General features: G+C 61.1%; 58 protein-coding genes (2 of these 58 cut by a window edge). 18 read left to right on the top strand and 40 right to left on the bottom strand.

The window, feature by feature from the left end:
* Both sbcC and licT read left to right on the top strand, forming a co-directional pair.
* Window positions 1-2,801, top strand: partial view of an exonuclease subunit SbcC gene (gene sbcC / locus QMZ29_RS15595; RefSeq protein WP_261425514.1) — the 3' portion only. 451 nt of this gene lie to the left of the window's left edge; only the last 2,801 of its 3,252 coding nucleotides appear in the window; its start codon lies off the left edge, out of view; the stop codon is at window positions 2,799-2,801.
* A gap of 232 nt (window positions 2,802-3,033) precedes the next feature.
* On the top strand, window positions 3,034-3,882 hold the full coding sequence (gene licT / locus QMZ29_RS15590) for a BglG family transcription antiterminator LicT (RefSeq protein ID WP_043135622.1): 849 nt from the start codon (window positions 3,034-3,036) through the stop codon (window positions 3,880-3,882).
* Here the strand turns inward: licT and QMZ29_RS15585 are convergent.
* From QMZ29_RS15585 to mak, 3 genes are all read right to left on the bottom strand, one after another.
* Window positions 3,879-4,265, bottom strand: coding sequence for a type II toxin-antitoxin system VapC family toxin (locus tag QMZ29_RS15585; protein WP_025301736.1), 387 nt, complete (start codon window positions 4,263-4,265; stop codon window positions 3,879-3,881). The two genes, licT and QMZ29_RS15585, sit on opposite strands and share 4 nt — an antisense overlap.
* Window positions 4,262-4,495, bottom strand: coding sequence for a type II toxin-antitoxin system Phd/YefM family antitoxin (locus QMZ29_RS15580; protein WP_025301735.1), 234 nt, complete (start codon window positions 4,493-4,495; stop codon window positions 4,262-4,264). The genes QMZ29_RS15585 and QMZ29_RS15580 overlap by 4 nt, the downstream gene beginning before the upstream one ends.
* 102 nt (window positions 4,496-4,597) lie before the next feature.
* The gene (gene mak, locus QMZ29_RS15575) at window positions 4,598-5,512 is read right to left on the bottom strand and encodes a fructokinase (protein WP_025301734.1); all 915 of its coding nucleotides are present in this window, start codon (window positions 5,510-5,512) and stop codon (window positions 4,598-4,600) included.
* A 216-nt stretch (window positions 5,513-5,728) separates the two neighbouring features.
* Here mak and rdgC point away from each other — a divergent pair, with 216 nt between their 5' ends.
* On the top strand, window positions 5,729-6,640 hold the full coding sequence (rdgC, locus tag QMZ29_RS15570; RefSeq protein WP_004940461.1) for a recombination-associated protein RdgC: 912 nt from the start codon (window positions 5,729-5,731) through the stop codon (window positions 6,638-6,640).
* Window positions 6,641-6,705: 65 nt separating this feature from the next.
* Here rdgC and ppnP read toward each other — a convergent pair whose 3' ends face one another.
* The 14 genes from ppnP to QMZ29_RS15500 form a co-directional block, all read right to left on the bottom strand.
* Window positions 6,706-6,996 (bottom strand): pyrimidine/purine nucleoside phosphorylase, encoded by a 291-nt coding sequence (ppnP, locus tag QMZ29_RS15565; RefSeq protein ID WP_261425516.1) that lies wholly within the window; start codon window positions 6,994-6,996, stop codon window positions 6,706-6,708.
* A 211-nt stretch (window positions 6,997-7,207) separates the two neighbouring features.
* On the bottom strand, window positions 7,208-7,885 hold the full coding sequence (locus tag QMZ29_RS15560) for an AroM family protein (RefSeq protein ID WP_049206213.1): 678 nt from the start codon (window positions 7,883-7,885) through the stop codon (window positions 7,208-7,210).
* A gap of 4 nt (window positions 7,886-7,889) precedes the next feature.
* Window positions 7,890-8,819, bottom strand: coding sequence for a DUF1177 domain-containing protein (locus QMZ29_RS15555; RefSeq protein WP_025301732.1), 930 nt, complete (start codon window positions 8,817-8,819; stop codon window positions 7,890-7,892).
* Between the two features lie 34 nt (window positions 8,820-8,853).
* Entirely contained in the window at window positions 8,854-10,410 is a 1,557-nt protein-coding gene (locus QMZ29_RS15550; RefSeq protein ID WP_049209291.1) for an OPT/YSL family transporter, read from the bottom strand.
* Between the two features lie 219 nt (window positions 10,411-10,629).
* Window positions 10,630-11,403 (bottom strand): IclR family transcriptional regulator, encoded by a 774-nt coding sequence (locus tag QMZ29_RS15545; RefSeq protein WP_025301730.1) that lies wholly within the window; start codon window positions 11,401-11,403, stop codon window positions 10,630-10,632.
* A gap of 253 nt (window positions 11,404-11,656) precedes the next feature.
* Window positions 11,657-12,448 (bottom strand): energy transducer TonB, encoded by a 792-nt coding sequence (locus QMZ29_RS15540; protein ID WP_043135609.1) that lies wholly within the window; start codon window positions 12,446-12,448, stop codon window positions 11,657-11,659.
* Between the two features lie 2 nt (window positions 12,449-12,450).
* Window positions 12,451-13,782 (bottom strand): HlyD family type I secretion periplasmic adaptor subunit, encoded by a 1,332-nt coding sequence (locus QMZ29_RS15535; RefSeq protein WP_197765244.1) that lies wholly within the window; start codon window positions 13,780-13,782, stop codon window positions 12,451-12,453.
* Window positions 13,779-15,557, bottom strand: a complete 1,779-nt coding sequence (locus QMZ29_RS15530) for a type I secretion system permease/ATPase (RefSeq protein ID WP_047572472.1) — start codon at window positions 15,555-15,557, stop codon at window positions 13,779-13,781. The genes QMZ29_RS15535 and QMZ29_RS15530 overlap by 4 nt, the downstream gene beginning before the upstream one ends.
* A gap of 72 nt (window positions 15,558-15,629) precedes the next feature.
* A complete protein-coding gene (locus QMZ29_RS15525; RefSeq protein ID WP_197770070.1) occupies window positions 15,630-16,196 on the bottom strand; it encodes a heme acquisition protein HasA in 567 nt (188 codons plus the stop codon).
* A gap of 78 nt (window positions 16,197-16,274) precedes the next feature.
* Complete coding sequence (locus tag QMZ29_RS15520) at window positions 16,275-18,974, bottom strand: TonB-dependent receptor (RefSeq protein WP_261425520.1); 2,700 nt, start codon at window positions 18,972-18,974, stop codon at window positions 16,275-16,277.
* 156 nt (window positions 18,975-19,130) lie between these two features.
* The gene (locus tag QMZ29_RS15515) at window positions 19,131-20,084 is read right to left on the bottom strand and encodes a FecR family protein (RefSeq protein ID WP_261425522.1); all 954 of its coding nucleotides are present in this window, start codon (window positions 20,082-20,084) and stop codon (window positions 19,131-19,133) included.
* A 76-nt stretch (window positions 20,085-20,160) separates the two neighbouring features.
* Window positions 20,161-20,661 (bottom strand): RNA polymerase sigma factor, encoded by a 501-nt coding sequence (locus tag QMZ29_RS15510; RefSeq protein ID WP_049206220.1) that lies wholly within the window; start codon window positions 20,659-20,661, stop codon window positions 20,161-20,163.
* Window positions 20,662-20,807: 146 nt separating this feature from the next.
* Window positions 20,808-21,008, bottom strand: coding sequence for a YaiA family protein (locus QMZ29_RS15505; RefSeq protein WP_004940491.1), 201 nt, complete (start codon window positions 21,006-21,008; stop codon window positions 20,808-20,810).
* 47 nt (window positions 21,009-21,055) lie between these two features.
* On the bottom strand, window positions 21,056-21,460 hold the full coding sequence (locus QMZ29_RS15500; protein WP_043135601.1) for a nuclear transport factor 2 family protein: 405 nt from the start codon (window positions 21,458-21,460) through the stop codon (window positions 21,056-21,058).
* A gap of 96 nt (window positions 21,461-21,556) precedes the next feature.
* Between QMZ29_RS15500 and QMZ29_RS15495 the strand changes: the two genes are divergently transcribed.
* A complete protein-coding gene (locus tag QMZ29_RS15495; RefSeq protein ID WP_261425527.1) occupies window positions 21,557-22,300 on the top strand; it encodes a helix-turn-helix domain-containing protein in 744 nt (247 codons plus the stop codon).
* 36 nt (window positions 22,301-22,336) lie between these two features.
* On the opposite strand, the gene aroL is transcribed toward QMZ29_RS15495, so the two are convergent.
* The 4 genes from aroL to QMZ29_RS15475 form a co-directional block, all read right to left on the bottom strand.
* Window positions 22,337-22,861, bottom strand: a complete 525-nt coding sequence (gene aroL / locus QMZ29_RS15490; protein WP_025301720.1) for a shikimate kinase AroL — start codon at window positions 22,859-22,861, stop codon at window positions 22,337-22,339.
* A gap of 109 nt (window positions 22,862-22,970) precedes the next feature.
* Window positions 22,971-23,489, bottom strand: coding sequence for a GNAT family N-acetyltransferase (locus QMZ29_RS15485; RefSeq protein ID WP_049206222.1), 519 nt, complete (start codon window positions 23,487-23,489; stop codon window positions 22,971-22,973).
* A 53-nt stretch (window positions 23,490-23,542) separates the two neighbouring features.
* Window positions 23,543-25,666 carry a TonB-dependent siderophore receptor gene (locus tag QMZ29_RS15480; protein ID WP_261425528.1) on the bottom strand — a complete coding sequence of 708 codons (2,124 nt, stop codon included), beginning with the start codon at window positions 25,664-25,666 and terminating at the stop codon, window positions 23,543-23,545.
* The gene (locus QMZ29_RS15475; protein WP_261425529.1) at window positions 25,659-26,774 is read right to left on the bottom strand and encodes an ABC transporter substrate-binding protein; all 1,116 of its coding nucleotides are present in this window, start codon (window positions 26,772-26,774) and stop codon (window positions 25,659-25,661) included. Before QMZ29_RS15475 ends, QMZ29_RS15480 begins: the two co-directional genes overlap by 8 nt.
* 217 nt (window positions 26,775-26,991) lie before the next feature.
* Here QMZ29_RS15475 and QMZ29_RS15470 point away from each other — a divergent pair, with 217 nt between their 5' ends.
* Window positions 26,992-27,453, top strand: a complete 462-nt coding sequence (locus tag QMZ29_RS15470; RefSeq protein ID WP_025301716.1) for a GNAT family N-acetyltransferase — start codon at window positions 26,992-26,994, stop codon at window positions 27,451-27,453.
* Here the strand turns inward: QMZ29_RS15470 and QMZ29_RS15465 are convergent, their stop codons facing one another.
* Window positions 27,454-28,011: a class I SAM-dependent methyltransferase gene (locus tag QMZ29_RS15465; RefSeq protein ID WP_025301715.1), complete on the bottom strand. Its 558-nt coding sequence runs from the start codon at window positions 28,009-28,011 to the stop codon at window positions 27,454-27,456. It abuts the gene before it with no gap.
* Window positions 28,012-28,251: 240 nt separating this feature from the next.
* Window positions 28,252-28,536 (bottom strand): YdgH/BhsA/McbA-like domain containing protein, encoded by a 285-nt coding sequence (locus QMZ29_RS15460; protein WP_004940519.1) that lies wholly within the window; start codon window positions 28,534-28,536, stop codon window positions 28,252-28,254.
* A gap of 309 nt (window positions 28,537-28,845) precedes the next feature.
* On the opposite strand from QMZ29_RS15460, the gene QMZ29_RS15455 reads away from it, so the two are divergent.
* Window positions 28,846-30,021, top strand: a complete 1,176-nt coding sequence (locus QMZ29_RS15455) for a low temperature requirement protein A (protein ID WP_043135588.1) — start codon at window positions 28,846-28,848, stop codon at window positions 30,019-30,021.
* A gap of 200 nt (window positions 30,022-30,221) precedes the next feature.
* On the opposite strand, the gene QMZ29_RS15450 is transcribed toward QMZ29_RS15455, so the two are convergent.
* Window positions 30,222-31,583, bottom strand: a complete 1,362-nt coding sequence (locus QMZ29_RS15450; RefSeq protein ID WP_043135586.1) for an esterase-like activity of phytase family protein — start codon at window positions 31,581-31,583, stop codon at window positions 30,222-30,224.
* Between the two features lie 426 nt (window positions 31,584-32,009).
* Between QMZ29_RS15450 and aqpZ the strand changes: the two genes are divergently transcribed.
* The gene (gene aqpZ, locus QMZ29_RS15445) at window positions 32,010-32,705 is read left to right on the top strand and encodes an aquaporin Z (RefSeq protein WP_261425533.1); all 696 of its coding nucleotides are present in this window, start codon (window positions 32,010-32,012) and stop codon (window positions 32,703-32,705) included.
* A 57-nt stretch (window positions 32,706-32,762) separates the two neighbouring features.
* Here the strand turns inward: aqpZ and QMZ29_RS15440 are convergent, their stop codons facing one another.
* Window positions 32,763-33,533 carry a class I SAM-dependent methyltransferase gene (locus QMZ29_RS15440; protein WP_049295122.1) on the bottom strand — a complete coding sequence of 257 codons (771 nt, stop codon included), beginning with the start codon at window positions 33,531-33,533 and terminating at the stop codon, window positions 32,763-32,765.
* A gap of 118 nt (window positions 33,534-33,651) precedes the next feature.
* On the opposite strand from QMZ29_RS15440, the gene QMZ29_RS15435 reads away from it, so the two are divergent.
* From QMZ29_RS15435 to QMZ29_RS15425, 3 genes are all read left to right on the top strand, one after another.
* A complete protein-coding gene (locus QMZ29_RS15435) occupies window positions 33,652-34,455 on the top strand; it encodes a helix-turn-helix transcriptional regulator (RefSeq protein ID WP_025301710.1) in 804 nt (267 codons plus the stop codon).
* Between the two features lie 107 nt (window positions 34,456-34,562).
* A complete protein-coding gene (locus tag QMZ29_RS15430) occupies window positions 34,563-35,294 on the top strand; it encodes a DUF2076 domain-containing protein (protein WP_127146273.1) in 732 nt (243 codons plus the stop codon).
* A 94-nt stretch (window positions 35,295-35,388) separates the two neighbouring features.
* The gene (locus QMZ29_RS15425) at window positions 35,389-35,937 is read left to right on the top strand and encodes a GNAT family N-acetyltransferase (protein WP_127146274.1); all 549 of its coding nucleotides are present in this window, start codon (window positions 35,389-35,391) and stop codon (window positions 35,935-35,937) included.
* Here the strand turns inward: QMZ29_RS15425 and QMZ29_RS15420 are convergent.
* The 5 genes from QMZ29_RS15420 to QMZ29_RS15400 form a co-directional block, all read right to left on the bottom strand.
* Window positions 35,928-36,179: a hypothetical protein gene (locus QMZ29_RS15420; RefSeq protein ID WP_025301707.1), complete on the bottom strand. Its 252-nt coding sequence runs from the start codon at window positions 36,177-36,179 to the stop codon at window positions 35,928-35,930. The two genes, QMZ29_RS15425 and QMZ29_RS15420, sit on opposite strands and share 10 nt — an antisense overlap.
* 86 nt (window positions 36,180-36,265) lie before the next feature.
* On the bottom strand, window positions 36,266-36,718 hold the full coding sequence (locus tag QMZ29_RS15415) for a thiol-disulfide oxidoreductase DCC family protein (RefSeq protein WP_261425537.1): 453 nt from the start codon (window positions 36,716-36,718) through the stop codon (window positions 36,266-36,268).
* A gap of 75 nt (window positions 36,719-36,793) precedes the next feature.
* Complete coding sequence (locus QMZ29_RS15410; RefSeq protein ID WP_025301705.1) at window positions 36,794-37,123, bottom strand: hypothetical protein; 330 nt, start codon at window positions 37,121-37,123, stop codon at window positions 36,794-36,796.
* A 154-nt stretch (window positions 37,124-37,277) separates the two neighbouring features.
* Window positions 37,278-37,904 carry an isochorismate family cysteine hydrolase YcaC gene (ycaC, locus tag QMZ29_RS15405; protein ID WP_025301704.1) on the bottom strand — a complete coding sequence of 209 codons (627 nt, stop codon included), beginning with the start codon at window positions 37,902-37,904 and terminating at the stop codon, window positions 37,278-37,280.
* Between the two features lie 116 nt (window positions 37,905-38,020).
* Complete coding sequence (locus tag QMZ29_RS15400; RefSeq protein ID WP_147823619.1) at window positions 38,021-38,902, bottom strand: pirin family protein; 882 nt, start codon at window positions 38,900-38,902, stop codon at window positions 38,021-38,023.
* Window positions 38,903-39,027: 125 nt separating this feature from the next.
* Between QMZ29_RS15400 and QMZ29_RS15395 the strand changes: the two genes are divergently transcribed.
* Window positions 39,028-39,936, top strand: a complete 909-nt coding sequence (locus QMZ29_RS15395; RefSeq protein ID WP_033634044.1) for a LysR family transcriptional regulator — start codon at window positions 39,028-39,030, stop codon at window positions 39,934-39,936.
* On the opposite strand, the gene QMZ29_RS15390 is transcribed toward QMZ29_RS15395, so the two are convergent.
* Both QMZ29_RS15390 and QMZ29_RS15385 read right to left on the bottom strand, forming a co-directional pair.
* Window positions 39,937-40,326, bottom strand: coding sequence for a VOC family protein (locus QMZ29_RS15390; RefSeq protein WP_060432532.1), 390 nt, complete (start codon window positions 40,324-40,326; stop codon window positions 39,937-39,939).
* Window positions 40,327-40,328: 2 nt separating this feature from the next.
* Window positions 40,329-41,111 carry a DeoR/GlpR family DNA-binding transcription regulator gene (locus tag QMZ29_RS15385; RefSeq protein ID WP_060432531.1) on the bottom strand — a complete coding sequence of 261 codons (783 nt, stop codon included), beginning with the start codon at window positions 41,109-41,111 and terminating at the stop codon, window positions 40,329-40,331.
* Window positions 41,112-41,249: 138 nt separating this feature from the next.
* Here QMZ29_RS15385 and QMZ29_RS15380 point away from each other — a divergent pair, with 138 nt between their 5' ends.
* Complete coding sequence (locus tag QMZ29_RS15380) at window positions 41,250-41,939, top strand: ZIP family metal transporter (RefSeq protein WP_060432530.1); 690 nt, start codon at window positions 41,250-41,252, stop codon at window positions 41,937-41,939.
* Window positions 41,940-42,045: 106 nt separating this feature from the next.
* A complete protein-coding gene (locus tag QMZ29_RS15375) occupies window positions 42,046-42,663 on the top strand; it encodes a hypothetical protein (RefSeq protein WP_197811589.1) in 618 nt (205 codons plus the stop codon).
* A 35-nt stretch (window positions 42,664-42,698) separates the two neighbouring features.
* Here the strand turns inward: QMZ29_RS15375 and QMZ29_RS15370 are convergent, their stop codons facing one another.
* From QMZ29_RS15370 to QMZ29_RS15355, 4 genes are all read right to left on the bottom strand, one after another.
* Window positions 42,699-42,962, bottom strand: a complete 264-nt coding sequence (locus QMZ29_RS15370; RefSeq protein ID WP_004940597.1) for a putative hemolysin — start codon at window positions 42,960-42,962, stop codon at window positions 42,699-42,701.
* Window positions 42,963-43,011: 49 nt separating this feature from the next.
* On the bottom strand, window positions 43,012-43,500 hold the full coding sequence (locus QMZ29_RS15365; RefSeq protein ID WP_015376789.1) for a YjjA family protein: 489 nt from the start codon (window positions 43,498-43,500) through the stop codon (window positions 43,012-43,014).
* A 126-nt stretch (window positions 43,501-43,626) separates the two neighbouring features.
* The gene (gene pagP, locus QMZ29_RS15360; RefSeq protein WP_025301698.1) at window positions 43,627-44,217 is read right to left on the bottom strand and encodes a lipid IV(A) palmitoyltransferase PagP; all 591 of its coding nucleotides are present in this window, start codon (window positions 44,215-44,217) and stop codon (window positions 43,627-43,629) included.
* A 207-nt stretch (window positions 44,218-44,424) separates the two neighbouring features.
* Entirely contained in the window at window positions 44,425-44,853 is a 429-nt protein-coding gene (locus QMZ29_RS15355; protein WP_060432529.1) for an adenine nucleotide alpha hydrolase family protein, read from the bottom strand.
* A gap of 672 nt (window positions 44,854-45,525) precedes the next feature.
* Here QMZ29_RS15355 and QMZ29_RS15350 point away from each other — a divergent pair.
* Complete coding sequence (locus QMZ29_RS15350; RefSeq protein ID WP_261425543.1) at window positions 45,526-47,205, top strand: alpha-keto acid decarboxylase family protein; 1,680 nt, start codon at window positions 45,526-45,528, stop codon at window positions 47,203-47,205.
* Window positions 47,206-47,258: 53 nt separating this feature from the next.
* Here QMZ29_RS15350 and QMZ29_RS15345 read toward each other — a convergent pair whose 3' ends face one another.
* Window positions 47,259-48,362 carry a DUF1615 domain-containing protein gene (locus QMZ29_RS15345; protein WP_282980835.1) on the bottom strand — a complete coding sequence of 368 codons (1,104 nt, stop codon included), beginning with the start codon at window positions 48,360-48,362 and terminating at the stop codon, window positions 47,259-47,261.
* A 129-nt stretch (window positions 48,363-48,491) separates the two neighbouring features.
* Between QMZ29_RS15345 and QMZ29_RS15340 the strand changes: the two genes are divergently transcribed.
* Together QMZ29_RS15340 and tehB are read left to right on the top strand one after the other, a co-directional pair.
* Window positions 48,492-48,950 carry a GNAT family N-acetyltransferase gene (locus QMZ29_RS15340; RefSeq protein ID WP_025301694.1) on the top strand — a complete coding sequence of 153 codons (459 nt, stop codon included), beginning with the start codon at window positions 48,492-48,494 and terminating at the stop codon, window positions 48,948-48,950.
* 100 nt (window positions 48,951-49,050) lie between these two features.
* Window positions 49,051-49,914 carry an SAM-dependent methyltransferase TehB gene (tehB, locus tag QMZ29_RS15335; protein WP_060432526.1) on the top strand — a complete coding sequence of 288 codons (864 nt, stop codon included), beginning with the start codon at window positions 49,051-49,053 and terminating at the stop codon, window positions 49,912-49,914.
* On the opposite strand, the gene QMZ29_RS15330 is transcribed toward tehB, so the two are convergent.
* A complete protein-coding gene (locus QMZ29_RS15330; protein ID WP_261425544.1) occupies window positions 49,909-50,622 on the bottom strand; it encodes a 2OG-Fe(II) oxygenase in 714 nt (237 codons plus the stop codon). The two genes, tehB and QMZ29_RS15330, sit on opposite strands and share 6 nt — an antisense overlap.
* Window positions 50,619-51,674, bottom strand: a complete 1,056-nt coding sequence (gene ada / locus QMZ29_RS15325) for a bifunctional DNA-binding transcriptional regulator/O6-methylguanine-DNA methyltransferase Ada (protein ID WP_197811585.1) — start codon at window positions 51,672-51,674, stop codon at window positions 50,619-50,621. The genes QMZ29_RS15330 and ada overlap by 4 nt, the downstream gene beginning before the upstream one ends.
* A gap of 237 nt (window positions 51,675-51,911) precedes the next feature.
* Here ada and leuE point away from each other — a divergent pair, with 237 nt between their 5' ends.
* Window positions 51,912-52,550 carry a leucine efflux protein LeuE gene (gene leuE / locus QMZ29_RS15320; RefSeq protein WP_004940625.1) on the top strand — a complete coding sequence of 213 codons (639 nt, stop codon included), beginning with the start codon at window positions 51,912-51,914 and terminating at the stop codon, window positions 52,548-52,550.
* A gap of 159 nt (window positions 52,551-52,709) precedes the next feature.
* Window positions 52,710-54,209, top strand: coding sequence for an aldehyde dehydrogenase family protein (locus QMZ29_RS15315; protein WP_016928934.1), 1,500 nt, complete (start codon window positions 52,710-52,712; stop codon window positions 54,207-54,209).
* Window positions 54,210-54,242: 33 nt separating this feature from the next.
* On the opposite strand, the gene feaR is transcribed toward QMZ29_RS15315, so the two are convergent.
* A protein-coding gene (gene feaR / locus QMZ29_RS15310; protein ID WP_049206237.1) for a transcriptional regulator FeaR crosses the window boundary here: on the bottom strand, window positions 54,243-54,984 show its 3' portion. It continues 158 nt past the right edge of the window; the window shows 742 of its 900 coding nt (coding positions 159-900); the start codon falls outside the window, past its right edge — the gene reads right to left on this strand; it ends in the stop codon at window positions 54,243-54,245.

Genomic DNA, 54,984 nt, shown 5'->3' with positions numbered 1-54,984 from the left:
TGCTGTCTCAGGGGCAGTTCGCCGCCTTCCTCAATGCCGATGCCAACGATCGCGCCGAACTGCTGGAAGAGCTGACCGGCACCGAAATCTATGGGCGACTGTCCGAACAGGTGTTCGAGTCGCACAAGCAGGCCAAAACCGACCTGGATGGGTTACACCAACGCGCCAGCGGCATCGAACTGCTGAACGACGAGCAGCGCCAGTCTCTGACCGAACAGCTGACGGCGCTGAGCGCGCAGGAAATCGCCCTCGGCGAGCAAACCCAGCGACAGCAACAGGCGCTGAGCTGGCTGCAGCAATGGCAACGCCTCCGGCAACAGCAAGGCGAGGGTCAACGGCGGCTGGAAACCGCCCAGCGCGAGCAGGCAGAGGCCGCCCCGCAGCTGCAGCAGCTGGCGCTCAGCGAACCGGCCGAGAAATTGCGGCCGCTGCGCGGCGAACGCGATCGCTGCCGCGCCGAACTGCAGACGATACAACAGCAGGCAGCCCAGCTGACGCAGCAACAGGAACAGCACTCGGCGCAGCTGGCGCCGCTGCAGCAGGCGGTGGAAAAAGCCCGCCTGGCGCAGCAAACCCATGCCGAGTATATGCAGCAGCAGCAACAGCTGATCGATGAGCAAGTCGCTCCGCTCGACCACCAAATAGCCCAACTGCAGTCGACACAGGCCGAGCGACGACAGGCCGCCGATGCCACCACGCAGCAGTGCGCCCAGCAGCAAACTACGCTGGAGCAGCTCACCGCTCAGCGCAGCCAGCTGACGGCACAGGGCGCACTACATCAGCAGCAGTTGAACGCGCTGAACGAAGCGCTGGCCGTTCAACAACAGCAGCAACAGGCGCTGGAGGCGCAAACGCCGTTGGCCCCGCTGCGCCAACGCCTGAGCGCCCTGGCGGATCTGCGCCCAACACGCCAGCAGCTGTTTACTCTGGCGTCCCTTAACCGTCAGACCCGCGAGCGTCTGGCTAGGCAACAGGCGGAGCACGCCGAGCGGCAAACGCAGCTGGCCGGGCTGCAACAGCAGTTGGAGAGCGCGCGTCAGCAATTCAAACAGCACAAGGCGCAGCTGCAGGAAGTGGAGCAGATCCACGAACTGGAAAAACGCATCGTCAGTCTGGAAGCGGAGCGCGCCCTGCTGCAAAGCGGTGCCCCCTGCCCACTGTGCGGTTCCACCAGCCATCCAGCAGTAGAGCAGTATCAGGCTGTACAGCCTTCGGCCACGGAACAGCGTTTGGTTGAGATGCGTACTCTCGCCGAGAAACTGCAAACCCAGGGCACCGAGTTGCGTACCCGCTGCGAAGGCCTGCAGGAACAGCAACAACGCCAGCAGCAAACCATCGCGCAGGATGAACAGCAGTTGGCTGCCCAACAGCAGCAGTGGCAGCAGCTCAGCGCACCGCTGGCGTTCGACTTTACGCTGGCGGAGAGCGAGCGACTCAGCGCCTGGCTGAGCGGTTGCGACGATGAAGAGCGGCGCGGGCAGCACGCGCTGCAGCAGCATGAACAGGCGGCGCAGGCAGTACAACAGGCAAAAGACGCGCTCGCCGCTCTGCAAACGCAGCAGCAGCTGGCGCAGCAACAGCTGGCGCTGCTCGAAGAGCGCTTTACGCTGCTGCAGAAAACCTATGCCGACAGCCTGCAACAGCAGCAAGACCTGCAACAACGCTGGCAGGAAGGCGAGAAAACTCTCGCAGAGCGGCGCGCGCAGCGGCTGGCGCTGTTCGGCGAACAGCGGGTCGCCGAGGTGCGGGAACAGCTGCGCGCCAAACAAACCGCCTGTGAACAGGCTAGCTTACAGGCCGCCGAGCAGTGGCAAAAGGCGCAGGAACTGCGCGAGCGCCTGACCGGCCAGCAGGCCGGGTTACAACAACAGCACACCCAGATGCAGGAGCGGCTGCAGCAGGCGCAGCAGCAGTGGCAGCAGGCGCTAGCCGACAGCGAATTCGCTGATGAAACCGCCTTCACCGCCGCGCTGCTGGACGACACACTGCGCCGCGAATTGCAGCAGCGTAGAGAGCAACTGCAACAGCGGCAGGTAGAGGCCGCGGCCCTGCTGACGCAGGCGACGCAAACGCTGGAGCAGCATCGGCTGAGCCGCCCTGAGGGGGTGGATGAAGCCAACACGGATCTCGACGCGCTCACCCAATCGCTGGCCGAGTTGGCACAGCAGTTGAAAACGTTGCAGCTGCGCCAGGGGGAACTGCGCAACCAGTTGGAAAGCGACGCCGCCCGTCGCCTTAATCAGCAGGCGCTGTTCGAGCAGATCGCCCGCAGTCAGCAAGACTACGACGACTGGAGCTACCTCAACCAGCTGATCGGCTCGAAAGAAGGCGACAAGTTCCGCCGCTTCGCTCAGGGGTTAACGCTCGATCATCTGGTCTATCTGGCTAACCAGCAACTCGGCCGGCTGCATGGGCGCTACCTGCTGCAGCGCAAAACCAGCGATGCGCTGGAGCTGCAGGTGGTGGACACCTGGCAGGCGGACGCGCTGCGCGATACCCGCACCCTGTCCGGCGGTGAGAGCTTCCTGGTCAGCCTGGCGCTGGCGCTGGCGTTGTCCGATCTGGTCAGCCACAAAACCAGCATCGACTCGCTGTTCCTCGACGAAGGCTTCGGCACGCTAGACGCCGAAACCCTCGATACCGCGCTGGACGCGCTGGACAGCCTGAATGCCTCCGGCAAAACCATCGGCGTGATCAGCCACGTCGAGGCGATGAAAGAACGTATTCCGGTGCAGATCAAGGTGAAAAAGGTCAACGGGCTCGGCGTCAGCCGGCTGGAGGCGCATTTCAGGCTGGAATGATCCCGCGGCGCGCGGCGCAGAAGTGTGACCGCGGCGGCACTCCGCAGTGAAAAGCGTTGAGCCGCGGCGGGCACGGGTTATTATGCCAACATAATAGGATTGTTACTGTATCCCCTCCGCCGCTCAGGGCCGCAGGGAAGAAACATAAAATACAGGCAAAACCTGACACCCGGGATCGCTCCCGGGCGTCAGGTTTTTTCGTTTTCAGGATGCTGAAACACCGGGAAAAACCATGAAAATCGCTAAAATACTCAATAATAACGTGGTGATTACGCTGGACGACCGTCAGGAAGAGACGGTGGTGATGGGAAAAGGAATCGGCTTTAAAAAGAAGCCCGGCGATACGCTGGACGAAAGCCTGATCGAAAAGGTATTCACCCATAACGGCGGAGAAACCGCCGAGCGCTATAAAGAGCTGCTCGCCGAGATCCCATTAGCCTGCGTCACCACCGCCGACAAGATCATTACTCTCGCCCGCGAACGTCTGCCGGGCAAGTTGCATAACATCGTCTACATCACGCTGACCGATCACATCCACTTCGCCCTGCAGCGCCATGCGCAAGGGCTGGATATCAAAAATGCGTTGCTGTGGGAGATTAAAAAGCTCTATCCGGCCGAGTTCGCCGTCGGGCTGGAGGCGCTGGCCCTGATCGCCCAACGGCTGGACACCGCGTTGCCGGAGGACGAAGCCGGATTTATCGCCCTACACCTGGTCAACGCCCAGCTTAACGACGAGATGCACAACACGCTGCATATTACCCGCGTGATGCAAGAGATCCTCAACCTGGTCAAATACCATTTCCGCTTTGATTACAACGAGGAATCCCTGAGCTACCACCGTTTCGTCACCCATTTGAAATTCTTCGCCCAGCGCCTGCTGGGGAAAAACTACGTCGACAGCGACGACGACTCGCTCTATCAGGTGGTGAAAGAGAAGTACCGCGAGTCATTCGCCTGCGCCGGTAAGATCAACCGCCACATCGAAAAGCACTATCAGCATCAGCTCACCACGGAAGAGATGATGTTTCTGACCATTCATATCGAACGGGTGCGCAGCGAAAGCGAGGAAAAGCCGGCTTAACGGCGAGCGTCGGCTACCCGCACGCCGTACTGCGGAAACACCGCGTCGGCGGAGACCAGCGTCAGCCCTTCGGCCTGCGCCTGTGCGATCAGCATGCGATCGAAAGGATCCTGATGATAGGGCGGCAACTGCCCGGCCTGTTGGCAGTGAAAGGCGTCCATCGGCAGCGACAGAAATTCCTCGGCCTCGATGATCGCAAAGATATCTTCCGGCAGCGCCAGTTTGCCCAGCGCCTGCTTGATCGAGATCTCCCAAATGCTGGCCGCGCTGACGTACACCGCATTGCCCGGATCGGCGATCTGCCTTTTGGCGTTCGCGCCCAGGCAGGCGTCATCGATCAGCCACCACAGCAACGCGTGGGTATCCAGCAACAGGCGCTTCATGCATCGCCCTCAAACAACGCCGCAATGGCCGCATCCTCGGCGTTGAAATCCGCCGGCACGGTGAACTTGCCCTTGGCGGCGCCAGGGCGGCGCGCTTCCCCCTTGATGGCGACCAGCTGTACGTACGGCTTCCCTGCTTTTGCAATAATCACGGTTTCTCCCTCTGCGGCTCTGTCCGCCAACTGGCTCAGATTGGATTTGGCTTCGTGCATATTGGCCTGAATCGGCATACGCGTCCTCCTTAGCTAAGTTAGCTAAATCATAAAACGCCGTCCAGTTTTTGTACAGGGAAGGGTTTAAAGCGCGAGCAGCCTCGCGCTTTGCTGCAACGTTTAGCGCTGCTGTTGCGGCCACAGCCAGGCCGCACCGCGTACGCCGCTGGAGTCGCCGTGAACCGCCTTGCGGATCGGCGTTTCACACTCGCCGCCAAATACCCAACTTTTCACCCGCTGCGGCACCGTGCGGTACAGGCGATCCACGTTGCTCATGCCGCCGCCGAGCACCACCACGTCCGGATCCAGCATGTTGATCACGTGCGCCAGCGATTTCGCCAACCGCATTTCGTAGCGAACGATCGCCTGCTCCGCCAGCGCATCGCCCCGCTCGCTCAGCGCCATGATCTCATGCCCTTGCAGCGCGTTGCCGCTCAGGCGCGCATAGTCGGTAGCGAAACCGGTGCCGGAAATAAAGGTTTCGATGCAGCCCGGCTTGCCGCAGTAACACGGCACGTCGCGAGCGTAACGCAGCTCATCGTCATCCTGCCACGGCAGCGGGTTGTGGCCCCACTCGCCGGCGATGCCATTGCCGCCAGAATGCGCCTGGCCGCTCAGCGCCACGCCGGCGCCGCAGCCGGTGCCGATAATGACCGCGAACACCGTTTTCGCGCCAGCGCCTGCGCCGTCGGTAGCTTCCGACACCGCCAGGCAGTTGGCGTCGTTGGCGATACGCACCTCGCGCGCCAGCAGCGCCGACAGATCCTTGTCCAGCGGTTGGCCGTTGAGCCATACCGAGTTGGCGTTCTTCACCCGCCCGGTAAACGGCGACAGCGTGCCGGGAATGCCGATCCCGACCGATCCCAATTCGCCGGTATGATCTTCCGCCAGCTTCACCAGCCCGGCGATCGCCGCCAGGGTTTGCCCATAGTCATGGCGCGGCGTGGCGATGCGATGGCGAAACAGCTCCCGCCCGTCGTCCGCCAACGCAATCACTTCAATTTTCGTCCCACCCAAGTCGATGCCAATGCGCACGTATTTTTCTCCTCGATGCCACGTAGCGTTGCCACAGCCTAATGTAAGCGCGCAGATGAATCACCTGTTTCCCACCCTCCACCCCGCCCTTTCTCGGTGCGTAAAGCAACGCAATTCGGAGAGAATGGGGCGATTTTTCAGCGTCAATTCGTTATCATGCCGCCCTGCTTTTGACGAATCAGCGTGCCGAGCGCACGCCCAGCCAGGGATAACATTATGCTGTGGTTTAAGAATTTGATGGTTTACCGTTTGAGCCGCGAAGTGGCGTTAAACGCGGATGAAATGGAAAAACAACTCAGCGCGTTCGCCTTCACGCCGTGCGGCAGCCAGGACATGGCGAAGACTGGCTGGGTCTCCCCGATGGGCTCGCACAGCGATGCGCTGACGCACGCGGTCAACGGCCAGATCGTCATCTGCGCGCGCAAGGAAGAGAAAATCCTGCCGTCGCCGGTCATCAAGCAAGAGCTGCAGGCCAAGATTGAGCGCCTGGAGGCGGAACAACACCGCAAACTGAAGAAAACCGAGAAAGACGCGCTGAAGGACGAAGTGCTGCACAGCCTGCTGCCGCGCGCGTTCAGCCGCTTCAACCAGACCTTCATGTGGATCGACACCGTCAACGATCTGATCATGGTCGATGCCGCCAGCGCCAAACGCGCCGAAGATACGCTGGCGCTGCTGCGCAAGAGCCTCGGCTCGCTGCCGGTGGTGCCGCTGACGATGGAAAGCCCGATCGAACTGACGCTGACCGAATGGGTGCGTTCCGGCGAGATGCCGGCCGGCTTCGCCATTCAGGATGAAGCGGAATTGAAAGCGATTCTGGAAGAAGGCGGCGTGATCCGCTGCAAGAAACAGAATCTGATCAGTGACGAAATCGCGGTGCATATCGAAGCCGGCAAGCTGGTGACCAAGCTGGCGGTGGATTGGCAGGAGCGCATTCAGCTGATGCTGTCGGACGACGGCTCGCTCAAGCGCCTGAAGTTCGCCGACACGCTGCGCGAGCAGAACGACGACATCGATCGCGACGACTTCGCCCAGCGCTTTGACGCCGACTTTATCCTGATGACCAGCGAGCTGGCGGCGTTGATCAAAAACACCATCGAAGCGCTCGGCGGCGAAGCCCAGCGTTAATCCCGCCGCAGAAACGACCAGGGCCCAGCATCCGCTGAGCCCTGCGTTCCCCTAACGAGCAACGTTTATTTGCTCAGATAGCGGCACAGATAGGCGGTCACGTCGGCCACCTGCAGGTTGAACTCGCTGTGCCCCGGCACGAAGAACTTCTCACCCGGCGTAAACACCTGCCAGTCCGGCGCCCCTGGCAGCAGCACTTTCAGCGCCCCGGTGATCACCGTCATTTCTTCCGGTTGCGCGGTGGAGAAGGTGTATTCGCCCTCTTCCATCACGCCCACGCTGGTAAGACCGATGCTGCTACTGTCAAAACCGATAGACTTCACTTTTCCGGCAAAATACTCATTCACTTTCAGCATAGACTGGCACCCGCGTAATCATCTTGATGGAAAATCCATATTGGGGGATTGCGGTTGATCTGTCACTGGTTTTTCGCGCGAAATGCGATCGCGGCGCAGAGTAAAACGCTGCCGGGCTTCTCACCGGCAGTCAGGGCTGCTGAACCCCGGGGAGATCCACGGGCGCAAAGCGCCTGAGACCGCGTCGAGCGGTAACTTTTCGCTATTTGAATCAGTCGACTAACTCTGCAGCCAGCTTGGCGACCAGTACGTTCGACAACAACACTGGCACCGACAGACGCGCCTGCAAAAAGGCGCGGTGACGCTGGTGATAACCGATGCAGTCTAGCACCACCACCTCCGCCCCCTGCCGCAGCAGTGCGCAAGCCGCCTGCTCCAGCGCGGCATCATCTGCCAGATAGGGGCTGGCGACGGCATAGCTCGGCGGCGTCGCCAGCTGCCGCCATTTACGCGCCTGCTGCTCAACCTGTTCCGCCATCGGCACCACGATGCCGACGCGGTGTGCGCCGACGATCGCGGAGATCAACGGCGGAATAATGCGATCCGGCTCCAGCAACAGCGCCTGTTCCGCCTGCAATTCGCCGAATTCGCCGGTGCACAGCAGCAGGATCACCTGGCACCCCGCCGCTTCCAACTCGCGGATCTTCTGCTGCAACCCGCTTTCAACGCGAGCGGCACAGAGCGTCACCTGCGTGCCGTCCAACAGGCGCGACACCAGCAGCTTATCGCCCTGTTGCGGCGCATAACGCTCGGCGATCTGCCCGGCATCCAGGCCGTCCAGCAAACCGACGTGCCTCACCCGCTCCGCCGGCAGATAAGCAGACAGCAGCGGCATGATATCGCTGCGCGGCGCCTGACCGAGGGTCAGCGTGGCGAATGAAGCCGTCATGGGTCTATCTCCTTTTTTGCAGGTGGCTCAGACTGCCGTACAGCGCCAGCAGCTGGCCGAATTCGGCAGCATCGTAGAACCGGCAAGTGCCGCGGCCAAATTCTTTGGCGACCTCCACCGCGAATTTGACCACCAGCGCGATGTCCGTTTCATGGCTGGCGCCGGTGCCGCAGCCCGGCACCACCGATTCGCTGCAAATCGCCACGCCGACCACCGGCGCCGCAGTAGCGGTCGAGGGCTGCAGGATGCTGTTGAGGTGATGCACACCGTTGCCATAAGGGGTGATATCCTGCGTGGTGATCGGGAAGGTCACCGCCGGGCGGCCGCTGGTCATCTCCATGATGCGCAGCAGATCTTCCGCCACCCGCAGGATGTAGCCCTCTTTCACCGTCGGCGACAGCGCATAGCCTTTGTGGTTGATGATGCGATTGCCCTTGGTGGTATCGATCGACAGGATGGCGTCAGCCTCCGGCACCACTTCATTATCGTTCATCGTCACGTCATCGATCGGCGAATCCATAAAATCGACCGGATCGTGCGGCCGGGTCGGCGCGTTCGGGCAAATATGAGTGGTGACGATCACATCGCCCGGCAGCGTGTCGCCCTTACGCTGCATCTCTGCCAACTTCAGCGCGGCGGCAATGGCGGCGATCGCGCCGTCGCCGTCAGATACCAGCCCGATACGCGTCGGCCGCGCGCCGATGCCGCCCAGGCGGCCGATAATGCCCAGCGTCGGCGCCGCACCGCCAGCGAATTGGCCTGCGCTACCGGGGATCTCGATGCGCACGAAATCGGTACCGCCCTTCGGCCCGTCGGCGCGCAAGGTGCTGGCCCGGATCGCCGGGTAAGGCGCAAACAGATCGACGACGTCCTGGCCGCTGACGAATGCGCTATCAATCAATTCAAAAACCTGCAGCGTTTGTTGCAAACTCATGGTCGTTTTACCTCACCAATGTCATCGGCAGGGGCTATTTGCCCTTGCTGGAAAAAATCGAGCTGAAGAAGTTGTAGAGCGCGTCGCCGGCGATAAACCCGGCCGCCATGATCTCCATCGGTGTGCGGCCACGATCGCCCCAACGGCGCAGGATCGCCACGCGCAGCGCGATACCCACCAGCACCGCCCACCCGGCCAAGGCGTTATTGATCAGCAGACCGGTTGCCAGCAACACACCGAGCTGGCGCTTAGGGCCGCCGATCAGCTGTACCACGGCGCCGGGGATCGCCCAGATCAAAAGGCTCCAGGCGATACCCGGCTGCGCACCGGCCTCGATGGTCTTCGCGTAAACGCGCGCGACCGGCGGGATCAGGTCCTGCAGGAAATAGCTGTGATAAGAGAGGTAAACCACCGGAATGGCGATGAGGAAGGCAATCAGCGCCGCAAACAGCTGAATGCGGCGCCCCAGCAGCTCCTGCCGCAGATCCTCGCCGTAGCCACGCAGGATGAAGCCGGCTTTCAAATCAAAGCCCATGTCGGCGAAGGCCGGCCCGGTGGCGGCGGTAAAACCGGTCAGGATGCACAGCGCCAGCGGTGGGAAACCGATCAGGATACCGACGATCAGGGTGATCAACGCCACCGCGAACGCAGGAAACCAGCCGGAGTGCATGGCGGCGATACCGACGATCAGCTCATGAACGAAAGCGGCGAACGCCGCGTATATCACGAACAGCGCCAACATCGGCAGCGACATCTCGCTGAACAGCCCGCCGATCAGAGCCAAAAACGCGGCGATGGCGATGTAGCCGACCGCGCCCAGGCCGAGCGCTTTGCTTACCGCACTGTCCGGTTGGGTATAACCGGCGCTATCGGCGCGGCGGCTGCGGATCACCTGCGCAACCTGGATCAGCGCCACCAGGCCGGCGCCGACCATCACGCCGTGCGGAATAAAATGGGCATTGATATCGAAACCGGCCACCGGATCGGCGTAAGCCCGCAACAATAACCCGACGCCAAACATGCTCAGCGCCCAGATATTGCCGATAAAGGCGGTGCCGAAGGCCGCCATGGGGATCTTGAGCATTGATCCGGCGATACCTACCCCTACGCCCACCACCAAAAGCCAGGCCTGCTTGCCGCCGCGATCGCCGGCTTTAATCGCTTCCGCGGCGGCGACGCCGGGCGGCCAGGCATTGGCGGCGGGGAACACTTTGGTATCGAACAGGCGATAAAGCAGATAGGCGTCAAGCAACATCGCCGCCGCCACGCCGCAGAACATCGGTAAAATAAGCTGCGGTTGCCCCATCACGTAAGGCACCGCAATCGGCATCAGCAGACAATTGGCCGCGCCGAAGGTGGCAGAGGAGATCACCGTCTGCGCCAGGTTCTGAGTGTGCACCGAGCGGTAGCGTTGGAACATTTTCAGCGGAATGCGTGCCAACAGCATGGCAATCAGCGCACCGATGATCGAGGTGTTGGGCGTCACGCCCAGCGTGGTGATCAGCTGAACGCCGATGATCGCCCCCACCACCGAAAGTAACGCCATGACCAACAGCGTGCCGGCCTCTTTTAGCGGATTATTTGATTTCATGCTTGGTTTCCCTGAATATTTCCTGCTGCGTGGCGGAAATAACGCCAAACGATAGCTCGCCGCGGCAGTTCCATTATTTGGAACTACCGGTGTCACAACGTGATTATTTTCTTATTCAGCCTGTCTATTTCTTACCAATAAAATACGGTGAAATATAATTAATGAGTTCCCTGGTGTCGGCGCTCGTTAATTATGATGCAACACGATAGCTCAGGCGCGTTATTTGATCTGCTGCCAATAATCATCGCCATATTTTTCCGCCAGTTGGCGGCTGACTGCGGTTAATTCGGCCAAGACTTCCGGTACAAACGGCTGCTCCTCGCCCTGCGAGGGGAAGGACAGGCACAACCCCACCGTCTCGCTGCCGTGCTTGTTCACCAGCGCGGTCGCCAGCGAACTGATGCTGTTCAAGGTTTCATTGCGCGCCAGCGACCATCCCTGACGCCTCACCTGCTGCAACGTCTGCAACAGCGCATCCAACGTTTGCGGCGCATTGGGCGAAGTCGCCCGGTAACCGCCGGCGTAACGCGCCCGAACCTGCTCGTCGCTTTCACGCGCCAGTATCGCCCGGCCGACCGAGGTTTCCGCCGCTGGCGAACGGTAACCCGCCGGGGTGACCACCTGCAAAAAGTGGCGGCCGGGAAACATGCGCATCACCATGATCTCCTGCCCTTCCAATATCGAAAGGTAGCCGGTACAGGCCGTCTGGCGGCACAGCTGCGCCATACTGGCCGCCAGGTTGTCCACCAGCGGCATCGACAGATAGTGGCTGGATGCCGCCAGCAACAGCGCGCCGATGTGATAACGCCGGCTATCGGGATCGCGCTCCAGCATGCCCTGATTTTCCATGGTCTGCAGCAGGCGCGATACCGTGCTTTTCGGCAGCGCCAATTGCTCAACCACGTCGCTGAATGCAATACCCGGTTGGCCATGCATCACACGTTGTTGAGAAAAGAGTTTTAATACCGCAGCGGCATTTTCCAGCGTTGTCATGATCCGCCTTGTTCCACTATATGGAACTCAGTTCCTGTTTTATAATTAAAAACTAAAACCCGAACTCCGCAGCGTCAAGCTGTTTATTTTTTGTCAGCCGCAAAATAAAAGGCATTCGTGCTTTTCAAATGAAAATATTGCGTAGAACGCCGACTTATCCTCGCCGAATAAAATAACGATACGCTCTGAAAATAATGAACAGCAGGACAAGCTGCTGAAAAATGATTTTCTCAGGAGGAGATATTGCCGCGGCTCAGAAACCCGCGCCGCGCAAACTGAAATCGATCGGCAACGTCAATTCCACCGTGCCGTTGACGTAGGCGTCCGCCGGCGGCGTGGGCAGCGGCGAAGCACGTTTGACCAGCGCCTGGATTTCGCGATCCAGCGACGGCAACCCGGCGCTGCTGACCAGCGTCACCGCCAGCACATGGCCCTGCCTGTCCAACGTGAAACGCACCTGCCCGACGCCCTGGCGCTTTAGCCGCAATGCGTCTTTGGGGTAACGTTTAAAACGATTCAGGCGGCCGCTGATGCGGCTGCGCCAGTTGTCCACTCCCGCCTGAGCATAGGGCGTCAGGCGAGTTTGCGGCGCGGCCGTTTTATCCGCCCGGCCCGGCGGTGGCGCACCGACGCTTTGCTCCTGAACCTTCGGCGGCGCGATCGTTTTCTCCTGCGGCGGTGTGCGCGGCAGGGGGGGAGTCTTCACCGGCTTGGGCGGTTTTTTCTGCTTCGGCGGTACGGCGATGTTCGGCCGCACGGCTTCAGGCACCTTCACCGTCGGCAAGGGTTCCGGCGGCGACGGCGGTTCAACCTGAGGCGGCGGCGTCATTTGCCCCGGCGGTTGTTTTACCTCAGCCGGGGCCTGCGGTGCGGCGGCCATCACCACCATGACCGCCGGCGGCGGCACCCACGCCGGCGCGGCCTGGTCCCGCCAGGGCCAGAACAGCGCCACAACCAGCAGGTGCAGTGCCAGCACCAGCACCAGGCAACGGCGCCAGGGCATGACGGCACCGGGTGCGGCGAAAGGCAGCGGCGAAACCGACATGCTCACTCTTCCGTCAGCGCCAGATGAAGGCGATCGGTCAGCGGTTTGAACAGGTAGTTCATCATCGAACGCTCGCCGGTGCGGATGAAGCCTTCGACCGGCATCCCCGGGCGGATCTCCAACCCGTTCAGGCGTTGCAGCCCCGCTTCGCTGACCTTGGCGCGCACGCTGTAATAGGGCGCGCCGCTTTTCTCGTCGGTCAGGCGATCGGCCCCGACCAGCGTCACCTCGCCCTCGACGCGCGGCGTGGTGCTTTGGTTGAACGCCGAGAACAACAGTTCGACCGGCAGCCCTACCTGCACCTTGTCGATCAGTTCGACCGGGATACGCGCCTCCACCTGCAGCCCCCGATCGCTGGGCACGATCTCCATCAGTTGCTGACCGGCGCCGATCACGCCACCTTCGGTGAACACGCTCAGCCCCACCACGGTGCCCGCCACCGGCGCTTTCACCTGCGTATGACCCAGATCGGCCTCCGCCTTGGCCAGGCGGTTATCCAGTTCGTCCAGCTTCATCCGCACCTCGGCCAGCTGGCTACTGACCTCTTTCTGATACTCTTCCCGCCGCTGGATCGCCCGCAGCTTCAGCTCCAGTATTTGGCGGCCCAGGCGGCCGATATTCCCGGTGTCCTCGGACGCCTGGCCGTCGATCTGCGCATGCTGCCCTTCCAGATCCAGCAGCCGATTGCGCGCCACATACCCCTGCGCAGCCAGTTTGCGCATACCGCTCAGCTGCTCCTGCAACATGGCCTTTTGCCGTTGCTTGCTGGCGTAAGACTGACGGATCCCTTCCAGCATCGCCTGCGATCCGGCAATGCTCTCCGCGATCGCCGCCAGCTCACTCTGCAGCGCCGCTCGGCGGCTGGTGAACAGCTGCTGCTGCAGCAGCATCAACGACATCACCTCTGGCTCCTCCCGCCGCGCCTGCAGCAATGCCGGGAAAGCGATCGCCTGCAGGCCGTCGCGTTCGGCCTGCAGCCGCGCCCGCTGCGCGGCGTTGCTCAACTGCTGGCTGCGCAGCGCATCGCGCTGGGTGCGGCTGTCGACGGTATCCATCAGCAACAGCACCTGCCCGGCGCGAACCCGGTCGCCTTCATGCACTTGAATTTGCGACACTACGCCGCCGCTCGGGTGCTGCACCGCCTTACGGTTGCCGGCCACCACCACGCTGCCGGAAACCGGCACGCCTTTGTCCAGCGGCGCCAACAGCCCCCACAGCAGGAAGCCGCCAAACCCCAACAGCACCAGCCAGCCGCCGAGCCGCAGATGGCGCCCTTCGTCGAACTGTCGGGAAAGGGCGTCGATATCGCCGGGGATCACACTCTGATTGCTCATACTTTTCGTTCACCGCTGGCCGTTTTGGCAAAGTTGGCGTAGTTGACGTTGAAGCCGCCGCTGCTGCGGCCGACGTTGGCCGGTACGGCTGCAGGCGCAAAACCAGGCAGTTTCTTCAGGATGGCGTCGCTGGGGCCGAAGTGCTGCACCTGGCCGGCGGCCAGCACCAGCAATTTGTCGGTGGTCGCCAGGATCGCCGGTTTGTGGGTCACCAACACGATGGTGGTACCGCGCGCCTTCAACGCTTCGATCGCCCGCTGCAGCGCCTCTTCCCCTTCACGATCGAGGTTGGCATTCGGTTCATCCAGCACTACCAACGCCGGAGAACCGTACAGCGCGCGCGCCAGCGCCACCCGCTGACGCTGGCCGCCGGACAGGCCGCTGCCGCCCTCACCCAGCTCAGTTTCATACCCTTTGGGCAAATGCAGTATCAATTGGTGCACGCCGGCCAGCGCGGCCGCGGCCACCACCTTCTCGGCGTCAACCTGGCCAAAGCGGGCGATGTTTTCCGTTAGGGTACCGGCGAACAGCTGGATATCCTGTGGCAAGTAGCCGATATGCGGCCCCAGCTGCTGTTTATCCCACTGCCGGATATCCGCGCCGTCCAGCCGCACGTCGCCGCTGAGCGGCGTCAGCGCGCCGACCAGTTGGCGCATCAGCAGCGTTTTGCCCGAGCCGGATGCGCCAATGACGCCCAGCACCTCACCGGCCTCCAGACGAAAACTGACGCCGTGCAATACCGGTGCGCTCCCGCCGGGCGCGCTGGCGGCCAGCTGATTCACGGTCAAGGTGCCATTGGGGGCCGGCAGCGGCAGGCTCGCCGCCTGCGGCGGGTTGGCGGCCAGCATCACCTCCAGCCGCTGCAGAGACTGGCGCGCCGACGACCACTGCTTCCAGGCGCCGATCAGCTGATCGATCGGCCCCAGCACCCTGCCGATCAGGATCGATCCGGCGATCATCATGCCCGGCGTAATGTCGCCGTTGACCGCCAGCAGCGCGCCGCAGCCCAACATCAGCGACTGCAGCGCCAGCCGCACGGTTTTCGACCAGGCGGTGACGGCGGCGATTTTCTCGCTGGCGCGGTTCTGCAACAGCAGGAACTGCTGATGCTGCCGCAACCAACGCAGGCGCAAGTCGGTCAGCATCCCCATGGCGGCAATGGCTTCGGCGTTGCGCAGGTTGCCGTTGGCCTGCTGCGTGGCGCTCAGCGCGACCCGGCCAGCCTCCGCGAGCGGCGCTTGCGACACTCGCTGGTTGAGCCAGGCCAGCAGCACCAGCACGATTACCCCGGCGCTGGCCAACGCGCCAAGCCAGGGGTGGAGCAGAAACACCACCAGCAGATAAACCGGGAACCAGGGGGCATCGAAAAAGGCGAACAGCGCATTGCCGGTGGCAAATTGGCGCAGGTTGGTCAGATCGTTCAGCGCCTGCCCCGCCAGCGGGTTGCCGGTTTTCAGATTGGTTTCGAAGGCGGCGTCGTAGACCCGCTGATTCAGGCGCATATCCATCTGGGCGCCGAGGCGGATCACCACCTGGCTGCGCACCCACTCCAGCAGCCCCATAAACAGGTAAAGGCCGACCACCATCAGGGTCAGCATCGCCAGCGTCATGCGGTTGCCCGACGGCAACACGCGATCGTAGACCTGCAGCATGTACAGCGCCGGGGCCAGCATCAACAGGTTGATCACCGCGGTAAACAGCGCGATGCCCCAAAATCCGCGCCGGTATGCGGCCAGCACGCTCATCACTTCTCCGCGCCTGACGGCGTTTTTCATGGCGTTTTCCATCGGCTAAAAACGAGAAAATGCCCGCCGGGGCGCACGGCGCCGGCGGGCAAACAGCCGCAATCAGGCCGCCAGCAGTTCCGGGCTGTCGGCGTGCTGCACGCCCACCGCCGTCGCCGCCGCCACCTGATCGAAGGTGGAATTGACGCTCAGGCCGTAGTCGTCGAGGATGCCGTTCAGCGCGGTCTCCAGCGCGCCGGTATCGCCGGACATCAGGCCGTACACCACCTGGTGCACCACGCCATCGTGGCCTTCGCCGCGCAGGCTGCTGAGATCCAGGCCGCCGAAGCTGACGTCAGGCACCTGAATGCTGTACGGCGATGTATCGCCGCCGCTCAAACCGTCGCCGAACGACAGCGAATCCAACTGACCGTACAGGGTGTGTGCTGGTTCTTCGAACAGCGTGTAGGTCAGATTGCCGCCCGCCACGAAGGCGGTCACCTGGTTTGCCGTGCTGCTGATGGCATACTGACTGCCGGACAGGCTGCCGCCATAGAAGCCGCCGCTGTTGGCGTCGGTGACATTGCCGTTGGTGTGATTGACATCACCGAATGTCGAAGCCCACTGGCCCAGATAGTCATGAATGCTGTAACCGCCGAAGCTGCTGTCATAATTGACTGAAAATGCCATTTCTCTATCTCCATTGATGAACGGCGCCCCTTGCGAGGCGGCCCTTGTGCTCAAGGATGAGCAACGCCCTTTTACTGCTTAAAAACGGTATTCCACCCCGCCCTGCACGGTGCGGCCGCGCCCGAGGGTATTGGCCAGCGTCTCGCCGTAGCTAACGACATAGGCGCGGTTAGTCAGGTTCTCCACCGAGCCGCGCAGCGTCAGGCTGTCGGTCAGCTTGTAGCTGGCGTACAGATCGAACAGGGTGTACTTCGGCCAGTCGGCCAGGTACGGGTAATTGGACGGCACCGAACTGTCCTGATAGCCCGGCGCAAAGCGCACGGTCACCCCGGCGTCCAGCTTGCGATCGAAGGCGCGGCCGCCCAGCGTCACCGAACCGCGATCGCCTGGCAGGTAGGCGGCGGAGCCGAACTGCGTCCCCCCGTCACACGTGACGAAGTCATTGGAAGCGGCATCCGGCTCAACATAGAAGTTGCCGCGGCGCGATCCATCGCCGTAGCGCAGACGCCCTCCCAACCAGGCCTTGTTCGAGCAGAACTCGTTTTTGCCGATCATGTGGGTATAGGTCAGGTCGGCGTAGAACACCCCGGCGTCATAGTTGAGCTGGTACTCCAGCCCGCGGAAGCGGGTTTTCGACAGGTTGTTGACGTAAGCAGCATTGCCGATGCTCGGCTGCACCAGCCCCGGTTTATTGCGGTCTATCGCCAGGTTGATGTAGTTATCCACTTTGGTATCGAAGTAGGCCACCTTCGCCACCAACCGATCGCCCTCAAACCACAGATCCGGCTGCTGCACATTGAACCCGACTTCCCAGGCGCGCGAGCGCTCGGGCTGCAGGAACGGGTTGGGGTATTGCGTGGATGAACTGTGCGCGCTGCCGTTGGTCAGCGTTTCGGTGATCGCCGGCGGCCGCCAGGATTTGCCGTAGGTGGAATACAGCTCCAGCCACTCCACGCCGGGACGCACCGCCACCGCCAGCGTTGGCGACAGCTTGCCCTGATCGCGATCCACGTCCCAATCTTCGCGGGTCGTGGTTGAACAGCCGGTCAGACGCAACGCTTTGCAAGGATTGTCAATCGTGTAGCGTTGCCCATCCTTGGCCAAATCCGGATAGCTCAGGCCGGTCTGGCCGCGCAGGCGATAGCGGTCGTAACGCAGCCCTCCCTCCAACGTCAGCCAGCCGTCGTAGTCGTAGGTCAGGTTGGCGAACAGGCTGGCGACCGAACGGTTGCCGGCCGGCGTCACCCCTTCCATGCCTTGGCGGGAAGAGTCGCTGGTTGCCTTGTCGTAATAAAACTCCAGCCCGTAGTTGGCGCGGAAGTCATGCCCCGGCGCCAGGCTGAAGCGCGAGGTATTTTGCGCCTGCGCGCCGTAGGTACGCAGGCGGGTACGCGTCGCGTAGCCGTTGTCCAGCAGCGAGCTGGTGCTGTAGGTGTCGCTGTCATCCTGAGTATCGACGTAATACAGCTTGGCCTGAAAATCGAGCCAGTCGACGTCTTCCGGCGCCAGGCTGTAATCAAACGCCGCGTTGCGCGCCATCACGTCGCTGTAACCGGTGCGCTTCCAGCCCAGTTCATAGGGCGGGCGGGTGCCCAGGTTGGTCAACGTGCCGGCGATCGGCGACGCGGTCTGGGTCTGCAAATAGCTCAGCTGCAGGCGTTGGTTGGCGGGCAGATTCCAGCCCACCTTGGCCAGCCGCGAGTGCATACGGTAATTTGTGTCGGGGATTTTGTTGTTCTTGATGCTCTCGGCGTAGCGATCGTAATTGCCGGTGTCGTTATTGATGCGAATGTTACCGATATCGCCCTTGTTGCCGGGCCAATAGTCGCCGAGGTGGCGTTCGCTGGCAGCCAGCAGGATATCGCCGGTTTCGTTGCCCAATGCCAGTACGCCGCTGCCGATGAAGTGGGTGCCGTTATCGCCGGTGCTGGCGTGCAGCTTGCCGCCCAGCTCTTTGCCCGGCGCCAGGAAATCGCTCGCGCTGACGGTATTGAAGGTGGCAATGCCGCCGAGCGTGCCGGCGCTGCCCATGCCGCCGGTGGTGCCCTTGTCGATAGTCACGCCGGACAGCAGTTCGGAATCGATGTACATGGTGCCATTACGCTGACCATGGCCGCTCTTTTGAAAATTCTGCCGCATGCCGTCGATATTCATGTTCACCCGGCCATAGTCTTGTATGCCGCGGATGTTGACCGACAGCGCAGGATCTTGCTGGCTGACGCTGGAATAGGCTCCCGTAGTCTGCTCCAGAATATCGGCCGCGTGTCGCGCCGGGCGGTTGTCCATCTGTTCGCGGCTGATGATGCTGACCGAGCGTGGTTCGTCGTAAACCCAATCGTTGGCGTTGATGCCGCCGGCGCCCAGCACCGTCAGGCTGTCCAACGCCAGCGCGCCACCGTCGCCGTTCGCCGTCGGCAGCCGGCTCAATACGATTTGCCCCTGCGGCTGCAGGCGGAAAGCCACCGGATTGCCGCCGATCAAGCGCCGCAGGCCCTGTTCAACGCTCATGCTGCCGTTCAGCGCCGCCGCCTGCATGCCGTCGAGTTTCACCTCGTCAAAAAACACCTGCATGCCGGCCTGCTCGGCGAAGCGCAACATGGCACTCTGCAGCGGCTGCGCCGCAATGTTGAAATTCTTTTGCTGTGCGGCCTGCGCGCCGTTCGCCTCAGCCTGGACGGCAAGCGCCACAGCCGGCTGAGTCAACATCATCGCCGCCAGCGCGGCGCGTACCGCCATGGCCAATCGGCCGGCCGGCGTGGTTCCCTTGTGAATAAGCATGCGTGTGTGTTCCACCCGAAAGAATGTCAAACCAAGTGATAATGGAAATCAATCTCGTTTAAACATAAGGACGTTCCGGGAGGCAAAAACCCGTAAAGATTTTTTACAGAAAGTGAAAATAGCGGCGAAGCGGGCATCCCGGCCCGCCTTGGCCGCTCAGTAAAGCAGCGTGATGCCGGGGAGATTCAGCTGGCGGGCGGAGAGTTCCTGACGAATGGCACCGACGCCGTCGTCGAGTTTATTGAGCGCGAACACACCGCTCACGGTGCGCGTTCTTAGCGCGGGATTGACCGCCACGATGCGGGTCCCGCGATAGCGGTTGAGCTGCGCGAGCGCCTGCGTCAGCGGTTGGCGGTCGATCACCAGCCAGCCGCGTCGCCAAGCGTCATCACCGGCCGTTTGCCGCGTCAGCTGCAGCTGCCCGTTGCGGTAATGCGCCGCCTGGCGTTGCGCGACCACCAGCGAGCGCTCGCCGCGCTCAAGCGTCACCCGCACGCTGTGCTGATGCACGCTGACGTCGACGCCCTGTTCAGTGCGCGCCACGCTGAACTCGGTGCCCAGCGCCTGGGTGACGCCGTTTTTCGCCTCCACCCTGAACGGACGGCTTTCCGCCCCGCCCAACGGCGCGACGATAAAATAGGCGGCGCCGCTCAGCAGCCGCACCTTGCGCTCATCTGCGGAATACGCCAGCGCGATCGCGCTGCCGCTGTCCAGCGCCACCCGGCTGCCGTCCGGCAAAGCAACTTCGTGCACCTCACCGCGAACGGTTTGATAATCGGCCTGCAGGCCGATCCACAGATCCGGCCCGCGATAAACGCCGAATGAAACGGCGAGCGCCACCGCCGCTGCCACCGCCCAGCGGGGCCATCGATAGCGAGAGGGCGTTTTCAGCGCCGCCACCTGCGGTTGTAACGCCTGCCGCTGCTCAGGCGGCAGTTGCCCAAGCGTCGTCCACAGCAGGCGAGCCTGACGCAGCGCCGCCGGATGCTGCGGATCGGCGGCCAGCCAGGCGTCCAACGCTCGCCGCCGATCGGCCGGCAGCGCCCCTTCGGCCAGACTCACGGCCCAGGCGGCCGCCTGCTGTCGCGCCTGTGCGGTTAGCGGTTTCATAATGGCATAGACCTCTGTTTTTTCTGGTTATAGGTTAAGACGTCTGAGCGCGGATAAACCCGTAAAAAAATTGCCATTATTGTTCTTCCATCCGCGCCATCAGCCGCTCGAGGGCGCTGGCCAGGTGTTTTTCCACCGTGCTGAGCGACACGCCCAGCTGCGCCGCCACCTGCGCCTGGGTCAGGCCATCGAGCCGGTTAAGGCGGAAAATCTGCTGCGTGCGCGGCGGCATGTCCGCTAGCGCCTGCTGCAACAGCTGCAGCAATTGGCTATCGATCGCCCGTTGTTCAAGCGCCGGTTCACCGGAGGGATACTGCGCCAGAATGTCGTCTTCGACCGCTTCGGTCTGCCGCCGCTGCTGCTGGCGCACATGGTCGAGCATCAGGTTTTTGGCGGTTTTGTACAGGTAGGCTTCGATATCGAGAATGTTACCCTGCGGATATTGCTCGGTAAGGCGGGTAAAACTTTCCTGCGCCAAATCCGCGGCCAGCTGAGGGTCGCGCAGTTTGGCGTTCAAATAGGCTTGCAGCGGCCGCATATGGCGCAGAAACAGCGCCTGCAACTCGGAATTGGACATCTCTTTTCCCAGAAGTGAAACACCCAATAGGGGCGATAAAAATCACATAAATGATTATCATTATCAATATTGTTCTGGGAAATATATGCTAACGCGGGGGGATAAACAGGAAACCGGCCTGGCGCCGGTTTCCGCTGTGCAGCAGGTCAGAGCTCTAGCGCCTCGTCTTCATAGCGGTGCTTGGCGTCGAGCGCTTCCTGCTCGGTTTCATGTTCACTGAGCAGCGTATTCGGCTCAATGTCGTCGGTGCGCACTTCAAAACGGCGCAGATGCAGGTTCGGGTCGCCCCGAAACACCTCAACGACGCGGGCGCTCCGTGGATAAGCAGGTTGATCATTTTCGCGCATGCCGTTCTCCCGTGTGTTTCACACAGTAGCAAGTATAGCAGCCGCCCTCATTCCGGCACGCGCGAGCCAAGATCGCGATCGCCGGGGGCGCCCGCCAACAGCTCGGTCAGTTCGTCGCAGGCGCAAATCCGGCCTTCACGCACGGTGAAGTGCGCCAGCACCCGCACGCGGCTGCGGGTACCGTCGCGCTTTTCCACCTCGACCAGATGGTGGGTCAGCACTGCCTCGCCCTGCTCCGCCGCCGCGATCACGCTCAGCGTCATGCGGCGGGTTTGCCGTTTCAGCAGCGCCATATGTTGCTCAAACTGCTCGAAGTTCAGCACCTTGCCATCCACCTGCTGGCGGTAGTCTGCGCTGAAACGGGCAGCGAGCTGCGTCGGCCGATGCTCCGGGCTGGCGACGACCTGCTGCAGCGTATCGAGCACCAGGTTCAGTGGGGTAACTTGAGTCATCACGTTTCTCCGAAATAGGGTGAACGGCGATCCTATCCCGGCCAGGCGATGGCATAATAACCACATCAAGACTTTCAATAACGTTAAACGGCCAACATGACGCAGATCCGCAGCCAACGCCTTCAGCATGAAAAAAAGCACCTGACGCCCTGGCACCGGCACGAAGGCGGCCAGATCTATCTCTTGACGCGTGGCATGCTGGCAATGGAACTCCCGGGCCGGCAATGGGCGATCACCGGCGGTACGCTGGGCTGGCTGCCGCCGGGATGCGCCCATCAGGCGCTGGCCTGCGGCGACGTGGCGGGCTGGAGTCTGTATCTGCCGGGGGAAAGCGTGCCGGAGATGCCGCCGCAGCCGCAGCTGTTCACGGCCTCTGCGCTGTTGCAGGCCCTGGTGGAGCGTATCGCGCAGTTCCCCGCCGGCCCACTGAGTGCGCCGCAACGGCGGCTGCTGCATGTGCTGCTGGATGAAATGCACGCGGCAAGCCGCGCGCCGTTGCAATTGCCGCTGCCGCAGGACGCCCGGTTGCTGAACATCGCCCGGGCGCTGCTGAACGATCCCGCCAGCCTGCGCAGCCAGCGCGACTGGGCCGACTGGGCCGGGCTCAGCCCGCGCACCCTGAGCCGCCGCTTTGTGCAGGAAACCGGCATCAGCTTCGCGCTGTGGCGCCAGCAGGCGCGGGTATTGCGTTCACTGGAGGGATTATCACGCGGCGCAGCGGTCGCCGAGGTGGCCGACGCCTGCGGCTACGACAACGTCAGCGCCTACATCGCCGCCTTTCGCCGCCGCTTCGGCGTCACGCCCGGGGCGTACTTTGCGGCCGCTCGGCAAACGGAATAGGAAAACGGGCGCCCAGCGCCCGAAGAGAAGAAAGGGTTATTTCACCGTCTCACGCGGCAGCACCGCGAGGATTTGCTCCACCACTCGCTGCGGATCGGCGGCGCCGTCCATCACGTAATGCGCGGCGTCCTGATACAGCGCTTCACGCGCCGCCAGCACCTCGAGCATCTCTTCGGCGATCGGCCTGCCGGTGAGCGTCGGGCGCTGCGCATCTTCCGGGTACTCTTCCAACCGCTGCGCCAACACGCTGGCCGGCGCGCGCAGATAGATAACGGTGCCATGCTGGCGCATAAACTGACGGTTCTCTTCCGCCAGGATCGCGCCGCCACCGGTGGCAACTACAGTTGACGGTTTGGTCACGGTTTGCAACGCGATGGTTTCGCGGCGACGGAACCCCAGCCAGCCCTCGCGCTCGACCATTTCCGCCACGCTCATCTGTACCGCTTGCTGCATAAACAGATCGGTATCGACAAACTGATAGCCCAACGCCAGCGCCAATGCGCTGCCTACCGTGGTCTTGCCGGCTCCGCGAGCGCCTATCATGAACAGGGTTTGTGTCATTACGGGTTGTCCCTTATGCGGTGACTTGAGTGCATTGCATACCAAAATACCGAGCAGGTGCGATGGCGTGGTGGCTGCATCATACCCTGCCCGCTCTGTATTTCAATATTTACGATAGTGTAAATTCCATGGCACAGCGACTGCCGACGGCAAAGCCGTGCGCCAGATCCTCATCCAGGTGCCGCCGCAGGGCGACCGTGAGCCGCGCGTCGTCGAGCGGCCGGAATCCCAGCCGCCGGTAGTAGGGCGCATTCCACGGCACATCAATGAAGGTGGTGAGCGTCAGGCGAGTGGCGCCCTGCCGTTTGGCTTCTTCCACCACCGCGCCGATCAGGCGGCGGCCGACGCCCTGCCGTTGCCAGGCAGCGGCGACCGATAATTCGGCGACATGCCAGTCTTCCCCCTGAGCCAACACGGCGATAAAACCGGCGCACTCACCGTTGTCGCTTTCCGCCAGCCATTCACGGCGCTCGGCGATAAACGCGGCGTGCTGTTTCGGGGCCATCACCTCGCCTTCGGCGATAAAGCGCCATTCCGGCTGCTGGCGAAACAGCTGCGCCGCCGAACGTTCAACCGCCATCAGATGCGCGATATCTCGCTGCTGCGCCAAACGGATCTGCAGGCTCATGAGTTCTCCTTAACGTTGGGGCGGTTATTTAAACAAATTCCACCGCCCGTGGCTCAGAAATCGATACTGCCGCGCAGCACCACCTCACGCGGCTCTCCTACCGCCACGCGCAGATTGCCACCGCTGGACGGATAGTAGGTTTTATCGAACAGGTTCTTCACGTTCAGCTGCCATTTCACCCGATAGCCGTTGATCGGCATGGTGTAAGCGGCGAACGCATCGGCAACGGTGTAGTTATCCAGGTAGAAGCTGTTGGCGGCGTCACCCGGGCGGCGGCCCACGTAGCGCGCGCCGGCGCCGATACGCACCTCATCGCCGCTGTACAGGCCCAGGCTGCCGAGGTTCTGGGTCAGGAACAGCGAGGCGGTATGGCGCGCCACGTTGGTCATCTCTTTGCCCTTGTTGTCCGGATCGTCCACCACGCGGGCGTCGGTATACGCATAGGAACCGATCAGGCTCAGCGAGTCGGTAAGATTACCGGCCACGTCCAGCTCCACGCCCTGCGAACGCACGCGCCCGGCGGTGCGCGTCACGGTTTCGCCCTCCACCAGCTCATTGACCATCACGTTGCGTTTGGTGATGTCGAACAGCGCCAGTGTGCCGGTAACGCCGTTCGGCAACGCCAGCTTGCCGCCGACTTCCCACGACTTGCCCTGCTCCGGCGGCAGCGAATCAATTTGGGTGGCGATGGAAGAGTTCGGCTTGAACGACTCGGTATAGCTGCTGTACAGCGACACGTAAGGCGTCAGCTTGTAGACCACCCCGGCGCGCGGCACCAGCTTGCCGTCCGAGCTGTCGGTGTTGGTCTGGAACGGCCGCCCCTTGCCGGCATAGACGTCGAAAGCGTCGTAACGCAGCCCGCCCATCACCAACCATTTATCGGTCAGTTGGATGGAGTCCTGCATAAACCAGCCGTAGCTGGTGAGATTTTCCCGCTGGTCGCTGTCTTTGGCGCTGACCGCGGTCGACGGCGGCATCAGGCCGTATACCGGATGATAGATATTGAAATCGCTGTTCTTTTTACCGCGGATCATGTCGCCGCGGTAGGTACGGTTATCTTCAAAATCAAAGCCGAACAGCATCTGGTGGTTGATGCTGCCCCAGTCCACGTCGCCATTGAGCGTCAGCTGCACCGCGTTGGCGTGGCTGACGGCGTTGGCGGTCGAGTCGGCCTGGCGGCTCAACACGCCGGTCACCGGGTTCAGCGCCGTGGCGCGCGCCTGGTTGTCACTGTAGCTGTTGCGGCTGTAGGCGTAGGTCAGCGAGCTTTTCCAGCGCTCGTTGAGCGTTTGATCGATCTGCAGAGTGACGCTGTCCTGATCGCCGCGGGTAGCGTTATAGGCTTCGTCGAAACGGCGATCGCGCGGCGTATTCACCGGTTTGCCGGTGCGCGAATCGATAATGGTGCCGCGATCGAACGGCACCAGATATTCCATATGCTCGTAGGCCAAGCGCACGGTGGTGTTCTCGCCATACCACATCAGCGAGGGCGCGATCACCGTCTGGCGGTTGCGGCCGAAGTTGCGCCAGTAGTCGGTTTCATCGTGATCGACGATCATGCGATAGGCGAATCCCGACGTGCCGAGCGGCCCGGTAACGTCGAGCTGGCCGCCGCCGCCGTTGAAGCTGCTGCCCCAGCCTTCCACGTGGGTATGTTGCTGCAGCTGGGGCTTTTTGGTGATCATATTGATCATCCCGCCCGGCTCGCCCATGCCATACAGCATCGAGGCCGGCCCCTTGAGCACCTCCACCCGCTCGGTGGTTGGCGTAAAGTTGCGAGCCTGCACCGAGCGCACGCCATCGCGCAGAATAGAGCCGTCGCGGTTGTCGCCAAAGCCGCGTTTCATGACCGCGTCCTGAGTGCCGCCCAGCGTGTTGGCCTGGGTAATGCCGCTGACGTTGTACAGCGCTTCGTCCAGGCTGCTGACCGCCTGATCGGTAATCACCTGCTGCGGCACCACGTCGATCGCCTGCGGCACATTCAGCAGGTTGATTTCGCTGCGGGTGCCGGTGACGCTGGTCAACGGCTGATAGCTCTGCACACCGTCGGCGTCTTTGCGGCCAATCACCGTCAGGCTTTCTTCTTTCGACGCGACTTTTTCCGCCGCCCACGTCGGCAATGTTGCGCAGGCCGCCAAAGGCAATGCGCACCACCAGCCGCGCTTGTTGTTATTCATTATCTAACTGACTCCAATAGGTCCCTGAAAAAGGTAACGGTAAAAACTGCTGATACAGCTGTTGGAAGGTCTGCTGCGGGTTGATGTCGGCGAACAGATCCGGGTAAAACGCTTTGGCGAATACCTCGACCAGCACCACGTGGTACGGGCTGAGGTAAAAGTTGTGCCAGACGCTCCAGGCGCGGTGGTTTTTCACCGCCTGCAGGCTGGCCAGCATCGGCTGTTTGGCGATCAGCCGGCGGAAGCTGTCGGCGGCCTCCTGTGGGCTGACCTGCGGCCCGAGGCTCAGATCGGACAGCCGTTTGCCTTGCGGGCCGGCCATGCCGGTGGCGAGGTATACGTCGGGATTGGCGCTCAGAATGGTTTCCGGGTTCAGTTCGCCATACACCCCTTTGACGCTGGCGTTGGCGATGTTGTCGCCGCCGGCGAAGGTCAGCAGATCGCCAAGGTTGCCGTGTGCGGCGGTGGTGCAACAGGTATCGCGCCGCCCCAGATGCAGGTGCAGCATCACTTTGGGCTTCGCCCCCTGATAGCTCGCCAGGCGTTGCTGAATCACCGCCATATGCTGCTGATAAAACGCGATGAACTGCTCGGCGCGCTGCTGGCGATTGAGCACTTCGCCCAGCAGCCGCACGCTCGGCACGGTGTTGTTCAGCAAATCGATACGCAGATCGACGTAGATCACCGCCACGCCGGCCTTGTTCAGCGCGGAAACCAGCAGATCGTTGTCGCCGTCTTCACGCGCGTAGCGCGCCAGGATCACCAGATCCGGCTTCAGCTGCAGCAGGCTTTCGATGTTGACCTGGCGGAAATTATTGCCGCTGATAATGGGGATCGCGGCGATCTGCGGGAACTTCTGCGTATAGCGTTGCCAGCTTTGCGCATCGAAACGCGCCAGATCCGCCGGCCAGCCGACGATGCGCTGCGCCGGGTTGCCCGGCTCCAGCAGCGCCAGCGTATACAACATGCGGCTCTCCCCCACCACGATGCGCTGCGGATTGTCCGGCACCACAACCTGACGGCCGGTGATATCGGTCACCGTCTTCGCCTGGGCGGAGAACAGGCCGAACCACAGAGAAAGCAGCAGTAAAATGAGGGAATTGCGCATGATTGAGCCGAAACGGGGGAAATAATGTGCGCATGATAATCACTCTCATTAACACTTGCAATCCCACGCCGCGATTGCCAAAAGAAATCCGGGAAACGGCGCCGGGCGCGCGGCAAACACGGCGAAACCGCTAAAATAACGGCTTTAAAAAGTTAAAAAAATGGCGGGGAAATCGGTTAAATAGAACGGGGAAACAGCTAAAAACCGGGAGACCTCCATGACTCAACGCATCATTCCGCTGTCGGAGTGCCCGCAGTTTGCCGATGTGTGCGCCGCCTGGGCCTTCGGCCAATGGGGCTCACAGCGCGGCGGTTCGCTGGAGCGCACCCAGTTGCGCTTCGCCCACTGCAGCCGGCCAAGCGACGATCACCTGACGCTGATGATGATCGACGGCGATCGTCCGGTGGGCATGGCCAGCCTGTGGCCCAGCGACGATCATCAGCGCCAGGATCTCACCCCATGGCTGGCCGGCGTCTTCGTGCATCCCGATCACCGCCGCAAGGGCATCGCCCACCGTCTTGAGATGGCCATCGTCGAGGCGGCGCGGCAACGCCATCACTCGGTTTTGCATCTCATCACCGACAAATCGGAAGCGCTGTACGCCGGCTGGGGTTGGCATCCCGTGGAACGCCGGCGGCAGCATGACGAAGAAGTGGTAGTAATGGCGAAAACGCTGTAGCTAACGCGGCGTACAAACATACACCAGCGCCGGCGGGAAGTTGCGCACCACCCGCAGGCGCTTCCAGTGAAAATAGCGGGACAGCAATTTTTCCGACAGGTGGCTGTATTGAAACAACACCAGCGTGCCGTTGCGCGCCAGCAGCCGCTGCCGGGCCTGCTGAAGAATGCGCACGCTGATCCTGACCGGGATCGACAGCAGCGGCAGGCAGGAAAACACCACGTCGTAATCCGTGGCCATTTGGGTCGCCGAATGGGGCATCACCTGCAGCCGCCGATCGTCTATCCCCCGCAGCCGATGCACGAAATGCGGTTGAATTTCGAAAGCCTCCAGCGCCGCATCGGCGCGCATCCGCCCCAGGATGCGTTTGGTCAGTACGCCGTCCGCCGCGCCCAGCTCCGCGATCGACAGCGCACGGGTCCATTCAATCTGGTTCAGCATCGCCTGGCACAGCCACGGGGAAGAAGGCGCCAGCGTACCGACGGTGCGCGGTGAAGCCATAAATTGCTGCAAGTAAGCGAAGTGATTCATCAGTTGCAGCCGGGTCGCATTTAACATTGAGGCCTCCTTGGGTTAAGCCCCCAATGTGAGCCGAATTTCTTAAGTAATCATTAACATGATTCCGAAAGCGGCAGACACAGTTGTAATAAAATGCGACCTCAGCCACGACGGCACAAAGAAAAACGGTCGTAATAATGACCTGAAAATAAGCCGTTTATGCGCCGACTGTTCAGATAATTATTACGACCGTTTATTTTATTGGCCACGTTGCCGTGGCCAGAGAGTAACAATCAACGCTTAGCGATAAATTTCCGCATTGCCGCGCCAGTTACTGGAGTCCCCGGGGGTGTCCAGGCCGATAATGCGGTAATGGCTGGCGCCGTCCGCCGCGGCTTTTTCTTTCAGGGCGGTGATGGCGTCATGCGGTGAGCCGCTAATGCCGGAAACCGACACGACGCCGATGCTTTGCAGATTGGCGGCCTGCTCGCTGTTGACCTGTTTCACCGACGACAGCGGCGCGGCGAAAGTGGAGAAGGAAGCGGCGGCGATCAATACGGCTGCGATGCTTGGGATAAGTTTCATGATTGACTCCAGGTGTTCTTGTTTATTAGCTCGTTGTCAGTGATGTTAATTATCCGCTAGCCAATGAAAACGGACGTCATGCAACGTAAAGAACATCAATCATTGTGAGGAGAATAAGGAGGATATGAGTGCGAGTGTGTATTTTCAGGCAGGAATGACTTTATTGAGTTCACCTTACCCCTATTTGATGAACAATTAAAGACAGGGCGAAAGAAAGAACGCACGCCGCCGCTATTTAAGATTTTTTACCCGCCGAGGCGCGCTGAGCTACGCTGATTTTGTGGCTTACCCTTTTAAGGAAGAACGCTTATGTCGCAAAACCTGCTGCGCGTGCGTGACGGTCAGGGCGCTTCGGTCTCATTCTCCGAACTGCTGTTCGATCTGATCTACGTTTTCGCCGTGACCCAACTTTCCCACTATCTGTTGCATCACCTGACGCTGACCGGCGCGCTGGAAACCCTGCTGCTGTGGTTCGCCGTCTGGCTGGCCTGGCAATACACCGCCTGGGTCACCAACTGGTTCAATCCCGATACCCGTCAGATCCGCCTGCTGCTGTTCGCGATCATGCTGCTAGGGCTGTTCGCCGCCGCCGCGCTGCCACAGGCGTTTGGCGAACGCGGTCTGATCTTCGCGCTGTTCTACGTCGCCATTCAGGTTGGCCGCTCCGTCACGGTGCTACGCCTGCTGGCGCCCGATCATCCGTTAAAACAAAACTTTCGCCGCATTCTCGGTTGGCTGTGCATCTCCGCCGTCTTCTGGATCGTCGGTGGGCTGGCAGAAGGCAATGCCCGCCTGGCGCTGTGGGCGATCGCCGTCTTGTGCGAATACGTCTCGCCGATGTTCGGCTTCCGTTTACCGGTCCTGGGGCGCTCGGACAGCAGCAGCGAATGGACCATCGAAGGCCACCATCTGGCAGAACGTTGCCAGCTGTTCGTGATCGTGGCGCTGGGAGAAACCATTCTGATCACCGGCGCTACCCTGAGCGAGATGGAAAGCTGGAGTCTGCCGGTGCTCATCGCCTCGCTGGTGGCCTTTCTCGGCAGCCTGGCGATGTGGTGGGTTTACTTCGACACCAGCAGCAAAGCCGGCAGCCACGCCATCAGCCAGGCGGAAAACCCCGGCCAACTGGGCGCTTATTTCCATTATGTGCACGTCGCGCTGGTGGGGGCGATCATCGTCTGCGCCGTGGCCAACGAGCTGGTGATCGCCCATCCCGACGGCCGCATCCAACACGCCACGGCGGCGGTGCTGCTGCTCGGCCCGGCGATTTACCTGTTCGCCAACGCGCTGTACAAACGGCTGGTGTATCACCGTTTTCCGCTGTCGCACCTGGTTGGGCTGCTGGCGCTGGCGGTATTGGCCCCTATCGCCTATTTAACCGATCTGCTGATGGTCAATGGCCTGACGACGCTGATCATGGTGATGGTGGCGGTGTGGGAGAGCATCTCGCGCGGCAGAGCGCCGCAGCAGCATGCGGAAGCCTGACACAAACGGGGGCGCTATCGCCCCCGCTGTGAGATTGATGACAAACCTCATGCCATTGCCGGGTTTGCAAAGAGCAGCGGATAAAAAACAAGGAAAATCAATTTATTGATTTTCGGCTGATGGCCACAAAGGAGGAAAAACCACGTTTTTTCCTCCTTTGTCAACGGTCTGACGGGGGCGCTATCGCCCCCCTATCTCGGTCACTTCAAGGGTTGCGGCAAGGTGAGCACCCACAGCTCACTCAGCGATTCCGGCTGCTCCAGAGGGCGCAATTCGATGCGGGCGTCGGTTTTGTCGCCTTCGAGGCTCAGCCGCCCTCCTTTCTCCAGCTGATAGTCACCGATTTTCTTGCTCTTTGGCGACGCATCCACCAGCTTGGCCTGCAAGCCGAAATCGTTGTCATTGATCACCGCCAGCGTGCGATCGTCGATCAGCGCCAACCCTTCCGCTTTCTCCTGGCGCCAACCCAACTGACGCAGATCCGCCACTTCCCGTTTCTGCGCCAGCTTCACGCCGCGTTTAGCCAGATCTTTCGCATCATCGAACTCCAGCGCTTTACCCTGGCCGTCAAACGCGCTCAGATCGCTGGCCTGCGCGAGATCCACCAGATAGATCTTGTTGATCATCGTCTTTTCTTTACCGGTTCCCTGTTCAATCAACAGGATGCGCTGGTTGTCCAACGCCACGACATCGCCAATTTTGGCGTCTTTGGCTTTTTTATAGCTGTCGATATCGATGGGATAGCCGTACATCGCGGTTTTGCCACTGCGCGGATCGAAGCTCACCAGCCGGGTAAACTGCGCCTTGTTTTTGCTTTTGCCGTCGACATCCAGCGTGCTCTGCACCGCCGCCAGAATGCGCCCATCCGGCATCCGGGTCAGCCCCTCAAAACCGCGGTTAGGCTGGCGCCACTTCAGGATGTTCGGTAACCCGCTCGCCACCGCCTGCTCGCCGGCCTGCGGCGTTGGGCCATATTTGGCGAGGATTTTACCTTTGCCGTCGACATGGATCAGAAACGGGCCGTACTCATCGCACAGCCAATAACCGCCGTTACCGTCACCGATGATGCCTTCGGTATCCAACCCGCGGCGATCGCCGGACAGCGGTTGCAGCGCGTCGTTCAACGCCACTTCGTTCGTGGAACCAATCAGCTCACTCGGCAGCGGCAGCCCGCTAATCGGCCCTTTTTCGTCATGCAAGGGCCGCGCATTCTCGGCCACGGCCTTGCCGCCGCCGATACGAATGTCCATCAACAGAGGCGTGAATTGCGGATTGGCGAAAATCTTGGCCTCTTGCTTGCCTACCGCCGGGGCATCGGCATTCGGGCCGCGATCGGTCAGCGTCGTCAGCACCAAATCGTCGCCCTGCTTCTTGTTGAACATCAACCCGGAGCCGATCCCCACCGGCAACCCCTGCGGGAAATGCTTGGCGAACGCCCCCTGATAGGCGACGCGTTCCCCACCGGGGAAGCCGACCACATAACGCGCCACCTCAATGTCGGCAGCGTGGGCCAATACAGGAAACAGTGAAGCCAACAGCAGGGAGAGCGATTTTATTTTCATATTTGTTACCCGAGGTTAAATGAAGCGTTGTCAGGCAGAAGACGATATTAATTTAGCATGACACTTAGATGACAATAGGCAATTCGTCAAATGCACATCAGGCAATAAGGCTGGCTGGCAAATAGAAATTAGCAATTAACCTGAGCGTATTGAATGGAGAAAACCGCTGGAAAAAACCGCCCGGAAATAACCCGTCATTTTGCTTAGGGTAAATTCTGATAACAAAGATAAAAAAATCGGCAAACGCGCGTCAACACGGCGAAAAACGGTGTTTTTCTCATAGACAAAATAAAATACCAGGGATTTAATACCGCCGTTATTCAAGGTGCATTAAGAAAATTCTATAGAATATCTGCATGAACTGAAAAAGCTGTTCTATAGTTTTTAGTGCTAACGCCCGTTAGTCAATTCCGCAGGATGGAATCTATGTCAAAGCGACTTTTTGCTGAATTTTTTGGCACATTTTGGTTGGTGTTTGGTGGTTGTGGTAGCGCAGTATTAGCAGCGGCATTCCCACAACTGGGTATTGGTTTCCTCGGCGTCGCGCTCGCTTTCGGTCTGACCGTGGTGACGATGGCCTATGCCGTCGGCCATATTTCCGGCGGGCACTTTAACCCGGCGATCACCGTCGGCTTATTCGCCGGCGGCCGTTTCGCGGCGAAAGACGTGATCCCTTACGTGATCGCACAGGTGATCGGCGGTATCGCCGCAGCGGCGGTGCTGTATCTGATCGCCAGCGGCAAAGCCGGTTTCGACGCCACCGTGGGCGGTTTCGCCTCCAACGGTTACGGCGAACACTCCCCGGGCGGTTATTCTCTGCAATCAGCCATCGTGATTGAGCTGGTGCTGACGGCCTTCTTCCTGATCGTTATTCATGGCGTAACCGACAAGCGCGCGCCGGCAGGCTTTGCCCCGCTGGCGATCGGCCTGACGCTGACGCTGATCCACCTGATCAGCATCCCGGTGACCAACACCTCCGTTAACCCGGCGCGCAGCACCGGCGTAGCGATCTTCCAGGGCACCTGGGCGCTGCAGCAGCTGTGGGTGTTCTGGCTGGTGCCGCTGGTCGGCGGCATTATCGGCGGCCTGATCTACCGCTGCCTGCTGGAAGACAAAAAATAAGCGTATCGCAGTCGATCGCGTTTCACGGGGCAGCCTTCATCGGCTGCCCCGTTGCTTTCAGCCCTTCGTCACTTCAAACATCATGATATCGCTGGTAAAGGAGCCATCCAGCTGAATCGCGAAATGCTCCGCCACCTCTTGCGACACGCTTTGCTGCAGCGCGCGGATCGCGGTGACGAAATGCGCCGGGGTGCGCATGCGCGCCACCCAGCTGTCGAACTCCAGCATCAATCGATCCGACGTCACCTCACGCACCACCAGCCCGGCTTCGGTCAATAACGCCAGCCACTCGCCTGGCGCATAGTTGCGCACATGCGAGGTATCACGCAGCACTTCCACGGTTTGCAGGTAGATATCCAGCAGCGGATGCCCCGGCGAGACCACGTCCATAAAGATCGCTCTGCCGCCCGGTTTGAGCACCCGCCTGACCTCACGCAGCGCCTGGCCGACATCGTGCCAGTGGTGCGCCGAATAGCGGCTGATGACCAGATCGAAGCTGGCGTCCTCAAACGGCAAAGACTCCGCCACGCCTTGCTGCAGCTGAATGTTACCCAGGCCTTTTTCCGCCGCCGCCTGCTTCACCACCGCCAGCATTTGCGCCGACAGATCGTAGGCCACCACCTGCGCCACCCTGGCCGCCGCGGTGAAGCTGGCATGCCCGGCGCCGCAGCCCAAATCGAGCAGACGCGCGTCGGCATGCGGCGCCAGTAACTGCGCGAGGCGTTGCAAATCCTTGCCCTGCGCATGTACCGCGCTGGTTAAGTAGGCGTTGGCCTGCTCGCCGAACTGCCGGTCTACCGCGTTTTTGTGGCTGTTGCTGTTGCTCATGTTTGCTCCCGTTATTATCCGGCTTGCGCCTGTGCCTGAAGGCTTTTCGGCTACTATAATCAGGCTACTATACGGGTACAATATGAGCAGTTATCCTGGTATAAATAGGTACCACGCTATGTCATCAGAAGCCTTATCCGGGCCAAAAGCCCTCGGCGCATTTCTGCGCGCGCACCGCGAACGCATCACGCCGGAAATGATCGGCCTGCCTAGCTCTTCGCGCCGCCGCACCAGCGGCCTGCGCCGCGAAGAACTGGCGCAAATCAGCGGCATCAGCGCCACCTGGTATACCTGGATCGAACAGGGCCGCGAGGTGTCTATTTCCCCCTATACGCTGGCACGCATAGCCAAAGCGCTGCGGCTCGGCCCGGCCGAACGCCACTACCTGTTTACCCTGGCGCGCATCGCCGATCCCGAGCAGGAAGCGCACCGCGAAACCGCCAACGACGCGGTGCTGCAGAGCGTGCATCAGATGACGGTGCCCTGCTATCTGCTGGACGTGACCTGGAACGTCGTCGCCTGGAACCCGCAGGCGGCGGCGCTGTTCCGCGGCTGGCTGGATGTGGCCAACAGCCCCAACCTGCTGCACTTCATGTTCTTCCACCCGTTGGCGAAAACGCTGGTCAGCGATTGGGAGGAACGCGCTCGCCGCGTGGTGGCCGAGTTTCGCGCCGAGACCAGCCATCATCAAAATACCGAAGAGATGCGCGCCTTCGTGCGCAACATGACGCACAACAGCGCGGACTTTAATCACTGGTGGAAGCAGCATGACGTGATGGCGCGCGAAGGCGGCGAAAGAGCGTTCGAACATCCTCAGCAAGGCGCACTGCGCTATCGCCAACTCACCTTCCATCCGGCGGAGCACGCCGGTCTGAAGCTGGTGATGCTGATCCCGCTGCCGCAATTGGTAACAAATTCATAGGCAGGTTTACCCGCCATTTATTTATTGGTTCATGTAAACGCGCTAGGGTGATTGTTACCGATGATAGTCATCATCCAGCAACGTTATTTATCTCCCGAGGTACGCCTATGCAATCCGAAGAACAACGCCTTATCGATGGTCTGTTTGGCCGCCTGAAAGAAGCCGAGACCAAGACGGGCCCACGGGATCTCCAGGCAGAGCAGCAAATCAACCAGCATATTCGCGAGCAGCCTTCCGCCCCTTATTACATGGCGCAGGCGATGATCATTCAGGAAGCAGCGCTCAAGCAGATGGACCAGCGGGTCAAAGATCTGGAAGCCCAGGTCGCGCAGCTGCAGCAAACCGCCCACGGCCAGCAAAGCAGCGGCGGTTTCCTGGCCGGTCTGTTTGGCGGCGGCAGCCGCACGCCAAGCCCGCGCGAACAGTATCAGGCGCAGCAGCAAAATACGGCGGCCTGGAACAACGCGCAGCAACAGCCTCAGCAACCGGCCTATGCCCAACCGCAGCAGGCGGCGCCTTCACGTGCCGGCGGCTTCCTGGGCGGCGCCTTGCAAACGGCAGCGGGCGTCGCCGGCGGCGTGGTATTGGCCGACATGCTGACCGGCATGTTCCGCCATTCGCAGCCGCAGGAAATCGTGAATATTATCGAAGAAACCCCGGCGCCGCTGGACGACAGCACGATGCGCAATTTCGACGCCTCCAACAACCTTGATACCTTCAACAACGGCGACGGTGGCAGCTTCCTGAACCAGGACAACGGCTTCCAGAACGCCAACTATCAGGACGACACGGACTACGCCGACGACGATTACAGCGACGACGACGACTCCTTCCTGTAATGCCCTCTCCCCCTCTCACCCGCAGAGGGGGATTTCCCGTTTCGCCAATCTGGTCTACAGTGAACACTGTTCATTTATCCAGCGGAGAGAAACGATGACAAGCTTTAATCCTGCCACCCCTTTCTTCAGCGAACGCCTGCAGATGCGCCCACCGGTAATGGCGGACCTCGCACGTTTCTACGCCATCTTTGGCGATCCGCAAACGCAGCGTTTCAATCCCGCCGGCCCACTCACCAGCGAAGCGCAGGCCGCATCGGTGCTGCACGAGAGGATTGCCGGGTGGCAACAACACGGTTACGGTTCCTGGGCGATCGCTCTGCGCGAACGGCCGGATTGGATTATCGGCTTTGGCGGATTGTCCCGGAAAGCGCTCGGGGCGCACCGCACCGTGAACCTCGGCTATCGCTTCGATACTCGCGTCTGGGGCATGGGATTGGCCACCGAGATGGCGCGGGCTTCGCTGCAATACGGTTTTGTCGGATTGGCGCTGGAGGAGATTTCCGCCATTGTACGTGCGGAGAATCAGGCCTCGTGGCGAGTATTGGAAAAGGTCGGTTTACGGCGGGTAGATACGCTGGATGACGTGCCCGGCGCAGCGCCGAGCCTGGTGTATACGCTAAAGCGCGGCGACTATCAGGGTTGATCGTCGCTGATTTTGGCCAACGCCATGCGGTAAGATTTGACCTTCTGACGCTTTTTCAACCAGGTGGTGGTAGACACGATGAACACCGCGCCCGACATCGCCAACACGCCGGTCGGGTGGCCGTAAAACACCATCAAGGCAAAGTACACGGCGGAAACGATCGCCACCCATTTCGCCGTATTGCCCATGTCGTTCTTCTCCTGGGTCAAACGGCGGATGTGCTCTTCTTCACTGATTCCCATACGCGCTCCTTGTTGGCTGAACGTTCCATTATATGGAGCTGGAGTGTTGATATTTCAAGCGGTTGGATGGTAAAGAAGCGTAAAGCTCAGGCCGGCGGTTCCTGCCGCCGGGGCAGATAACGCCCGGGCTGATCGGTGCCCGGCAGGCCGGTGCCGTCGTTGCGGCCAAACAGCCGGTAGCGATTGCCGGCGACCGCATCATAGACCTTGTCCGCCAGTCGCGGCGGCAGGTAACGCGCCAGCGCCAGTACGCGGTACGGCCACCCCACTTGACGCAGCGCCTGAAACAACGCCGCCGAACGTAGCCAACAGCGCCCCTGCTCAACATAGACCACGGAATCGAAACGATTGGTCGGCAATCCCAGCGCCTGCAGGATCGCCTGCCCTTCGACGGATTGCACCGTCGCCAATAGAATGCGCCGCTGCCGATCGGCGCGAATAAGGTATCTCACCAGCCCGTGACACAGATTACATTCGCCGTCGAACAACAGCGCGCGATCGCCGGGCTGGAGATAAGGCAGATGTGATAAAGGGGTCATCCCGCCTCCCGAAAAACGCTCGCCTTAGCCTAACGCGCCTAGCGCGCCCAGGCCAGAGCGGGATGACAGGGCGTGTTAAGGCGCGGGCGGTGCGTCAGGCACCGCCACCACCGCGACGCGAACTTCGTAATGTTTGGCGCTGCCCGCCGGGATCACCGCCGTCAGTTTGTTGATGGTTTCCACCGGATTGTCGCTGGCCGAGGTGGCGCAGAACAGCTCGCCGCCGTGGCAGAACCCCGGCTTGGGCGGGTGCCCGCCCGGGAAAGGCGGCATGCGCATCGGTTCATCCGCCACAGGCGGCAACGCTTTGGCCGCAGGCGCCTCGGGGGCCGACATCGCGCTCGCGCTGAACAACAGCGCCATGCCCATGCAGGGCAGCGCCAGGATCTTGATTGCTTGTTTCATTGAATTAGCCTCATTTGCCGGGTTCGGGATTACGCTACCCCGCCCCCGGCCCATGAGAAAGCCGCTTTTCGCTACCTTTTCGCCCCGCTACGTTTTGCTTACATCCCGCGTCTAACGTGATGAAAGGCGAAAGGTTGGGTAAAGGGCCGTCGCGTTACTTGCCGTTCGTCAGCGTGTTGTAGCTGGTCATCAGATTGCGGTAGTCCGGGATATGGTTGGAGAACAGCGCGCCCAGCCCTTCGATGTCATTGCGCCAGTCGCGGTGCAGCTCGCAGGCGACGCCGAACCAGGTCATCAACTGCGCGCCGGCGGCCTCCATGCGGCTCCAGGCCGACTGACGCGTCAACTCATTGAAGGTGCCGGAGGCGTCGGTCACCACAAAGACCTCGAAACCTTCATTGAGCGCCGACAGCGCCGGGAATGCCACGCACACTTCGGTTACTACGCCGGCGATGATCAGTTGCTTGCGGCCGGTGGCTTTTACTGCCTTGACGAAGTCGTCGTTGTCCCAGGCGTTGATCTGGCCAGGGCGAGGAATGAAGGGAGCATCGGGGAATTGGGCTTTCAGTTCCGGCACCAGCGGTCCGTTGGGACCGTTTTCGAAACTGGTGGTAAGAATGGTCGGCAGGTTGAAGTATTTCGCTAAATCACCCAGCGCCAGCACGTTGTTTTTAAACCGATCGGGATCGATATCACGCACCAGCGAAAGCAGCCCTGCCTGATGATCCACCAGCAATACGGCGGCCTGGTCTTTGTCGAGGCGCTTGTAGTTTGCAGTCATGGTTTTACTCCTGTGGGGTTGATGTTGCGGATGAAACGCCCCGCCTGGCGGCGGGGCGTTGAGGTTTAAGTGTAGCGCCTGAGCCGGGGAACACGGCCCGCCCCAGGCGCCAAAGTTCAACCGGCGCTCGCTTCGGCGTTCATGCTGCCGAACTTACCGCTGTTGAAATCGCGGAACGCCTGCTGGATTTCCGCGTCGCTGTTCATGACGAACGGGCCGTAGCCGACGATAGACTCATCGATCGGTTCGCCGCTCAGCACCAGCAGTGCGACGTCATTGTTAGCTTCGATGGTGATCGAATCCCCCGCCCGGTCGAAACGCACCATTTGGGTTTCGCGCACCACGTCTTCGCCGTTGACCAGGATCGCACCGTGCAACATCACCAGCGCCAGCGTATGGCCTTCTTTCACCGTCAGCGTGGTGGTATGGCCGGCATTCAGCTTCATGTCCCACACGTTGAGCGGGCTGAAAGTGCGTGCCGGGCCGGCGTGGCCGCCAAAGTCACCGGCAATCACCCGCACCTGCCCGGCGCCGTCCGCCAGCGGAACCACCGGAATATCGGCGTTCAGCAGCGTCTGGTAACCCGGCTCGGCCATTTTGTCCTTGGCCGGCAGGTTGACCCACAGCTGCACCATTTCCATGGTGCCGCCCTTGCGCGAGAAGTCCCGAGAATGGAACTCTTCGTGCAGAATGCCAGAGGCGGCGGTCATCCACTGGACGTCGCCGGGGCCAATCACCCCACCGCTGCCGGTCGAGTCGCGGTGTTCCACTTCGCCCTGATAGACGATGGTCACCGTTTCAAACCCGCGATGCGGGTGCTGACCTACGCCACGGGTGCCGGAGGCGGAGCGGAATTTGGTGGGCGCTGCGTGATCCAGCAGCAGGAACGGGCTCATTTCCGCCCCCAAATCGTTATAAGAGAACAGCGAATTCACCAGGAAACCGTTACCGACCCAATGTGCTTCCGGGCTGTTGTGAATACCGAGGATTTTTTTCATCTTGAACTCCCGTTTCAGACCTCACGGCCTTAAGTTGATGTCAGAAGTTTAATCCGCCGGGGTTTGCTGCAGTAGTAGGCAAGATGTACACTCAGCGTTCTACTGATAGAACGATAAGGGATACGATGCTGACCGACCTGAACGATCTGTTTTTCTTCGCCAGCGTGGTCGATCACCAGGGATTCGCCCCCGCCGGCCGGGCGCTGGGCATTCCCAAATCCAAGCTCAGCCGCCGCGTGGCGCTGCTAGAGGAGCGGTTGGGCGTGCGCCTGATCCAGCGCTCGACGCGGCGTTTCTCGGTGACCGAGGTCGGCCAAACCTATTACGCACACTGCAAGGCGATGTTGGTGGAAGCGGAAGCGGCGCAGCAAGCGATCGAGCAGACCCGCGCCGAGCCCTGCGGCACGGTGCGCATGTCCTGCCCGGTGGCGATCTTGCACACCCGCGTCGGCAGCATGGTGGCGGCTTTTATGGCCGATTACCCCAAGGTGACGGTACATCTGGAAGCCACCAACCGCCGGGTGGACGTGGTGGGGGAAGGGCTGGATCTGGCGATCCGCGTGCGGCCGCCGCCGCTGGAAGACAGCGATCTGGTGCTGAAGATCCTGGCGCAGCGCACCTGGTGCGTCGCCGCCAGCCCGGCGCTGGTGCGCACCCTCGGGCCGGCGCACACGCCGGAAGACCTGCGTAAATACCCGACGCTCGATCTCGGCCCGGCGCGCGGTCAGCACCAATGGCGGTTGACCGGCCCACAGGGTGAACGGGTAGAGTGGGAACACACGCCGCGGCTGGTCACCGACGACATGCTGATGCTGCGCACCGCCGCCATCGCCGGCGCCGGCATCGTTCAGCTACCGGCGATGATGATGCGCGACGACATGCTGCGCGGCGAGCTGGTGCAACTGTTGCCGGGCTGGCAGCCGCAGGGCGGCGTGGTGCACGCAGTCTACCCGTCGCGCCGCGGCCTGCTGCCGGCGGTGCGGCTGCTGCTCGACTATCTGGGTGAGCAGTTCGCCAGCATCGAAGAAGAGTGATCAGGCGGTAATTTCGATCGCATTGCCGTCCGGATCGCGAATGACGGCCTCATAGAAGCCGTCGCCGGTCCAGCGCGGCGCGGACAGCAAAATGCCCTCCTGCTGTGCGCGCTGCGCCAACCTATCGACCTGCCGCTCATCCCCCAGCGACAGCGCGATGTGCGCCCAACCGACCCGCTCCTCCTGCTCCTGCGCCTGCGCCGGCAACAGCGTCGGCACGCGCATGATCTCCAGCGACGGCCCGGCCGCCAGGCTGACGAAACGTGAAACGAACCCCGGCCGGTTGCGGCTGACATACTCCTCCCCCGCTTCACCGTTGAAATAGCGCTGCCAGAACGCCAGCTGCGCGTCGATGTCCTGGCTCCACAGGGCAACATGGGCAATTTTCATCATCATTCTCCGGTCGATAAATCGCTGTGCCAGACCTGGCCGCCGCCCTGCGCCACCTGCAGCTCGAGCTGCGGGTGCGCGCCGCGCGCCGTCACCAGATGATCCACCCGCCCGGCGGGCAGGAAGGGGTAAGGGGCATAGGTATTGAGTTTGTCGCGGGTACACAGCACCGCCACGCTGCCGGCGCGCGTCAGCAACCGCTTTTTGAACGTGGCGTCCTGATAGTTCAGCGCCGAAAAACCGCCGGCCGGGTCGTAGGCGCAGATGCCGGTGAACACCAGATCGAAATGGAAACCGTCGATCTCTTCCGCCGCCTTGGCGTCCACGCAGCCACCGACCTGCGCATCCAGCTCGCCGCCGATCAGGATGGTGCGGATCCCCGGCCGCTCCAGCATTTTACCGGCGATACTCAACGCATTGGTCACCACCGTCAAACGCCGATCGCGCGGCAACAGCTCCGCCAAATGCAGGTGGGTGCTGCCGGCATCGAGGAAAATCAGCTGTTCTTCGCCGATCACCCTCAGCGCGGTCTGCGCCAGCGCCAGTTTCTCATCGCCGCTGAGCGCCATGCGCGCCGCAACGGGGCCTTCGGCCGGCGTCGGCGCCAGCGCACCGCCATAGATACGTTTGCACAGGTTCTGCGCCGCCAGCTGGCGCAGATCGCGGCGGATGGTGGCTTCGGTAGTATTCAGCCGCTGCGCCATCTCCAGGGCAAGTACCCGCCCCTGTTGGCGAAGCGTGTCGAGAATGGCCTGGTGGCGTTCATTCGGTAACAGTTTGGACATCGCATGGATCCGGCGGCGCTAAAGTGATCACAAATGTACATAAACGTACACAATCGAACAATCACTTTTTTCGCCACGCCTAAGCGGCGGCGCTCGTCTAGACTCAAAGCGACATCACCAATAAGGGAATATGACGCGATGACCTCCGCCGTGCTTTATACGCTGTTTCCCGCCGCAGCCACCGTCGTCGGCGCAGCGGTGGCGCTCTATCGCCGCCCCGGTGACGCCGCAATGCGCGTCATCCATCACTTTACCGCCGGCATCGTTTTCGCCGCCACCGCCACCGAAATCCTGCCCGATCTCAAGCAGCAGTCGCCTGTGGCGGTGTTGCTGGGCGGCGCTGCGGGGGTGCTGTTAATGCTGCTGGTTCGGCGGCTGGGTGAAAAAGCGCAGGGGCCGGTCGGTTTTATCGCCGCGGTCGGCGTCGATATCTTTATCGATGGGCTGGTGCTGGGCATTGCCTTCGCGGCCGGCGCCAAAGCCGGCCTGCTGTTGACGCTGGCGTTAACGCTGGAAGTGCTGTTCCTCGGATTATCGATCGTCGGCGATTTGAAAGACTTTCTCGGCAGGCGGCTGCGTGCCATGGCGGCGATAGTCGGCCTGGCGCTGCTGCTGCCCATCGGTGGCCTGCTGGGGGCGCCGGTGGCCATGCTGGGCACATTTTGGCTGACCGCCTTTTTGGCCTTTGGCCTGATCGCCCTGCTCTACCTGGTGACCGAGGAGTTGCTGGTCGAAGCGCATGAGGGCGGGAAAGAGACACCGTTCGCCACCGCGATGTTCTTTGCCGGCTTCCTGCTGCTGTTGTTGCTAGAGGAAGGTTTGGGGTAAAAAAACGGGAATTTCATGGCGTATGCCGCCCGATGGCAACGCTTTGGCTATACTGTGGCAAGCGAAGTTACCGCAGACGTAACGGCTTGGGCGTAAAGGGAAAACGATGTTATTGACGATCGCAAGGTGGCTGTTTCAACTCCCCGGAAAGCTGTTCGGGCTGATTTTTAAAAATCGCCTGAGGATATTTTTGTTCTTCATGCTGGTCGCCATCGCGGTGCTCGGCGCCAAGCGCTATCTGCGCGCCCACCAGTATGACGATGAATTCAGCCTCGCCGCCCCCGCCGATTACAACCGGGCAATAAAGCGCGAAATGCCGCTGCGCGAAGCGCGTGAACAGTGCGGTGGGCCGTTGCACGACAATGCCGGCCAACCGTGGCCCGCCTCAGCCGGTTATCTGCATCAGCCGACCAGGCTGCCCGCGACCGGTCTGCATCGGCTGACGCTGGATAATCAGGGCAACGATTTCGCGGTGCTGGTCAAGCTGGAAACGCCGACGGCGCCGCAGCAGCTGGCGGAAGTCTTTATTCCGCCCGCCGGCAGCTTCGAGGTGAAAATCAATGCGGACGCGGAACACGTCATGAAAATCAAGAACATCAAGACCGGCTGCATGTTCCGCTCCCGGCCGTTCAACCTGGATAAACAGAGCGATTGGCGCATGCCGCTGACGCTACAAAAAGACGGCAGCCTGCAGCTGCAGTCGATAGGGGATCGCCAATTCTGATCGGGCGCCGGGTGGAAGCGCCGGCGCCGCGAGGGTTACTTTTTCACCGGGTGATCGCGGCGGAACAGTTCCCAACTTTCAATTTCCTGCCCACTCGGCAAGGTACAGGTGGAATACTGGCCTGCCGCGTTCTCTTTGGCATTCAGCTTGCCGCCGATTTGGGTGCAATACACGTCGGCCGGGTTCGCCATGCCGATCGGTTTCACCTGCGGCGGTGGCGGCGCATCGTTGGATTTCACGGAACACCCCTGCAACATCGTCATCCCTGCCAACAGGGAAAGCATCAACGTTTTTTTCATTTTTCCAGCTTATGCAAAAAGAACGGCGGAGCGCTCCGCCGTTCGTTCATCATGAAATAAAGGATTTGCCCTGTTTCAGCACCAGATCGCAAGCTTTTTGCTTCACCTTCTCGGTGATCTGCGAGGTACCCAGGCTGTTCAGATCCAGGCTCTTGCCTTCGCCGGTCTGCAGCAAGCCGCCCAGGCCCTGCTGATAATCCTGGCTCTTGGCGTTTTCGGTGCTGGTGATGCCCAGCTTGCTGAGCAGCTGATCTTTCACCCCTTCGGCACCGTTAGCCGACAGCACGTTGTTTTTCACACAGTACTGCAGGATACCGGCGGCATTGGTCATGCTGCTGGAGCTCAACGCCTTGTCGCCACCGTTCAACAGGCCGGTCAGCGAGGAGAGCGACATGCCGCCGCTGCTGTCGCCGCCCGACTTGCTCAGTTCGCCCGCCGCGCTGCTGAGGGAATCCATCAGCCCGGCAGCCTGAGTGGCGCCGCTAGCCAGGGTAGCGGACAGCGCCAAGGCCAGCAGTAAACGATGTTTGGTGATCATAGTGGTAAAACTCCTGTAATAACGGCATGCGATCGGCGCAGCGCGCCGGGATACCCTTCCGACGCCGCCGGCGGCGACAAGTTCCTTTTATCTCGCCGCCGCGCCGTTTTTCGGAATTCAGGAAATTTAGAACTGCCAGCGCAGCCAGGCGAAGAACACGTTGCCGTTGTTATAGGTGCCGGGAATGTAGGTCGCCTGGAACGTCAGCCGCTGATAGCCGATAGAGGCCAGCGGCAGCGGTGCCGGGATAGGAATGTATTTCCAGTTGTCACGCGCGGTGACGCTGGCGGTGAAGCCCAGCCCCAGGCGGAAATCCTTGTCATCCAGCGGGCGCCAGATCTTCTCGTAGGCGTAGCCGCCGATCGGCTCCCACTTGTTGAAGGAATCCTTGAACGCCATGATGTAGATGCCGTGCCAGTCACCGTCGCTGTCGTAGCGGGAGATACCGTAACCGGCCCCCCACGGGCGCTCGTTGTACTTATCGATATGTTCATCATCGTAAGTCCAACGGTTGTGCCAGGTGATGGCCGGAATATAGAGATCGTGGTTAGGCGAGTTGTTCCAGGTCTCCGCCACGTTATCGGTAAAACGCTGCCATAGACCCGGTTTTTCAGCCTGCGCGGTATTGCCACTTTCTGTACCAACCTCAGCGTAAGAAGGCAGTGCAGGAAATATCAACGCCAGAGAACATGCCAAAAGAGTCCGTTTGAGAAACATCGTAAAGCTCCTGTAAAAATACGGCCGCAGATTTTTACCGATAGCCCAGGCAAGATCAAGCTGTATCTAATTTATCCAACGTCCGTTGTGCTTTGGTTAAGCTTAGCACCGGAAAATTGCCAATAATTCATAACAAACTGTACCGATATCCGCATGGTATCGCCTTTAGGGCGGCAAAGCCGTGGGAAAAGTCCGCTTTGTCGCATGCTACTCGCGGGCAAGGTGCTTGACCAACACATCGACATCGAGACGGTTCACAAACTCCAGGGAATATGAGGAATAGAGGCCGAACAGGCGATTTTGGTGCCCGACCACCACCAGATCGATGCCGGCCCGGTGAATAAAATCGCTCACGTCCTTAAAGCGCCGAATGGTGACGATCTCCTTGACCGCGACCGGCGCATCGACGGCGCTCACCAGCCGGCTCAGCATCGCCTTGGCGGCGATCACCTCCTGCGCCTGGCGGTCTTTGACCCGCGCATCGCTGCCGTACTCCAGCTCGGCGTAGTCGGCGTTAAGGTGGCCAACGGTGAGGGCGATCGGCAGCCCGCGCACCATCGCTGCCGTTTGACGCAGCAGTGGCAGCCCATCGCGCTCATCATGAATCAGTACCAGAATATGTCGATAGTTTTTCATCGCAGTTTCCCCCACAGGCCAGCACCGTTGGGACATCAGCCCCTCTGGTAGGTATACGCCATCTGCGCGCACGTAGAGAAAAGTTTACGTATCACTTCCCACGGAATGTGATGACCACCACGTTATATTAACGCCGTGACGGCACATTTTAATGCCGGCCCGGCGTGGCGCGCACTGCAGCCCCGTAAAGCAAAGCTGACGAAGATTGGCGAACAAAAAACGACTGTTGTTAATTTTTTGTTTTTAGTTGGTTACAGGATGGTTTCATGAAATAAGCGTGCGTCGGATCACCAAAATCCCCCTTTACGCCAGGTTCTGCTTTTCTTTCCCAGGCAAAAAGCGTTACGCCGCTCAATGGGATTTAACGCGGCGTCAAAAGTACCGGATGATTCGCCCTGCATCACGATAAATGCCAATGCGCCGCCGCTTTTCTGTCGATATACCATCAAGGAAAAATACCGCCGCACGCCAATACGCAATACCCCTACTTTTTATGTATTACTCAATCGCGTAAAGCGCCGAATACAAACCGCCCATTTTTCGGCTGCCAACCCTATCTTGAACAAGTCGACGCTTTAAATAACTGTTAAAGCTAACGACACAACATCGCCAGCAATTTATTTTTGCTGATTTTCGCCTGACAAAATAAAGATAAATAATCCGGAGCAATCAATGAAAATAACTATCGGGTCATTCATTCTGCAACAGCTTCACGCCCTGAACGTCGATCGTATTTACGGCGTGCCCGGCGACTATAACCTCAGCCTGCTGGAGCTGCTGGAAAGCGACGACCGATTGGCGTTTATCGGCAACTGCAATGAATTGAACGCCTCCTACGCCGCCGACGGTTACGCCCGCATGAAAGGCGCCGGCGCGCTGATCGTCACCTACGGCGTCGGCGATCTGGCCGCGCTGTCCGGCATCGCCGGGGCCTATGCCGAATCTTCGCCGGTTATCTGCATCGCCGGCACGCCGCCGCTGCATGCGATGAAGAATCATCAGCTCTTGCACCATACCCTGGGCGATGGGAATTTCGACAACGTCATGAACTGCTTTAAACAATTCACCGTCGCTCAGGCTCTGATCACGCCGGAAAATGCCGCGCAGGAAATCCCACGCGTTATTTCCCGCGCCTGGATAGAGAAGAAGCCGGTCTATTTACAGCTGCCTTCCGATATTTGCGACGTCGAAATTGAAGTCGCCGCAGCCGCAGCGGCGCCGCAGTTGCCGGCCAGCGATAAATACAATGTGCAATTAGCGGCGATGGCGCTGTTAACCAAAATAAAACGCGCACAGCGTCCGATCATGTTGGTCGACCAAATGGTGGATCGCTATCAGCTGCAGCAGCAGGTTATCGCCGTCGCTCATCGCTTTGCCATTCCGTTGACCAATATGCCGACCGCTAAATGCATTATTCCGGAAGATACCGCCGGTTGGATGGGCGGCTACAGCGGCAACCTGTCGCGCCCCGAACTGTATGAACGCATGGCCCACTCAGACTGTGTGCTGAGCTTCGGCGTACGTCTGGTAGACTCCACCACCGGCTATTTCTCGCAGCAAATTCCCGCCGCCGCTCAGGTGGATATCCAGCCGTTCTCGCTGAAGCTGGACAATACCTCCTACCCGGCGGTGGCGACGGCAGATCTGCTGCAGGCGCTGCTGGATCTGAGCGAAGACGCGCCGGCGCAGCGTTTATCGCCGCTGGCCGATCCCCGAGAGAAGCTGGCGACGCCGAGCGACACGCCTATCGACCAGGCCTATCTGTGGCGACGCATCCAACGCTTCATCCAGGCGGATGACGTGGTGGTGGTGGAAAACGGCACCTCAGGCGCCGCCATCGGCGGCATGCGTATGCCGGGCGGCGTCAAGGTGGTCAACCAACCGATTTGGGGCTCGATCGGTTATACCCTGCCGGCGCTGCTCGGCACCCTGATGGCAGCGCCGGAGCGCCGTCACCTGCTGTTCATCGGCGACGGCTCCTTCCAACTCACCGCGCAGGAAGTGTCTACACTGCTGCGCTGCGAACAAAAGCCGATCATCTTCCTGATCAACAACGACGGCTACACCATCGAGCGTTATATCCTCGGCGAAAACTCGTCCTACAACGACATCGGCCCGTGGGACTATGCCAAACTGCCGGCGGTGCTGAATACCCAGGCGCAGCCGTTCAGCGTGGCAGTGGAAACCACGCAGCAGCTGGAAATGGCCCTGGAACACGCCTCGCGGCAGGATCGGCTGGCGTTTATCGAGGTGAAAGTGCCGATGATGGACACGCCGCCGGTGATGAAAGAGTTCTGCAACCGTTGCAACAGCTTTAACTTCGGCCTGACCAACCCGCGCCGCAGCGCCTGAGGCGCGATCGCGCCTCCGGTGGTTCAGGAAACCGGCGGCGTTTTTTTATGCCGCTACCCGCCGGCGCGCGCCATGCAGCGCTGGCGGCGTTCGTCCACCCGCTTGGCAAACCAGGCGGTGGTCAATTTACGGGTGATTTTCGGGCTTTCCAGCTGGATACCCGGCAGCATCTCGCGCGGCAGCTTGCCGCCCGCCAGCGCATAGACCTTCTTATACAGGTCGGTATCGGCAAAGTCGGCCGTGTCGCCTTTCTCGAGCGCCCGGCGAATGGCGCTGTCGCTCATGTTCAGGCGCTTGCCGAGCGTGCGCACCGCCAGCTCGGTCGAACCGGGCTTGTCGCTGCTGAAGTCGATAAGATCGCCGTCCAGCGCCAGCGGAATAGCGCTCGCCCGGCTGACCGCGTTTTGGAACGCCGCGTTACGGCTGGCGTACCAGCCGGCGTTGAAGTCGGCAAAGCGGTAAATCGGCCGGCTGTAATCGGCCGGATATCCCAGCAAATGCATAATGCCGAAATACATACCGCCGCGCCGGCTGAAGACTTCGCGGCGAATCGAGCCGTCGATCGAATAAGGGTACCCTTTGGCGTGCGCCTCGGCGAAGGTGACGCTCACCTGCATCGGGCCGCCGGTATGTACCGGATTTAAATGGCCGAACAGCTTCTGCCCCATCGGCACGCGGTCGATCATGTCATCGAAGATATCGCTCAGCTCCTTCTCGGTACGCACCTTATCCAGCCGCTTGCTGTAGCTCTGGCCGTTCGACGACGAAATCTTCAATGCGGTGTGCACCAAAAAGTTCGGGATGTGCATCTGATCGGCGCGGCGGTCGATCTCCTTCCAAGCGATCTTCGGCAGCCCCGGCACCTGCGGGTTAGCCTGGAACGTCGACTCCTGTTCGGTCACCGCCAGCACCGAACACAGGTTCTCATCGCTCGGCTCGATGCCCTGCGCGGCGAAGGCGGCGGTAATATCGGTAGCCCAGCCCTGCCGATCGCCGGCGTTGGCCGGGATCAGCGCCATCAGTCGGGCTTTGACGTCGGCGGGGCGCGCCGCCGGTGCCGTGGTGGTGGTTTTGCTGGTACAGCCCGCCAGCGCCAGCAGCGCGGCCAGGCTTAGCAAACGGAAGGGCATCGGGTGGAATAAACGAAGTATCGGCATCTTTTCCCTGAACGTGATGACATGAACAGCACTGAAATTAGCCCAGCCGCCGCGCACAATCCAGTATAAATATACCCGTTCCGCCGCACAGGTGGGCCGGGAAATACCCAACAACGCAGGGAGAACAAAATGATCGAACTCAAAGAAATGACGGCGCAGGAACTGGATCACTACCGTAAATACGGGGTAAAGGCTTACGCAGACGATTTGGCGCGTTCGTTTCAGCTCAGCCAGGAACACGCGTTGATCGAGGCCGAAGCCAATTTCAAACGAGGGCTGGCGATGCCCGGCCAACGGTTGGTATGCGCGAGGCTGCCGAATGTCGAGGACAGCATCGCCACCGTCTGGTACGCCATTGAGCAACGAACCTTCGGTAAGCAGCTGTTTATCTATGATTTTGAAGTGACGCACGCCTGGCGTGGCAAAGGCTATGGCGAGCGGGTACTAAATGCGGTGCTGGACGCGGCGAGAGCACAGGGGGCGGAATATGCCGAACTGACGGTGTTCAACGATAATCCGACGGCCGCGCGCCTGTATTCCAAGTTAGGTTTCGATGCGGTCACCACCCGTATGCGCCGCCGTTTGTAGCAATAGGTTTGCGAAGCTCGGGATTTTCAAATGACGAATAAAGATGTATTTTATATGCATCATATAAATCACTTTGCTTGCCCAGCCAAAGGAGCCCCCTATGGAGCAGCAGCTGCTTTGCTATAAAACCCTGCCAGAATGGAACAGCGACACGCTGCCGGCGGCCTTCCGCCAGCGCCACAACACCCAGAGCGGCACCTGGGCGAAGCTCACCGTACTGAGCGGCAACCTGACGTTCGCCATGATGACCGAAGACGGTGCCACCACCGAGACCTGGCAGTTCAGCCCCGAAAGCCAGCCGCCGTTTATCGCACCGCAGCAGTGGCATCGCATCGTTTCCTTTTCGGACGACATGACCTGCCGGCTGGCGTTTTACTGCACGCCGGAAGATTACTACCACAAGAAATACGAACTGACGCGCACCCACTCCGAAGTGATCGAAGCGGCGGCGCGCATCGCGCCGGGCAAGGCGCTGGATCTGGGCTGCGGCGGCGGGCGCAATTCGCTCTATCTCAATCTGAAAGGTTTCGACGTCACCGCCTGGGACAAGCACGCGCCGTCGATAGCCCGCCTCAATCAGATCGTCGACGCCGAGCAGCTGACCCGCCTGAGTGCCGGGGTGCAGGATCTCAATACCCATCGCTTCAGCGGCGACTACGACTTCATCCTGTCCACCGTGGTAATGATGTTCCTCGAGCGGCAGCAGATCCCGCCTATCGTGCAAAACATGCAGGACAGCACCGTGCGCGGCGGCCATAACCTGATCGTGGCGGCGATGGATACCGAGGATTATCCCTGCCCGCTGCCGTTCCCGTTCACCTTCAGCCCGGGTGAGCTGAAGCATTATTATCGCGACTGGGAGATCCTCAAATACAACGAGGACGTCGGCCAACTGCACAAGACCGACGCCAACGGCAACCGCATCTCGCTGCGCTTCGCCACCCTGCTAGCGCGCAAGCTATAGCGCGTCGTGAAAGATCACCCCCAGCGTGTGGCGTTGGCCGTCGCGTATCCGGCTGACGCCGTGGCGCAGATTGACCCGATAGTAGCCTTTCACTCCCGCCACCGGCCGATGATGCACGGCGAACACCACGGCGTCGCCCTGCTGCAGCGGCACCACCTCCGGCCGGCTCTGCATCCGCGGCCGCTGTTCGGTCAGTACGAATTCGCCGCCGGTGAAATCCCGCTCGGGGGCGGAGAGCAAAAATGCCACCTGCAGCGGAAACACCCGCTCGCCGTACAGATCCTGATGCAGGCAGTTGTAATCTCCCGCTTCGTAACGCAACAGCAGCGGCGTCGGTCGCCGTTGGCCGGCCCGGTGGCATTCGGCCAGGTAGGCCTCATGGTCGGCGGGATAACGCACCGCCAGACCCAATAAGGCGTTCCAGCGGTTGGCCACCGGCGCCAGCCGCGCATACATCAGGCTGCGCGCCTCGGCCACCGGCGGCGGCAGCGGATAGGCGAAATAGCGGTACTCGCCGCGGCCAAAACCGTGCTTCGCCATCACGATGCGGCTGCGGAAGTGCGCATCCTGCGGGTAGAGCGCCGAAAGCTCGCGGCACAGCTCTTGGCTGAGCACGCCCGGCAGACGCGCGCAGCCCTGCGCATCGAGTTCACGTTCAATTGCCGCCCAGTCCAATTCGGCCAGCCGCGCCGCCAGCGCGCCGCTCATCGCTGCGCCTCTTTTTCCAGCAAGGCTTTCTTGCGCTCGACGCCCCAGCGATAGCCGGACAAGGCGCCGTCGTTGCGCACCACCCGGTGACAGGGGATCGCCACCGCCAGCACGTTGGCGGCGCAGGCGCCGGCCACCGCGCGCACCGCTTTGGGCGCGCCGATGCGCCGGGCGATATCGGCATAGCTGACGGTTTCCCCGACCGGTATCGCCTGCAGCGCCTGCCAGACCCGCTGTTGAAACGCGGTGCCGCGAATATCCAGCGGCAGCGCCAACCCGTTCTCCGGCGCTTCAATCAGGCCCACCACCTGCGCCATCAGCGCTTCATACTGCGCGTCGCCGCCGATCAGCTCGGCGTTGGGGAATTTGTCCTGCAGATCCTGCACCAGCTGCTGTGCATCGTCCCCCAGCAGAATGGCGCAGATGCCCACCTCGCTCTGCGCCGCCAGGATCTCGCCCAGCGAACAGTGCCCGACGGCGAAATGAATGCGCATGCCTTTGCCGCCGGCTCGGTAGGCCTTCGGCGTCATGCCCAGCGCGGCGTTGGCTTGTTGGTAGAAGCGGCCGTTGGCGCCATAGCCGGCGTCGAAGATCGCGTCGGTCACCGTTTCCTGCTGCGTAAGGCCGGTGCGCAAGCGTTGGCTGCGCTGCGCGTCGGCGTAGCCTTTCGGCGTCAGGCCGGTGATCGCTTTGAACAGCCGGTGGAAATGGTATTGGCTCAACCCGACGTGGCGCGCCAGCGTCTGCAGCGACGGCGCTTTCTCCGCCCGTTCGATATAGCGGCAGGCCTCGGCTATCTGCCGCGCATGCTGTTCCGTCAACGGCGTCAGCCCCTGGCGGCAGCGTTTGCAGGGCCGATAACCCGCCGCTTCCGCCTGTTCGGCATCGTCGAACAGCTCCACGTTTTGCCGATTCGGCTGACGTGACGGGCAAGAAGGCGAGCAATACACGCCGGTGGTTTTCACCGCGTAGATAAAGCGGCCGTCGGCGTGCTTGTCGCGGCTGACGATCGCCAGCCAGCGCGGATCGGCGCTGTCGATTACGTTTTTCATCATCCGTTCCTCACTGCGGTTTCGATGTTAACCAGCATAGTGACGGGCCGTTGGCGAAACACGCCGACTCTTGCTTTTTAATTCGGCGCCGACGTTTTCAACAATGTTTCGACAATTTTTAACCAACAACATGAAGTTTATTACGTTGCCAACCTGGTTGCACGGCGTTAGGATCGCGGCCGGTCACGGTCGTGGCCAGTGTTTTTGCCTGTTAGTTGCGCGCATGGAGAGGTTATTGTGTTAGAGAGTTTTGGCGTCCTGAATTTATGGACCTATTTGGCCGGGGTGGTCTTCATCATCATTCTGCCGGGGCCGAATACGCTGTACGTGCTGAAAACCGGCATATCGCGCGGCGTGCGCGCCGGCTATACCGCCGCGCTGGGCGTGTTTATCGGCGATGCGATCCTGATCTTCTGCGCCTATATCGGCGTGGCGTCGCTGATCCGCACCACGCCGTTCCTGTTTACCCTGGTGCGTTTTCTCGGCGCAATTTACCTGCTGTTCCTCGGCGCAAAAATCCTCTACGCCACCTTCGTGCAGAAGGCGCAGGCGCAACAGCAGCAGATTGAGGGCGGCCACAGCATTCTGCGAAAATCGCTGACGCTGAGCCTGACCAACCCGAAGGCGATCCTGTTTTACGTGTCGTTCTTCGTGCAGTTCATCGATTTCAACTATGCGCACACTGGGCTGTCGTTCACCATTTTGGCGCTGATCCTCGAAGCCGTCAGCTTTATCTACATGAGCACGCTGATCTTCTCCGGCGCGATGCTGGCGCATTTCTTCAATCACAAGAAAGGCCTGGCGAAGCTCGGCAACGGCCTGATCGGCCTGCTGTTCCTTGGTTTCGCCACCCGTCTGGCAACCCTGAGCTCGTGATCCCTCCCGGCCGGCGCCCGCCGGCCGCGGTTTACCCTTCCGTCACGGCAAAATGACACGCAGGACAAACCGAATGTCAGGCAGACCAAAGCCGCCGCTTTCCCGCTGATCTAGACTTGCAGGGTTAACGATAACCTGATGAGCCTGATCGGAGGATGTATGTCTGACAATACCGTAGCCGTGCTGGATAGCGTATCGCGTTTTCTCGATCGTCAGCATGGGCTGTATATCGACGGCCAGTGGCGCGCGTCCGCCGCGGAAGGTCGCCTGGCGGTGTATAACCCCGCCAATGGGCAGCAGATCGCCACCACCGCCGACGCCAATGAACACGACGTCGCACTGGCGGTGCAGTCCGCCCACAAAGCCTTCAGCGAAGGCGTCTGGGCGCAGCGTCTGCCGGTCGAGCGCGAGCGTATCCTGCTGCGCTTCGCCGATCTGGTGGAGCAGCACGCCGAGGAGCTGGCGCAGCTCGAAACCCTGGAGCAGGGCAAATCCATCAACATCGCCCGCGCTTTCGAAGTCGGCAGCACCCTGAACTGGATGCGTTACACCGCCGGGCTGGCGACCAAAATCACCGGTCAAACGCTGGACGTCTCTATTCCGATGCCGCCGGGCGCCAAATATCAGGTTTATACCCGTAAAGAGCCGATCGGCGTGGTCGCCGGCATCGTGCCCTGGAACTTCCCGCTGATGATCGGCATGTGGAAAGTGATGCCGGCGCTGGCCGCGGGCTGCTCCATCGTCATCAAGCCGTCGGAAACCACCCCGCTCACCCTGCTGCGCATCGCCGAGCTGGCGAGCGAAGCCGGCGTGCCGCCGGGCGTGTTCAACGTGGTCACCGGCCGCGGCACCGTGTGCGGCAAAGCGCTGACCGAACATCCACTGATCGCCAAAGTCAGCTTTACCGGCTCCACCCCGGTGGGCAAAAGCATCGCGCGCGCGGCGGCGGATCGCCTGACCCGCGTGACGCTGGAGCTGGGCGGCAAAAACCCGGCCATCGTGCTGAAAGATGCCGATCCGCAGCAGGTGATCGAAGGCCTGATGCTTGGCAGCTTCCTCAATCAGGGGCAGGTATGCGCCGCCAGCTCGCGAATTTATATTGAAGCGCCGATTTATGATCGGTTGGTGGCCGGATTCGAACAGGCGGTGAAATCGCTGTCGGTCGGGCCGGGGATGGATACCGGCGCGCAAATCAACCCGCTGGTGTCGCTCGCGCACCGCAACAAGGTGGCGGCCTACCTGGACGACGCCCGGGCGAAAAACGCTGAGCTTATCGGCGGCGCGGCCGGGCCGGACGCCAACGGCTTCTACATTCCGCCAACGCTGGTGATCAACCCGGACGATCGGCTGAACCTGACGCGCGAGGAAGTGTTCGGCCCGGTGGTCAACCTGATTCGGGTGGCGAGCGCCGAAGAGGCGCTGAGCAAGGCCAACGACACCGACTTCGGGCTGACCGCCAGCCTGTGGACCACCAGCCTGCAGCAGGCGATGGCGCTGACGCCGCGCATTCAGGCCGGCACCGTGTGGGTCAACACCCATACGCTGATCGACCCGAACATGCCGTTCGGCGGGTTCAAACAGTCGGGCAGCGGCCGTGACTTCGGCCCGGATTGGCTGGATGCCTACACCGAATCGAAATCGGTCTGCATCCGCTATTGAGTGAAGCGGCGCGGGCCTGGCCCGCGCCCTGACTTACTGATACTGCCGACGGTATTCGCTCGGCGACATGCCGAAACGCTGCTTGAAAGCGGTCGAGAAATGGCTGTGATCGGTGAAACCCCAGTCGAGGCCGACGCCGGCCAGTTTTTCCTGCCCGGCGGCGCTGCGCAGCGCCTGCGCGCACAGATCCAGCCTGCGGTTCCTGATGTACTGCGCCACCACCAGCCCCTGACGGGCGAACACCCGATACAGACTGCGTAACGACACCCCCAACTCGGCCGCCACCCACTCAGGGCGCAGCTGCGCCGACTGAATATGCCTGTCGATCAATGCCAGCGCCTTGTCAAAGACCGGTTGCTGCCCCTCCGGCCGCGCCTGCTCGAGCGCCAGAGCCGGGCGCAGCAGCGCCGCCAGCGCATTCAGCACCGCCTCGCTTTCCGCCGCGGCAAGCTGAGGATCCTGCATGCTGCTCAGCACCAGCTGGCGGCTGAGGCGCACCGCGCTGAGCTCGGCTCCCAGACGCTGAGCGCAAGGCGGCGGCAGCGGCAAGCAGCCGCGCGGCAATAACAGGGAGATTTGGCGCGAATCGCGCTGGAAAGTGAAACTGCTGGGCTGTGAGGCATCGATCAGCGTCATGTCGCCGGGAGAGAGCACCGTTTGGCGATCGCCCTGCTCCATCAACGCGCTGCCGCGCAGCTGGATGACGGTGAAAAAGTGCGCACCGTCGCTGCGGGCAATTTCACGCGGCGTGCGGTACAGCCGAGCCTGGGACACA

Source organism: Serratia sp. PF-27, from assembly GCF_030053255.1.
GTDB classification, from domain to species: domain Bacteria; phylum Pseudomonadota; class Gammaproteobacteria; order Enterobacterales; family Enterobacteriaceae; genus Serratia; species Serratia bockelmannii.
The sequence above is the reverse complement of the archived record's forward strand: the minus strand, read 5'-3'. Positions and strand labels throughout refer to the sequence as shown.

Bases quoted from the DNA above. Each gene is read 5' to 3' on its own strand.
- licT (WP_043135622.1), top strand. From the start codon at position 3,034: ATGAAAATCGCTAAAATACTCAATAATAACGTGGTGATTACGCTGGAC.
- QMZ29_RS15585 (WP_025301736.1), bottom strand. From the start codon at position 4,265: ATGAAGCGCCTGTTGCTGGATACCCACGCGTTGCTGTGGTGGCTGATC.
- QMZ29_RS15580 (WP_025301735.1), bottom strand. From the start codon at position 4,495: ATGCCGATTCAGGCCAATATGCACGAAGCCAAATCCAATCTGAGCCAG.
- rdgC (WP_004940461.1), top strand. From the start codon at position 5,729: ATGCTGTGGTTTAAGAATTTGATGGTTTACCGTTTGAGCCGCGAAGTG.
- ppnP (WP_261425516.1), bottom strand. From the start codon at position 6,996: ATGCTGAAAGTGAATGAGTATTTTGCCGGAAAAGTGAAGTCTATCGGT.
- QMZ29_RS15560 (WP_049206213.1), bottom strand. From the start codon at position 7,885: ATGACGGCTTCATTCGCCACGCTGACCCTCGGTCAGGCGCCGCGCAGC.
- QMZ29_RS15555 (WP_025301732.1), bottom strand. From the start codon at position 8,819: ATGAGTTTGCAACAAACGCTGCAGGTTTTTGAATTGATTGATAGCGCA.
- QMZ29_RS15550 (WP_049209291.1), bottom strand. From the start codon at position 10,410: ATGAAATCAAATAATCCGCTAAAAGAGGCCGGCACGCTGTTGGTCATG.
- QMZ29_RS15545 (WP_025301730.1), bottom strand. From the start codon at position 11,403: ATGACAACGCTGGAAAATGCCGCTGCGGTATTAAAACTCTTTTCTCAA.
- QMZ29_RS15540 (WP_043135609.1), bottom strand. From the start codon at position 12,448: ATGTCGGTTTCGCCGCTGCCTTTCGCCGCACCCGGTGCCGTCATGCCC.
- QMZ29_RS15535 (WP_197765244.1), bottom strand. From the start codon at position 13,782: ATGAGCAATCAGAGTGTGATCCCCGGCGATATCGACGCCCTTTCCCGA.
- QMZ29_RS15530 (WP_047572472.1), bottom strand. From the start codon at position 15,557: ATGAAAAACGCCGTCAGGCGCGGAGAAGTGATGAGCGTGCTGGCCGCA.
- QMZ29_RS15525 (WP_197770070.1), bottom strand. From the start codon at position 16,196: ATGGCATTTTCAGTCAATTATGACAGCAGCTTCGGCGGTTACAGCATT.
- QMZ29_RS15520 (WP_261425520.1), bottom strand. From the start codon at position 18,974: ATGCTTATTCACAAGGGAACCACGCCGGCCGGCCGATTGGCCATGGCG.
- QMZ29_RS15515 (WP_261425522.1), bottom strand. From the start codon at position 20,084: ATGAAACCGCTAACCGCACAGGCGCGACAGCAGGCGGCCGCCTGGGCC.
- QMZ29_RS15510 (WP_049206220.1), bottom strand. From the start codon at position 20,661: ATGTCCAATTCCGAGTTGCAGGCGCTGTTTCTGCGCCATATGCGGCCG.
- QMZ29_RS15505 (WP_004940491.1), bottom strand. From the start codon at position 21,008: ATGCGCGAAAATGATCAACCTGCTTATCCACGGAGCGCCCGCGTCGTT.
- QMZ29_RS15500 (WP_043135601.1), bottom strand. From the start codon at position 21,460: ATGACTCAAGTTACCCCACTGAACCTGGTGCTCGATACGCTGCAGCAG.
- QMZ29_RS15495 (WP_261425527.1), top strand. From the start codon at position 21,557: ATGACGCAGATCCGCAGCCAACGCCTTCAGCATGAAAAAAAGCACCTG.
- aroL (WP_025301720.1), bottom strand. From the start codon at position 22,861: ATGACACAAACCCTGTTCATGATAGGCGCTCGCGGAGCCGGCAAGACC.
- QMZ29_RS15485 (WP_049206222.1), bottom strand. From the start codon at position 23,489: ATGAGCCTGCAGATCCGTTTGGCGCAGCAGCGAGATATCGCGCATCTG.
- QMZ29_RS15480 (WP_261425528.1), bottom strand. From the start codon at position 25,666: ATGAATAACAACAAGCGCGGCTGGTGGTGCGCATTGCCTTTGGCGGCC.
- QMZ29_RS15475 (WP_261425529.1), bottom strand. From the start codon at position 26,774: ATGCGCAATTCCCTCATTTTACTGCTGCTTTCTCTGTGGTTCGGCCTG.
- QMZ29_RS15470 (WP_025301716.1), top strand. From the start codon at position 26,992: ATGACTCAACGCATCATTCCGCTGTCGGAGTGCCCGCAGTTTGCCGAT.
- QMZ29_RS15465 (WP_025301715.1), bottom strand. From the start codon at position 28,011: ATGTTAAATGCGACCCGGCTGCAACTGATGAATCACTTCGCTTACTTG.
- QMZ29_RS15460 (WP_004940519.1), bottom strand. From the start codon at position 28,536: ATGAAACTTATCCCAAGCATCGCAGCCGTATTGATCGCCGCCGCTTCC.
- QMZ29_RS15455 (WP_043135588.1), top strand. From the start codon at position 28,846: ATGTCGCAAAACCTGCTGCGCGTGCGTGACGGTCAGGGCGCTTCGGTC.
- QMZ29_RS15450 (WP_043135586.1), bottom strand. From the start codon at position 31,583: ATGAAAATAAAATCGCTCTCCCTGCTGTTGGCTTCACTGTTTCCTGTA.
- aqpZ (WP_261425533.1), top strand. From the start codon at position 32,010: ATGTCAAAGCGACTTTTTGCTGAATTTTTTGGCACATTTTGGTTGGTG.
- QMZ29_RS15440 (WP_049295122.1), bottom strand. From the start codon at position 33,533: ATGAGCAACAGCAACAGCCACAAAAACGCGGTAGACCGGCAGTTCGGC.
- QMZ29_RS15435 (WP_025301710.1), top strand. From the start codon at position 33,652: ATGTCATCAGAAGCCTTATCCGGGCCAAAAGCCCTCGGCGCATTTCTG.
- QMZ29_RS15430 (WP_127146273.1), top strand. From the start codon at position 34,563: ATGCAATCCGAAGAACAACGCCTTATCGATGGTCTGTTTGGCCGCCTG.
- QMZ29_RS15425 (WP_127146274.1), top strand. From the start codon at position 35,389: ATGACAAGCTTTAATCCTGCCACCCCTTTCTTCAGCGAACGCCTGCAG.
- QMZ29_RS15420 (WP_025301707.1), bottom strand. From the start codon at position 36,179: ATGGGAATCAGTGAAGAAGAGCACATCCGCCGTTTGACCCAGGAGAAG.
- QMZ29_RS15415 (WP_261425537.1), bottom strand. From the start codon at position 36,718: ATGACCCCTTTATCACATCTGCCTTATCTCCAGCCCGGCGATCGCGCG.
- QMZ29_RS15410 (WP_025301705.1), bottom strand. From the start codon at position 37,123: ATGAAACAAGCAATCAAGATCCTGGCGCTGCCCTGCATGGGCATGGCG.
- ycaC (WP_025301704.1), bottom strand. From the start codon at position 37,904: ATGACTGCAAACTACAAGCGCCTCGACAAAGACCAGGCCGCCGTATTG.
- QMZ29_RS15400 (WP_147823619.1), bottom strand. From the start codon at position 38,902: ATGAAAAAAATCCTCGGTATTCACAACAGCCCGGAAGCACATTGGGTC.
- QMZ29_RS15395 (WP_033634044.1), top strand. From the start codon at position 39,028: ATGCTGACCGACCTGAACGATCTGTTTTTCTTCGCCAGCGTGGTCGAT.
- QMZ29_RS15390 (WP_060432532.1), bottom strand. From the start codon at position 40,326: ATGAAAATTGCCCATGTTGCCCTGTGGAGCCAGGACATCGACGCGCAG.
- QMZ29_RS15385 (WP_060432531.1), bottom strand. From the start codon at position 41,111: ATGTCCAAACTGTTACCGAATGAACGCCACCAGGCCATTCTCGACACG.
- QMZ29_RS15380 (WP_060432530.1), top strand. From the start codon at position 41,250: ATGACCTCCGCCGTGCTTTATACGCTGTTTCCCGCCGCAGCCACCGTC.
- QMZ29_RS15375 (WP_197811589.1), top strand. From the start codon at position 42,046: ATGTTATTGACGATCGCAAGGTGGCTGTTTCAACTCCCCGGAAAGCTG.
- QMZ29_RS15370 (WP_004940597.1), bottom strand. From the start codon at position 42,962: ATGAAAAAAACGTTGATGCTTTCCCTGTTGGCAGGGATGACGATGTTG.
- QMZ29_RS15365 (WP_015376789.1), bottom strand. From the start codon at position 43,500: ATGATCACCAAACATCGTTTACTGCTGGCCTTGGCGCTGTCCGCTACC.
- pagP (WP_025301698.1), bottom strand. From the start codon at position 44,217: ATGTTTCTCAAACGGACTCTTTTGGCATGTTCTCTGGCGTTGATATTT.
- QMZ29_RS15355 (WP_060432529.1), bottom strand. From the start codon at position 44,853: ATGAAAAACTATCGACATATTCTGGTACTGATTCATGATGAGCGCGAT.
- QMZ29_RS15350 (WP_261425543.1), top strand. From the start codon at position 45,526: ATGAAAATAACTATCGGGTCATTCATTCTGCAACAGCTTCACGCCCTG.
- QMZ29_RS15345 (WP_282980835.1), bottom strand. From the start codon at position 48,362: ATGCCGATACTTCGTTTATTCCACCCGATGCCCTTCCGTTTGCTAAGC.
- QMZ29_RS15340 (WP_025301694.1), top strand. From the start codon at position 48,492: ATGATCGAACTCAAAGAAATGACGGCGCAGGAACTGGATCACTACCGT.
- tehB (WP_060432526.1), top strand. From the start codon at position 49,051: ATGGAGCAGCAGCTGCTTTGCTATAAAACCCTGCCAGAATGGAACAGC.
- QMZ29_RS15330 (WP_261425544.1), bottom strand. From the start codon at position 50,622: ATGAGCGGCGCGCTGGCGGCGCGGCTGGCCGAATTGGACTGGGCGGCA.
- ada (WP_197811585.1), bottom strand. From the start codon at position 51,674: ATGAAAAACGTAATCGACAGCGCCGATCCGCGCTGGCTGGCGATCGTC.
- QMZ29_RS15315 (WP_016928934.1), top strand. From the start codon at position 52,710: ATGTCTGACAATACCGTAGCCGTGCTGGATAGCGTATCGCGTTTTCTC.